At 45.9% G+C, this 57,671-nt stretch carries 48 protein-coding genes (2 of these 48 running past the window's edge); 19 read left to right on the forward strand and 29 right to left on the reverse strand.

Annotated features, from left to right (window positions below):
• Nucleotides 1-973: the 5' portion of an MATE family efflux transporter gene (locus MHM87_RS03415; protein ID WP_239257773.1), read on the reverse strand. It extends 374 nt beyond the left edge of the window; only the first 973 of its 1,347 coding nucleotides appear in the window; it begins with the start codon at nucleotides 971-973; the stop codon falls past the left edge of the window.
• 121 nt (nucleotides 974-1,094) lie between these two features.
• Between MHM87_RS03415 and MHM87_RS03420 the strand changes: the two genes are divergently transcribed.
• Entirely contained in the window at nucleotides 1,095-2,321 is a 1,227-nt protein-coding gene (locus tag MHM87_RS03420; RefSeq protein WP_239257774.1) for a polysaccharide deacetylase family protein, read from the forward strand.
• Between the two features lie 79 nt (nucleotides 2,322-2,400).
• Here MHM87_RS03420 and MHM87_RS03425 read toward each other — a convergent pair whose 3' ends face one another.
• Genes MHM87_RS03425 through MHM87_RS03450 form a run of 6 tightly spaced genes read right to left on the reverse strand, consistent with a single transcriptional unit; the run spans nucleotide 2,401 to nucleotide 7,000 of the window.
• Nucleotides 2,401-2,988 carry a GNAT family N-acetyltransferase gene (locus MHM87_RS03425; RefSeq protein WP_239257775.1) on the reverse strand — a complete coding sequence of 196 codons (588 nt, stop codon included), beginning with the start codon at nucleotides 2,986-2,988 and terminating at the stop codon, nucleotides 2,401-2,403.
• A gap of 1 nt (nucleotide 2,989) precedes the next feature.
• Nucleotides 2,990-3,634 carry an SCO family protein gene (locus MHM87_RS03430; protein WP_239257776.1) on the reverse strand — a complete coding sequence of 215 codons (645 nt, stop codon included), beginning with the start codon at nucleotides 3,632-3,634 and terminating at the stop codon, nucleotides 2,990-2,992.
• Nucleotides 3,631-4,548, reverse strand: a complete 918-nt coding sequence (gene cyoE / locus MHM87_RS03435; RefSeq protein ID WP_014980735.1) for a heme o synthase — start codon at nucleotides 4,546-4,548, stop codon at nucleotides 3,631-3,633. Before cyoE ends, MHM87_RS03430 begins: the two co-directional genes overlap by 4 nt.
• A complete protein-coding gene (locus tag MHM87_RS03440; protein WP_239257777.1) occupies nucleotides 4,541-5,758 on the reverse strand; it encodes a COX15/CtaA family protein in 1,218 nt (405 codons plus the stop codon). Before MHM87_RS03440 ends, cyoE begins: the two co-directional genes overlap by 8 nt.
• Nucleotides 5,759-5,763: 5 nt before the next feature.
• On the reverse strand, nucleotides 5,764-6,303 hold the full coding sequence (locus MHM87_RS03445) for a hypothetical protein (protein ID WP_239257778.1): 540 nt from the start codon (nucleotides 6,301-6,303) through the stop codon (nucleotides 5,764-5,766).
• Nucleotides 6,296-7,000: an SURF1 family protein gene (locus MHM87_RS03450; RefSeq protein ID WP_239257779.1), complete on the reverse strand. Its 705-nt coding sequence runs from the start codon at nucleotides 6,998-7,000 to the stop codon at nucleotides 6,296-6,298. The genes MHM87_RS03445 and MHM87_RS03450 overlap by 8 nt, the downstream gene beginning before the upstream one ends.
• A gap of 45 nt (nucleotides 7,001-7,045) precedes the next feature.
• Here MHM87_RS03450 and MHM87_RS03455 point away from each other — a divergent pair, with 45 nt between their 5' ends.
• On the forward strand, nucleotides 7,046-7,255 hold the full coding sequence (locus MHM87_RS03455; RefSeq protein ID WP_039221374.1) for a DUF2909 domain-containing protein: 210 nt from the start codon (nucleotides 7,046-7,048) through the stop codon (nucleotides 7,253-7,255).
• 15 nt (nucleotides 7,256-7,270) lie between these two features.
• Here the strand turns inward: MHM87_RS03455 and MHM87_RS03460 are convergent, their stop codons facing one another.
• From MHM87_RS03460 to MHM87_RS03490, 7 genes are all read right to left on the reverse strand, one after another.
• Complete coding sequence (locus tag MHM87_RS03460; protein ID WP_014951383.1) at nucleotides 7,271-8,164, reverse strand: cytochrome c oxidase subunit 3; 894 nt, start codon at nucleotides 8,162-8,164, stop codon at nucleotides 7,271-7,273.
• 23 nt (nucleotides 8,165-8,187) lie between these two features.
• Nucleotides 8,188-8,775, reverse strand: coding sequence for a cytochrome c oxidase assembly protein (locus MHM87_RS03465; protein WP_014951384.1), 588 nt, complete (start codon nucleotides 8,773-8,775; stop codon nucleotides 8,188-8,190).
• Nucleotides 8,776-8,922: 147 nt separating this feature from the next.
• Nucleotides 8,923-10,551 carry a cytochrome c oxidase subunit I gene (gene ctaD / locus MHM87_RS03470; protein WP_039228778.1) on the reverse strand — a complete coding sequence of 543 codons (1,629 nt, stop codon included), beginning with the start codon at nucleotides 10,549-10,551 and terminating at the stop codon, nucleotides 8,923-8,925.
• A 9-nt stretch (nucleotides 10,552-10,560) separates the two neighbouring features.
• Nucleotides 10,561-11,724 (reverse strand): cytochrome c oxidase subunit II, encoded by a 1,164-nt coding sequence (gene coxB / locus MHM87_RS03475; protein WP_239257780.1) that lies wholly within the window; start codon nucleotides 11,722-11,724, stop codon nucleotides 10,561-10,563.
• A 582-nt stretch (nucleotides 11,725-12,306) separates the two neighbouring features.
• On the reverse strand, nucleotides 12,307-12,933 hold the full coding sequence (gene lexA / locus MHM87_RS03480) for a transcriptional repressor LexA (RefSeq protein WP_014951387.1): 627 nt from the start codon (nucleotides 12,931-12,933) through the stop codon (nucleotides 12,307-12,309).
• A 112-nt stretch (nucleotides 12,934-13,045) separates the two neighbouring features.
• Nucleotides 13,046-16,606, reverse strand: a complete 3,561-nt coding sequence (locus MHM87_RS03485; RefSeq protein WP_239257781.1) for a hypothetical protein — start codon at nucleotides 16,604-16,606, stop codon at nucleotides 13,046-13,048.
• Nucleotides 16,607-16,778: 172 nt separating this feature from the next.
• Nucleotides 16,779-19,064, reverse strand: a complete 2,286-nt coding sequence (locus MHM87_RS03490; RefSeq protein WP_239217876.1) for a diguanylate cyclase — start codon at nucleotides 19,062-19,064, stop codon at nucleotides 16,779-16,781.
• Between the two features lie 267 nt (nucleotides 19,065-19,331).
• On the opposite strand from MHM87_RS03490, the gene plsB reads away from it, so the two are divergent.
• A complete protein-coding gene (plsB, locus tag MHM87_RS03495; RefSeq protein ID WP_014951390.1) occupies nucleotides 19,332-21,785 on the forward strand; it encodes a glycerol-3-phosphate 1-O-acyltransferase PlsB in 2,454 nt (817 codons plus the stop codon).
• A 245-nt stretch (nucleotides 21,786-22,030) separates the two neighbouring features.
• Here plsB and ilvA read toward each other — a convergent pair whose 3' ends face one another.
• Nucleotides 22,031-23,584, reverse strand: a complete 1,554-nt coding sequence (ilvA, locus tag MHM87_RS03500) for a threonine ammonia-lyase, biosynthetic (RefSeq protein WP_239257782.1) — start codon at nucleotides 23,582-23,584, stop codon at nucleotides 22,031-22,033.
• Complete coding sequence (gene ilvD / locus MHM87_RS03505) at nucleotides 23,584-25,434, reverse strand: dihydroxy-acid dehydratase (protein ID WP_014977810.1); 1,851 nt, start codon at nucleotides 25,432-25,434, stop codon at nucleotides 23,584-23,586. The genes ilvA and ilvD overlap by 1 nt, the downstream gene beginning before the upstream one ends.
• A gap of 442 nt (nucleotides 25,435-25,876) precedes the next feature.
• On the opposite strand from ilvD, the gene MHM87_RS03510 reads away from it, so the two are divergent.
• Together MHM87_RS03510 and MHM87_RS03515 are read left to right on the forward strand one after the other, a co-directional pair.
• Entirely contained in the window at nucleotides 25,877-26,494 is a 618-nt protein-coding gene (locus MHM87_RS03510) for a trimeric intracellular cation channel family protein (RefSeq protein ID WP_014951393.1), read from the forward strand.
• 209 nt (nucleotides 26,495-26,703) lie between these two features.
• Nucleotides 26,704-28,218: a YifB family Mg chelatase-like AAA ATPase gene (locus tag MHM87_RS03515; protein WP_239257783.1), complete on the forward strand. Its 1,515-nt coding sequence runs from the start codon at nucleotides 26,704-26,706 to the stop codon at nucleotides 28,216-28,218.
• Between the two features lie 20 nt (nucleotides 28,219-28,238).
• Here MHM87_RS03515 and ilvY read toward each other — a convergent pair whose 3' ends face one another.
• Nucleotides 28,239-29,111 (reverse strand): HTH-type transcriptional activator IlvY, encoded by an 873-nt coding sequence (gene ilvY / locus MHM87_RS03520; RefSeq protein ID WP_014977812.1) that lies wholly within the window; start codon nucleotides 29,109-29,111, stop codon nucleotides 28,239-28,241.
• Between the two features lie 157 nt (nucleotides 29,112-29,268).
• On the opposite strand from ilvY, the gene ilvC reads away from it, so the two are divergent.
• Nucleotides 29,269-30,747: a ketol-acid reductoisomerase gene (gene ilvC / locus MHM87_RS03525; RefSeq protein WP_014951396.1), complete on the forward strand. Its 1,479-nt coding sequence runs from the start codon at nucleotides 29,269-29,271 to the stop codon at nucleotides 30,745-30,747.
• Nucleotides 30,748-30,880: 133 nt separating this feature from the next.
• Here the strand turns inward: ilvC and MHM87_RS03530 are convergent, their stop codons facing one another.
• Nucleotides 30,881-32,128, reverse strand: a complete 1,248-nt coding sequence (locus MHM87_RS03530) for a multidrug effflux MFS transporter (protein ID WP_239257784.1) — start codon at nucleotides 32,126-32,128, stop codon at nucleotides 30,881-30,883.
• Between the two features lie 140 nt (nucleotides 32,129-32,268).
• The gene (locus tag MHM87_RS03535; RefSeq protein WP_239257785.1) at nucleotides 32,269-34,260 is read right to left on the reverse strand and encodes an alpha/beta fold hydrolase; all 1,992 of its coding nucleotides are present in this window, start codon (nucleotides 34,258-34,260) and stop codon (nucleotides 32,269-32,271) included.
• 617 nt (nucleotides 34,261-34,877) lie between these two features.
• Between MHM87_RS03535 and MHM87_RS03540 the strand changes: the two genes are divergently transcribed.
• Both MHM87_RS03540 and MHM87_RS03545 read left to right on the forward strand, forming a co-directional pair.
• Nucleotides 34,878-36,716, forward strand: a complete 1,839-nt coding sequence (locus MHM87_RS03540) for an autotransporter assembly complex family protein (protein ID WP_239257786.1) — start codon at nucleotides 34,878-34,880, stop codon at nucleotides 36,714-36,716.
• Nucleotides 36,713-40,585, forward strand: a complete 3,873-nt coding sequence (locus tag MHM87_RS03545) for a translocation/assembly module TamB domain-containing protein (RefSeq protein ID WP_239257787.1) — start codon at nucleotides 36,713-36,715, stop codon at nucleotides 40,583-40,585. Before MHM87_RS03540 ends, MHM87_RS03545 begins: the two co-directional genes overlap by 4 nt.
• A 42-nt stretch (nucleotides 40,586-40,627) precedes the next feature.
• On the opposite strand, the gene MHM87_RS03550 is transcribed toward MHM87_RS03545, so the two are convergent.
• Both MHM87_RS03550 and MHM87_RS03555 read right to left on the reverse strand, forming a co-directional pair.
• The gene (locus MHM87_RS03550) at nucleotides 40,628-41,248 is read right to left on the reverse strand and encodes a hypothetical protein (RefSeq protein ID WP_239257788.1); all 621 of its coding nucleotides are present in this window, start codon (nucleotides 41,246-41,248) and stop codon (nucleotides 40,628-40,630) included.
• Entirely contained in the window at nucleotides 41,241-41,747 is a 507-nt protein-coding gene (locus MHM87_RS03555) for a sigma-70 family RNA polymerase sigma factor (protein ID WP_275443097.1), read from the reverse strand. Before MHM87_RS03555 ends, MHM87_RS03550 begins: the two co-directional genes overlap by 8 nt.
• A gap of 210 nt (nucleotides 41,748-41,957) precedes the next feature.
• Between MHM87_RS03555 and MHM87_RS03560 the strand changes: the two genes are divergently transcribed.
• Entirely contained in the window at nucleotides 41,958-42,233 is a 276-nt protein-coding gene (locus tag MHM87_RS03560) for a hypothetical protein (protein ID WP_239257790.1), read from the forward strand.
• Nucleotides 42,234-42,249: 16 nt separating this feature from the next.
• On the opposite strand, the gene MHM87_RS03565 is transcribed toward MHM87_RS03560, so the two are convergent.
• The 4 genes from MHM87_RS03565 to proB form a co-directional block, all read right to left on the reverse strand.
• Nucleotides 42,250-43,152, reverse strand: a complete 903-nt coding sequence (locus tag MHM87_RS03565) for an EamA family transporter (RefSeq protein WP_239257791.1) — start codon at nucleotides 43,150-43,152, stop codon at nucleotides 42,250-42,252.
• Nucleotides 43,153-43,161: 9 nt separating this feature from the next.
• Nucleotides 43,162-44,178 (reverse strand): D-2-hydroxyacid dehydrogenase, encoded by a 1,017-nt coding sequence (locus MHM87_RS03570; RefSeq protein WP_343213310.1) that lies wholly within the window; start codon nucleotides 44,176-44,178, stop codon nucleotides 43,162-43,164.
• Between the two features lie 3 nt (nucleotides 44,179-44,181).
• Nucleotides 44,182-44,619: a thioesterase family protein gene (locus MHM87_RS03575; protein WP_239257793.1), complete on the reverse strand. Its 438-nt coding sequence runs from the start codon at nucleotides 44,617-44,619 to the stop codon at nucleotides 44,182-44,184.
• A gap of 125 nt (nucleotides 44,620-44,744) precedes the next feature.
• The gene (proB, locus tag MHM87_RS03580; protein ID WP_014951417.1) at nucleotides 44,745-45,845 is read right to left on the reverse strand and encodes a glutamate 5-kinase; all 1,101 of its coding nucleotides are present in this window, start codon (nucleotides 45,843-45,845) and stop codon (nucleotides 44,745-44,747) included.
• Nucleotides 45,846-46,038: 193 nt separating this feature from the next.
• Between proB and MHM87_RS03585 the strand changes: the two genes are divergently transcribed.
• From MHM87_RS03585 to MHM87_RS03600, 4 genes are all read left to right on the forward strand, one after another.
• On the forward strand, nucleotides 46,039-48,501 hold the full coding sequence (locus MHM87_RS03585) for a M1 family aminopeptidase (RefSeq protein ID WP_014980757.1): 2,463 nt from the start codon (nucleotides 46,039-46,041) through the stop codon (nucleotides 48,499-48,501).
• Nucleotides 48,491-49,075 (forward strand): DUF6702 family protein, encoded by a 585-nt coding sequence (locus MHM87_RS03590; protein ID WP_239257794.1) that lies wholly within the window; start codon nucleotides 48,491-48,493, stop codon nucleotides 49,073-49,075. The genes MHM87_RS03585 and MHM87_RS03590 overlap by 11 nt, the downstream gene beginning before the upstream one ends.
• Nucleotides 49,076-49,359: 284 nt before the next feature.
• On the forward strand, nucleotides 49,360-49,779 hold the full coding sequence (locus MHM87_RS03595) for a hypothetical protein (protein ID WP_168463731.1): 420 nt from the start codon (nucleotides 49,360-49,362) through the stop codon (nucleotides 49,777-49,779).
• A gap of 375 nt (nucleotides 49,780-50,154) precedes the next feature.
• Nucleotides 50,155-51,522 carry an AarF/ABC1/UbiB kinase family protein gene (locus MHM87_RS03600; protein ID WP_239257795.1) on the forward strand — a complete coding sequence of 456 codons (1,368 nt, stop codon included), beginning with the start codon at nucleotides 50,155-50,157 and terminating at the stop codon, nucleotides 51,520-51,522.
• 174 nt (nucleotides 51,523-51,696) lie between these two features.
• Here MHM87_RS03600 and MHM87_RS03605 read toward each other — a convergent pair whose 3' ends face one another.
• Complete coding sequence (locus tag MHM87_RS03605) at nucleotides 51,697-52,005, reverse strand: DUF6482 family protein (RefSeq protein ID WP_014951422.1); 309 nt, start codon at nucleotides 52,003-52,005, stop codon at nucleotides 51,697-51,699.
• A 90-nt stretch (nucleotides 52,006-52,095) separates the two neighbouring features.
• Nucleotides 52,096-52,488, reverse strand: a complete 393-nt coding sequence (locus tag MHM87_RS03610) for a hypothetical protein (RefSeq protein ID WP_014977824.1) — start codon at nucleotides 52,486-52,488, stop codon at nucleotides 52,096-52,098.
• A gap of 381 nt (nucleotides 52,489-52,869) precedes the next feature.
• Here MHM87_RS03610 and MHM87_RS03615 point away from each other — a divergent pair, with 381 nt between their 5' ends.
• The 6 genes from MHM87_RS03615 (at nucleotide 52,870) to MHM87_RS03640 (ending at nucleotide 57,188) form a co-directional block, all read left to right on the forward strand.
• The gene (locus tag MHM87_RS03615) at nucleotides 52,870-53,730 is read left to right on the forward strand and encodes a DUF3014 domain-containing protein (RefSeq protein WP_014977825.1); all 861 of its coding nucleotides are present in this window, start codon (nucleotides 52,870-52,872) and stop codon (nucleotides 53,728-53,730) included.
• Nucleotides 53,717-54,301 carry a DUF1285 domain-containing protein gene (locus tag MHM87_RS03620; RefSeq protein WP_061486859.1) on the forward strand — a complete coding sequence of 195 codons (585 nt, stop codon included), beginning with the start codon at nucleotides 53,717-53,719 and terminating at the stop codon, nucleotides 54,299-54,301. Before MHM87_RS03615 ends, MHM87_RS03620 begins: the two co-directional genes overlap by 14 nt.
• A 149-nt stretch (nucleotides 54,302-54,450) precedes the next feature.
• Nucleotides 54,451-55,743 carry an amidohydrolase family protein gene (locus tag MHM87_RS03625; RefSeq protein ID WP_239257796.1) on the forward strand — a complete coding sequence of 431 codons (1,293 nt, stop codon included), beginning with the start codon at nucleotides 54,451-54,453 and terminating at the stop codon, nucleotides 55,741-55,743.
• Nucleotides 55,744-55,767: 24 nt separating this feature from the next.
• Nucleotides 55,768-56,358: a VTT domain-containing protein gene (locus MHM87_RS03630; protein ID WP_239257797.1), complete on the forward strand. Its 591-nt coding sequence runs from the start codon at nucleotides 55,768-55,770 to the stop codon at nucleotides 56,356-56,358.
• A gap of 163 nt (nucleotides 56,359-56,521) precedes the next feature.
• Complete coding sequence (locus tag MHM87_RS03635) at nucleotides 56,522-56,983, forward strand: hypothetical protein (protein ID WP_014951428.1); 462 nt, start codon at nucleotides 56,522-56,524, stop codon at nucleotides 56,981-56,983.
• A gap of 25 nt (nucleotides 56,984-57,008) precedes the next feature.
• On the forward strand, nucleotides 57,009-57,188 hold the full coding sequence (locus MHM87_RS03640) for a hypothetical protein (RefSeq protein WP_014951429.1): 180 nt from the start codon (nucleotides 57,009-57,011) through the stop codon (nucleotides 57,186-57,188).
• A gap of 21 nt (nucleotides 57,189-57,209) precedes the next feature.
• Here the strand turns inward: MHM87_RS03640 and tusA are convergent, their stop codons facing one another.
• Together tusA and pyrE are read right to left on the reverse strand one after the other, a co-directional pair.
• Nucleotides 57,210-57,470: a sulfurtransferase TusA gene (gene tusA, locus MHM87_RS03645; RefSeq protein WP_014951430.1), complete on the reverse strand. Its 261-nt coding sequence runs from the start codon at nucleotides 57,468-57,470 to the stop codon at nucleotides 57,210-57,212.
• Nucleotides 57,460-57,671 carry the 3' portion of an orotate phosphoribosyltransferase gene (pyrE, locus tag MHM87_RS03650; RefSeq protein WP_039228851.1) on the reverse strand. Its footprint extends 430 nt past the window's final position, so the window shows 212 of its 642 coding nt (coding positions 431-642); the start codon falls outside the window, past its right edge — the gene reads right to left on this strand; the stop codon is at nucleotides 57,460-57,462. The genes tusA and pyrE overlap by 11 nt, the downstream gene beginning before the upstream one ends.

Genomic DNA, 57,671 nt, shown 5'->3' on the forward strand with positions numbered 1-57,671 from the left:
TACTCGACCAGACTAACCCTTGGTAGGTGCGTCGTTTCACTTCGCTGCTGTCAGACGCCCCCTTGGCTTCACCCACCAGCGCTTCCACACCATAGGCTATGCCATCAAGTCCCAATGCAATAAGAACAAAGAACTGCATGAGTATGGCATTGACGGCCGCCGACGTTTCGCCGTAACGGGCACCTTGAATGGTGAGAAACGCTAAGCAGCCCTGTAATGCTAAGTTGCGCAATAGCATGTCACCATTAAGTTTCATCAGTACCTTCCGAGCTGCACGGTTAAACCACGATGCACTCACCGCGACACCGCCGACGCGCTTAAACGCCACCGCTAGCGCCATTATAGCCATGGTATACTCAGCGATAACACTGGCCAGCGCCACGCCAGCTACAGACAAACCAAGCCCGAACACAAACACTACATCGAGTCCCGCATTCAATAAATTTCCCACAATTTGAATAGCCATGACGCTGCGCGTTTTTTGCTGCCCTACTAACCATCCAACTAATGCCAGATTAAGCATGGCAGCTGGTGCGCCCCATACCCGCGTCGAAAAATAGTCTTGAAGATGCAGGGCAACTTCACTGTTTGGCTGAGTTAAAGCTAAGCCTATAGACAAGATAGGAGATTGAAGAGCAAGTACCACAGCCCCCAGCACTAGAGCAACCGCCACCGTTTGCCACAGCACTTTTGCTGACTCTAATGTATTGTTCGGTGAGCCTTTAGCTTGTGCACTCAAGCCTGTTGATGACATGCGAAGAAACCCGCACACCCAGTATATTTGCGTTAAGATAAGTGCGCCCACCGAAGCCCCTGCAAGCATGGCTGGTAAAGACATGTGTCCCAAAACCGCGGTATCCACCAAACCTAATAGAGGCGTAGTAATATTCGCTAAGATCATGGGAAGCGCTAACGCCAACAGACGGGAATGGTCGTCAAAAAAGGAGCGCTGAGTTAGTTGGGCAGGGGACATAAATGATCTCAGTAGGGGTTAATTTCGCTATATACTATCAACCTATGCAGCGGCATAAGTGAAATGTGTACCAGCTTGACCATGTATAAGATTGGCCAAGTCGCATTATTTGGAGTTTACCATGCTATTGAATTTGATTAGGCACTCAGTGGATGATGATATGAAAACCAACAATGTAATTCAAAATAGAACGACGAGTCGTACGCGTTTGAAGATCTTATCTCCAATGCTTGCGGGAATTTTCAATGTTTTGTTGGTCTCACCTAGCATTGCTTCAAGCTCAGATGCAAACCCTGTTGCTGATGCGACTTCCACTACAAAGGAACAAAGTGGTAGTAACATCGACTCTAGTGTGAGCACCACGCCTAACGCCGCCATCTTGCTTTATCACCATGTGTCGTCTTCAACACCAGCCAGTACCAGTATTTCGCCAGAAGCCTTTAAATCGCACATGGAATACTTGGACGCACACCACACTGTTGTTTCGCTTCAGGACGTTGTTTCTGCGATACAACACAACACTACACTGCCAGAAAATGCGGTTGCGATTACGTTTGACGATGGCTACGCAAACATTTTAGACAATGCTCACCCAATACTGGCTGACCTAGGTTTTCCCTATACCGTGTTTATCAACCCTGATGAAATTGGCGTAGGTCCTAAGCAGCTAACATGGGAGCAAGTTATTGCTATGCATAACGATGGCGTTGTTTTTGCCAACCACACGCTAGACCACCTTCATATGCTAAACGGTGAGCAAGCAATGGGCGAGCGCGCATGGCTGGAGAAAGTTTGGCAGAACGTAGAAAGTGCTGAAAAGAAGATTGAAGATAAACTGGATATTAGCCTTAAATATTTAGCGTACCCGTTTGGTGAATACAACACGGCGCTCGCAAATAAGCTCAAAGCTGAAGGTTACATAGGATTCGGGCAGCATTCCGGGGCTGTGGGCCCATCTAGCGACATGCAGGCACTACCGCGCTTCCCCGCGGCCGGTCCTTACGCCAATTTGGCAACGCTAAAGACCAAGCTTAATAGTCTTGCCATGCCATTGACGCAAAGCTCACATAAAGACCCTCGTATGACAGCGCGAAACCTGTCATCGCCCATTAGTTTAACGATAGACAGTGACGATGTTCGCCTTACACAAGTAAATTGTTTTTTCGGCGGCGACCCTATCGAGACTAGCCTAGAAGAAAATGTGCTTACGTTTATCCTTGATGAAACCCTTCCAGTAGGACGTTCACGTGTGAATTGTACAGCACCGTCTAATGCGCAATCAGGGCGTTATTATTGGTACTCTACGCCCTTCTTTGTGGCAGATGAGAACGGCAATTACCCAGACTAGGGCATGTCGATAAGGCACATCTATGCTTGAGCGCGAGCGCATATCGATTGGGCTCGCGCTTATATAAGAAAACGTTTACCTATACAGGTTTAGAAAATCGAATAAAACCTTTATTTATCGACTCTTCCACAAACCTATGACGCTGATAGAAACGAATGGCTGGCACGTTCGACACTTCAACATCTAGTACCACTTTACGTTTGTTCAGTTTTTCTGCTCGCGCTTGCATAGCATCAACCAGTATCGTTCCCACGCCCGTTCGACGGGCACTTTCTTCAACAGAGAGATGGCCTATCATGAGTTCGGTATTAGTAGGCGGCGTAAGATTGATGGCCACGGTCTGATTACGCATGAGCACTGTCATAGCCTCATCGAGGGTAAAGTACGATGTGATGCTATCAAGGGTTGCCCTATCAAATGTTGCACCTAGTTTGCTGTGCCAAGAGGTCACAACGCCGAGTACTTCGTCACCGCTACACGCCACCCAATGATTCTTAAAGCCATATTGCCCGCCACCGAGTTCCCATGCATGAGACAGGTAGCCCTCAGCTGTTTTATTTTTATTTTGTCCAAAAATAGACGTTAACAAAGACTGCGCCGCATTCAATATAAGCGGCGTAGTTTGCGCAGCATCAGATGCCACACCTTGCCTTATTTTGATTTCCATATTACTGCTTCGAGATTATTATTGGCATATCAGCCAATATTTGCTGGGAATCACTTATCGATAGCTTTCCTGGCTCTCTTTTTGGTTTGAATCTTCCTATCACCCTAGCTTCAGGGTCGACAAGTACGACAGATGCACTGTGATCAACTAAATAGTTGGGGTTATCGGTACTTTCAGCAATGGCATACATCATTCCTAAATTACGTACAAACGGGAATAGCGCCTTGTGCTCTCCAGTTACGGCAATGAACTCCTCATTAAAATAGCTCACATACTCTGAAAGTCTTTCAATTGAATCGCGATTTGGATCAACGGATACAAAAACAATTCGAATAGGTTCGACACTATTTAATGCTTTTAGTTCAGGATATATACCGTTCAATTCAGCCATGGTAGTTGGGCAAATATCGGGGCAGAAGGTATAGCCCACAAATACTAAGCTCCACTGCCCTTCAAGCGACGAATCATCAAACACTTCACCTTCATGAGATGTAAGTGAAAACGGTGATAATGCTCTCGGCTCTGGGTAAGTCTGAAAGTATTCAGGCTGACTTTCAACATTTGGGGGCGCGATATACAGCGCCCCTACGATGCCTGCACATAGCGCTAAAAATGCAACAAGGCCGACGGTAGTTCGTTGATTCATAAACTCAGTGGTATGTAGTGATCTAAGAGTAATACGACAAACAATACCATGAGATGAATAATTGAAAACCTAAAAGTTTTCATTGCAGTTTGTGGCTCTGCATCGAATTTTAACTTTAATGCATAGTATAAAAACCCAATGTTAAGCACACTTGAGCCAATCAAATAAATGAGATCGCTCATGCCTGTAAGGTAGGGCAGCAAACATACAAGCCCCAACAATACTGTATACAGCAACACTGACGTTTTCGTAAATGACACACCGTGGGTTACCGGCAGCATAGGCACCTTCGCTTTGGCGTAATCTTTTTCTCTATGAATAGCGAGCGCCCAAAAATGCGGCGGCGTCCAGGTAAAGATAATTAGCACTAAAAGCAGGGCATGGGCATGTATTTCCCCTGTAACCGCGGTCCAACCTAGAAGCGGTGGAGCAGCCCCTGCTAAACCGCCAATCACGATGTTTTGCGGTGTCGCTCGCTTTAAATACATCGTGTAGATAAACGCGTAGCCTACTAAACTTGCTAAGGTTAACCACGCGGTTAGCATATTCACAAAAAGAGCCAACACTACAAATCCAACCACACCTAAAACGCCTGCAAACCACAGCGCGTTGTTTACGCTAACCTTGCCTTTTGCGACGGGGCGATTAAATGTACGCGCCATCACACTATCTATCTTATGGTCGACAACGTGATTAATAACCGCAGCAGATGCAGACAACATACCAATACCCAATAAGCCACAGATAAGTACGGTTGCGTTTACCCACGAAGGCGTAGCTAAACACATTCCTACTAACGCGGTTAACAGCAACAACATGACGACATTAGGCTTAGTCATTTCATAGTAATCTCGCCACGTGACTACATTGTGCTGACGTGAAGTACGCGCATGTAAAGAGACCGATTTAGCCATGGAAACCTCCTGGTGCTTTAGGGAGAATATGAGAAGACGTTGACGCGTTTAAAGGGTCGTGCAAAGGCGCTTCGTGGATGCTAAATGCACCTGCCCCCTGCAGTGATTTCGAACCTGAGAATGAGCCTGTATTTCGTTTTTCTGTACCGAAGACGTTATCGTTTTCTAGTGCCAAAAATACGGTAAAAATGAGGTTGAGTAGGGAGAGAAGTAACACAGCTGCGACCGCGTTATGCATTACAGCGACAGCCAGTGGCAGCATAAAGATAATGTTGCTAAGTCCTAATGCCACTTGCGTGCATAATGCTACCAACATAAACGCACCCACATATTTTTGTTTACTTGTGGTGTAGCGGCTTACCAACACACTTATACCTAGTGCTAGCAAGTATAAAAACGTGATGACCGCGCCGAACCTATGCACTATGTGCATGGTAACTCGTTCGCCGTAATCGTGAGCACCAAACTCATAGTTGTCTGCGTCAGGCACACTGAATGCACCTGCCAAATCAATTCTTTCCTGCCAACCGCTTTCACAGACCGGCATTTCCGTACAGGCCAACGCAGCATAATTGGCAGAAGTCCATCCACCAAGAGCAATCTGGGTAACAAGCACGCCAAGCCCAATGAAGGCGAAAAGTTTAAGGTTTCGCTGAAAGAATTTGGCTTGAGGTAAGTCGGTAATGCCTTGTTCATGCATAGCTGACGCTATGGGCGCTTGTTTAGTTTTCGATGCATCGACTGCGGTGTTGCGCAAACGGAGGTAGAGAATAAACAGGCAAGAGAGCACAGAGAAGCCCCCCAGCAAATGCCCCATAACTACAACGGGAAGGAGATTGAGCGTCACGGTCCACATACCAAGTGCTGCCTGGAAGATAATGAGCCCTAGCAGTAACAGAGGTAATTTAACGGGCGTGCTTTTGTCGCGTTGCCGAATAGCAATAATGGCAATAGCCAGTACACACAGCCCCAGCGTTCCTGCAAAATAGCGGTGAATCATTTCATTCCACGCCTTAAATGCCTCAACTGGACGTTCAGGAAAAGCGGCGTTAGCTTGTGCCACTTTTTCCTCACTCAAAGGCACGGTTAGGTTACCGTAGCATCCAGGCCAGTCGGGACATCCTAGCCCAGCGTCGGTCAAACGCGTATACGCACCGAGAATAATAACGACCGCTGCCAGAAAAATACTGAATAGGGTTAATTTTTTCATGGCCGTTATCCTATACGCGATAATTTAAGGAGCTTTCTCATATCTGCCAGCATGTTGCGGCTTTCCATCACGGCGTCTTTTCTATCGTCTTTAATGTCGTAAAAGAGCATGGCGTTATTTTGCGTATCAACAATATAAACACTGCTAGAGGCAAGCGCCGTTGATGTAGTAACGGGTAAGGTTTCGACAAAAGGGTAGTCTTCTAGCGCGGCTATCGCAGTTTGGTCGCTTGAAGCGGTAGTAACGACCACTGCTTGAGCACGGTCCGATTCTTTACCTAGCGCAAGCCACACTTGGTTAATGCTAAAAAGTGCGTTCTCGCACACTGCGTCACATTTACTTGGCATCACATACAACAAACGCCATTTAGGTTCCGCGTTTTCTAAAAGCGCACTCATGTCGATGGTCGGCGCGAGCAGCTGACCTTTATTTGTCGCGCCTTTAGTAAACCAATCGTTATCAAGTGCGAGCTTTGCCAAAACAACAGGTAAAACAAACACGGCTACCATAATAATTAATGTTTTTTTCGAAGCAGCATTACTCATAACTACGTCCTTTCTTACTAATTGCAAAGCCGCCAATGGCTGCAGCGGCCATGGCTAAACCAAACCATTGAACTGCATAGCCAAGGTGCTTTTCAGGAGACATTACGACGGCCTGATGTTCGCGAATAAACGCGGGGTCAGGCGTGGTAAGGTGAAGAATAAAGGGTAAAAGTTTGCGCTCTAAGGCGTTGCTTAGTGCAGGGAATTCTATGCGTTGCACCAGCGCGGGGCTTTGCGACAAAGCCATGTTGGTTTCTTTCACTAAGGGGTTGTTACCCGGCACGCTAAGCACGCCGATAAATTCGCGCGTTTGGCTTGTAAAACTTATATCCGGTAACGTGCGCGTTAAGTCTGGCGCAGGCACCCAGCCAAAGTTAACCAGGAGCCACCCGACATTGGTATTTACCGGTACGATGACATCGAACCCCACCCGCTGATTGTGAATCTGATTATCTAATAGCAATACATGGTTAGCGTCTATTGCGCCGCTGAACGATACGGTAATATCCCGAGGATCATCATGAGACAACGCCTCTTCTAAACTCAAGGTTCCATTACTTTGCTTTTGCGCTATGCTAGCTAAGCGTTGTTGCTTTTGGACCATGCGATCAAGTTGCCAGTACCCTAAACCGCACATAATCGCCACACTAAAGCCCGTGAGTAACCAAGGAATAACGTGGCGAGTGCGAGAAAACATGATTATTTCGCACCATGCAAAATTAGAATAAAAACAGAGGTGAATATGTTGATAAAAATAGTCCTTGTTGCGTTAGTGCTGTACATGATTGTGAACTTGTTCATGGCGATGCGAATCATGATGAAAAATGACACATCAAAAGGGCCTATGAGTAAGTACATTGGTCGACGCGTGCTCACTTCTGCCGTCATTGTTATTATTATTCTTATCGCTATTGGTACCGGTTTAATTACCCCAAACCCAAGGCCTTACTGAGTTTGGGGCTCCCTTTTAAAGTACGTAAACAAAGATGTAGAGCATGACCCACACCACATCTACAAAGTGCCAGTACCAGCTCCCCGCCTGAAACGCGAAGTGGTTTTCAGGCGTGAAATGGCCTTTCAAGACCCTAAAAAACAATACAATTAGAATGATGGTGCCAAGGGTCACATGCATGCCGTGAAACCCTGTGAGCATAAAGAAGGTGTTGCCGTAAATGCCTGACTGAAGCGTAAGCCCCAAGTCGCGATACGCATGTATGTACTCTTCTACCTGTAGGAACAAGAACCCACATCCAAGTAAGATAGTGATACCCAGCATTAGGGTTAGCTGTTTGCGTTTGTTTTGCTCTAATCCCACATGAGCGAAGTGCAGTGTAATAGATGAGATAAGCAAGATAACCGTATTGATTGTGGGCAAACCCGCAGCACTCATTTCTTGTGTGGTAGTGCCGCCTGGGGTTGACACCAGCGGCCACATGGCCTCAAAGGTCGGCCATAAGACCTCATTGGTCATAGCGTTATTCGATGCGCCGCCCAGCCACGGAACGGAAATAAATCTCGCGTAGTAGAGGGCGCCGAAAAACGCAGCGAAAAACATCACCTCTGAAAAGATAAACCAGCTCATACCTTGTCGATATGAACGCCCCAGCTGATCGCTGTAAAGCCCTGCCATAGATTCGTCTATTTGATTTTTAAACCAACCTACAAGCATAACGAGCAATACTGCTATCCCCGCTAAAAGGATATGACCGCCATAGCCTGTTTCACCTTTGGTTGCTTGCACCACATAATTGCCCGCACCTACGGCGATAAGAAATAGAGCAACGGCCCCTACGATGGGCCATGGACTTTGTGCGGGTACATAATATTTTTGATATTCGTGATTCTGTACTTCGGGTTGCATTTTCTTCTCCTTACCCCTTCGGCCTATTCGCCATTTGATGGTGTTGAAGCCATAAAGGGATTCGGTGTTGTCGTTAGGTCACTGGCTCGCGCTGTGACGTCATAGAGTGTGTACTGCAAGGTAAAAAACGTAATTTCTTCAGGTAGCTGAGGGTCTACATAAAACTGCATGGGCATATAGGCTTCACTACCCGCATCTAATGGCTGCTGATTGAAGCAGAAGCATTCAGTCTTGTTCAGGTACAGTGCTGCCGTTCCGGGGGATACAGAGGGAATGGCCTGAGCTACGATATTGCTTGATGCAGGGTTTCTCACATAAAACGATACCGTATTAAGTTCGCCAGGGTGCACTTTCACGCGCTTGGTTTCAGCACGAAACTCCCAGGGCATACCGGTATTTGTGCGAGTAATAAACTCGACGGTCACTTCTCGCGACTCATCAATCTCAACCGATTGATAAACCGCAGCCGTGCCTTCGGTTTTTCCGTTAATTCCCGTAACGTCGCAAAATACGTCGTACAAGGGAACAAGGGCAAAGCCGAAGCCAAACATGCCAATGACAATAGCAACAAGTTTAATAACCATCTTGTTGTTTGCGCTTTGCTGTGACATCACGTGACCTCCGGGTAAATCCATAGATGAAGGTTGGTAAACGCTTGCTTAGTCGTTTATCTCCCTCACCACCTGCAATGTGTGAATGTCATTCCCATCGGCTTTTGCCGGTTGAAAGGAATGACCTATTCACAACTCCACCTACCGTTACTTAACGACAGGTGGCGTTTCAAACGTGTGATAAGGAGCGGGTGATGGAATTTCCCATTCCAATCCTTCTGCGCCGTCCCAAACTTGCGCTGATACCGGCTCACCTTGCTTTTTGCATGCCTTGATAAGCAGGGCAAGAAAGATGAGCTGAGATAAACCGAATGCAAAGCCACCCAGGCTTATCCATTTATTAAAATCAGCGAACTGCAATGCATAGTCAGGAATACGGCGTGGCATACCAGCCAAACCCACAAAGTGCATAGGGAAAAACAACACATTGACCGATACCAATGAGCACCAGAAATGCCATTTAGCTAAGGTTGTGTCATACATTTTTCCCGTCCATTTAGGCAACCAGTAATACACCGCAGCCATGATGGAAAAGACCGCGCCAGTTACCAGTACATAGTGGAAATGGGCTACAACGAAGTAAGTGTCGTGATATTGGAAGTCCACGGGCGTGATCGCCAACATTAGCCCTGACAACCCACCAATGGTGAACAGCACAATAAAGGCAATAGCGAACATCATTGGCATTTCGAAGCTCAGTGAGCCGCGCCACATGGTCGCTACCCAGTTAAACACTTTTACACCAGTAGGCACCGAGATAAGCATGGTGGCAAACATGAAAAACATTTCCATGTACACCGGCATGCCCGTGGTGAACATATGGTGAGCCCACACAACAAAAGAGAGCAGCGCAATCGACGCCGTGGCGTAAACCATAGACGCGTATCCAAACAGCTGCTTTCGAGAGAAGGTAGGAACAATTTGCGAGATAATGCCGAAAGCGGGCAAGATCATAATGTACACTTCAGGGTGTCCGAAGAACCAGAAAATATGCTGGAACATAACCGGGTCGCCGCCACCAGCAGCATCAAAAAAGCTCGTGCCAAAGAACTTATCAGTTAACACCATGGTAACCGCACCGGCGAGCACTGGCATTACCGCAATCAGCAAAAATGCCGTGATAAGCCACGTCCATACAAACAGCGGCATTTTCATCCAGGTCATGCCTGGCGCACGCATATTAAAGATGGTCACAATCACGTTAATCGCACCCATAATGGATGAAATACCCATAATGTGAACAGAGAACACAAACAACGCTGTCGAATCGCCACTGTAAGTCGTTGAAAGGGGCGCGTAGAAAGTCCATCCAAAAGCAGGGCCGCCGCCTTCCATAAAGAGCGAGCTCAATAGAATGAGAAAGGCACCTGGTAAAATCCAGAAGCTCCAGTTATTCATGCGCGGTAACGCCATGTCAGGGGCGCCGATCATCATGGGAATAAGCCAGTTTGCGAGCCCAGTAAAGGCTGGCATTACTGCACCAAATACCATGATAAGCCCGTGTACCGTAGTCATTTGGTTAAAGAAGTTTGGCTCTACAATTTGTAGACCGGGTTGGAATAGTTCAGCGCGGATCACCATGGCCATCGCACCACCAACTAAAAACATAATAAAGGCAAACCACAGGTAAAGTGTGCCTATGTCTTTATGGTTAGTGGTAAACAACCAACGCGTTATCCCTTTAGGAATATGATCGTGGTGTTCATGGTCATCATGTAGGTGACCGTCATGAGGCGCAGAGGTATCTGGCGAAATAACTTCAGTTGCTTTGCTCATTGTCTGCTCCTAGTTTCCGTTTGCCACTGCGTTGACATCTTTGGCTTGAACCATATCGCCAGTTTTATTGCCCCAGGCATTTCGCTCGTAAGTGACTACGGCGGCAATTTCCTTAAGACTTAGCATTTTTCCAAACGCTTGCATGGCCGTTCCTGACTTTCCATGCAGCACGATGTCAATGTGACCTTGCTGATCTTCTAGTGCCATCTTGCTGCCTTTTAATGCCGGGAACACGCCAGGTAAACCTTCACCATTTGGCATATGGCAAGCAGCGCACGTTGCGTTGTATACTCGCTCGCCCTCTTTCATCAGTTCATCCATAGACATATTCATAGAAAGCAAACGCTGTTCTTCTTCTTTTGCTTTGCGAACAATTTCTTCTTGCTCGTTCATCCACTTGTCAAATTCGGCAGGCTCTTTCGCGATAACCACAACGGGCATGTAACCGTGGTCTTTTCCACATAACTCAGCGCATTGCCCACGGTAGATCCCTGGCTCATTAACCTTGGCCCAAGATTCATTGATAAAGCCGGGGTTGGCATCTTTTTTCACGGCAAAGTCAGGAACCCACCAAGAATGAATAACGTCATCAGAGGTAATAAGAAAACGTACTTTTTTACCTGTGGGAATAACCAGAGGGCGGTCAACTTCAAGCAGGTAGTTATCTGTTTTCTGGAATTTGTTCTCTATTTGCTCGCGCTGAGTGGCGAGTAAAGAATAAAACTCTACATCGCTATCCATGTACTTGTAATGCCATTTCCATTGAGAGCCTGTTACTAACACCGTCATGTCAGGCTCAGACGTGTCTTCCATAGCAATTAGAGTATTCGCTGCGGGTACCGCCATGAAGATAAGAATAAGGAAAGGAATAACGGTCCAAGCAATTTCAACCTTCACGTTTTCGTGAAAATTAGCTGGCTTGGCGCCACGGGACTTTCTATGTAGATACATTGAGGCGAACATCACGCCAAAAACTACAACCGCGATACCTACACAAATGAAGAACATCAACATATGGAGGTCGTATACCTGCCCACTGATGTCGGTAGCACCGCGTCTTAAGTTAAGCGAAGAGGCTTCTTCGCTTGCTTCTTGCGCAAAAAGCAAAGGGGAAAAAAGCAAAATTGGTATACTAGAACACCATTTTGCGAAAACGGTCGTTAGTTGTTTCACTCAGCACCTCCGTAATGGCGTGGTCAAAGACGCTGATTAATTTGCGCGATGCCCTACCAAATGGTTTGCGAACGATTGACCCATAACCTCAACTTGTAAAACAAATTTAGAGCCATTGTTATTATTTTGTTAATCTCTGTATAAGAATTGCGCAATAATGTCGTGCCGTCTAGTCTTTTCTATTAAAAATTTAACGAAGTGGTTAATTTTTAATCATTTACTAAAATGGTCGCGGGGGATTTCACGTGCAAAAAGAGAAAGCCATTGCTGTGAGATGCCCTTGGAATCAAACAGGCATTTTGAACACGGGGTTAAAGTAAATGCTCGACTAACTAGTTAAGAAATCAATAAGTAATCGATTACTCAATGTCGATTTCAAACAAAATTCAAAATAAAAAATGGAAAATACTTGAAGCATTCATAGAAAGAATAACGTGAGTAATGATAAAAATAAGCGCGCAGAAAACCAACAGGTTTGCTGGGCAGGATAAAACCTAAGTTGGCAGATTGAAGAAAAAAACAGGAACAAAAGACATAAAAAAAGCGGCTAACGCGCCGCTTTTATACAAACAAGCTAAAATACTACATCCAGTCAGCGTTTCTGATCACACCCACCGCAATGCCTTCTATCGCAAAATGTTCAGTCGCCAAATCAACTTTTATTGGTGCAAACTCATCATTCTCAGCATGAAGCAATACTTCACGCCCGCGTTTCTCTAGACGCTTTACGGTGACGTCTTCATCTACACGCGCCACAACCACCTGACCGTTGTGTACATCAGTGGTGCGATGAACAGCGAGAAGATCACCGTCTAAAATACCAATGTCTTTCATGCTCATACCGTTAACGCGTAGCAAAAAGTCGGCATGGGGTTGAAACAGTGCAGGATCGACTTTGTAGTGCGATTCAACATGCTCTTGCGCCAAGATCGGCTCACCGGCTGCAACACGCCCAATTAACGGTAGGCCTTCTTCTTCTTGTGCGTCGTTATCAAGAGGGATATTGAGCTTAATGCCACGAGACGTACCAGGCAAAATTTCAATCACGCCTTTACGCGCCAATGCTTTCAAATGTTCCTCTGCTGCATTAGCAGAACGAAAGCCAAGCTGACGGGCTATTTCCGCACGAGTAGGCGGCATTCCCGTTTCTAACATGGTTGTTTTAATAAGTTCTAAAACTTCGGTTTGTCGAGCTGTGAGTGGGCGCATAAAAGACCTGTCTGTTCATACAGTTCCTGTAAGTATATACACCTAAAACTAAATAACAAGCACTTGCCGCGTCTTTTGCGATCTGCAATAGCCTACGACAAGTGCTTTCCTCTTATTTTACGAGAAGAGCCATGTTCGGGTTACTAATTTGTAACTCCAGCTCCCCATCACTATTTTGACGTGTGCGCATGCCTTCAACATTATCGAGCCCAAGTCCAGGGCTTTGCCACACCACATTGCCTTTATTATCAACCTCAACCACGCGATATGCGATGCTGTCATAATAATTGTACGAATAGTCATTCTCGTTAGGCTGGTAGATAGCGAGAATCGACTGATTAGACGACGTCGTTGGAACAGCCGCTATATACTGAGGGTAGAATGACGGTGCTATAGCGTCTTTGAGTTCTAATGCATCGCTCGCCACGTCATAAACATTGATGGTGTTGTAGTTTCTATTTAAACACGCAAATTCAAGTTCGCTATCACTATCAAAATTTACCGTGAGCAATTGGTCACAATTGGTTTCCAATTCATTCAATCCAACAAATTCACCATCCTGCATTTTATAGAGCTTAAGCGAACTATAGCCCCCAACAGCAAAATAATGCACACCGTCTTTTTCAGAGGCAGCAAGCGCATTAATTGAAAAATCGTTAATGATTGAGTCGATAAGCACCTGATTCTCGATATCAAACGCTTTAAGTCGATTGTTCTCAATAATAACTGCATCGGCGTAACTATCGTTATTTACGTCAATGGCTTCAATAAACGAAATTTCACTATTCTGATTATTGTTCAGTGTCCACTGAATAGCATTATCTGTAAGTCTCACGACATTAAACGACGAACTATAATCCAGTGCCCCTATTAGTAACTCACCCACACCGTCATTGTTGTAGTCTGTAACGACCGGTTTGCTATAGTTATAGACATCTTCGCCAACCTCAGCACTTATCGCAAAGTTATCCTCTTTATCTACCGATAAAATCTGAATAGATGATTCGTAACTACTTGTATCGCTAACAAAGACGGCTCTTTCATCATTATCGCCATAAGGTGCCCAACCCGCGGCATGATATCTACTCGCGCGCGGCGCACCTTTTATATCTGACAAGGCATATTCACCGTTGGCATCTTGTTGCGCTACTAAAATTTGATTCTCACCAGTCCAAATAATGTCGTCCACATTGTCATTGTCTAAATCGTCAATGAGAAGTGACATGCCACTGTAAGTGTTGTGGTTAAGAGCCCACTGCTCAGAGATTTGTCCCGCTTCTAATGCAAAACCTCTAACTTGTCCCCACTGACACTCGGAGACAACCACTATTCCTTCTGTAGCTGGGCTTTCTTTACTATAGGCGATATCACAAATGTCACCATGTTCCGCCGTTGCCAAACTGCTTTTCGATACTGCTGAGTAGATTGAGATATCATTCCAACTATCGGCACCGATGATTTCATCTACACCATCGTTATTCATATCACCCAGCACAACAAATGCGTCGCTGAACCCGCTACCGTATAGCCATTGGTTGGCACCGCTTTCGATATCAAATACATAACCATTGTTCGTTACCATTTCTATCGATGCGTCATCATCTACGTTACCAAAAGCAAGGTTATTGACGCCGTCAATATCGTACTGTTGCAACTGCTCACCTGTGCGAACATCTACAATGGCAATAGAAGTCGCATTGTAATATTCGCTCCCATATAAATAAGCAACTTCATCAACTCCGTCACCATTGATGTCGTAAAATAAGCCAGAAATAATACTATCTTCAATAATAAACACCGCTTCTGCATTACTTTCGCGGTCTTTTATTACAGACAATCCCTGTTGAGTAAGAAGGTAGATTTCATCATTATTGTCACCATCAACATCTTGGGTATGCACGCTTCTAATTTCGCCTTTAGTTGGCAGTTTATACGGATACACATAGGTATTTTTAAGCGTATTGCCTTCTAGCGAAAATGCGCCCACGTTGCGAGCATTTACCGTGATAAGTTCACTTGCACCATTGGTCGAAGCAATAGCAAAGCCATGATTATAAATTGGTGTCATCACAGTAGTACGAGCATAAGCCGGGGCCTTGTCCGCATAAGAAGTGATTTCGAGCGTTTGTTGGGATTCAGTTCCGTCTAAGCTAGCGAAACTAAACATATAAGTTTGAGCGTTGAAAAGTTGATTCGCAGGTACATTCCAGGTCATCAGACCTTCCGCATTTAACGAAGCACCGGGAGGCGCTGAAATAAGCTGTCCCGCGACGTCATCGTCAACTCTGTCTGGGTCACTCATCGATACGGTAAACTCTACGTATCCGCCCGCAGTTACTACTTCAGGCATATTCGATGCAGTGAGCGTCATAGGAGAATTGCCGATCTCAACGAAAGTAGGCTGGGATTCAACAACGTTAATACCGTCTGACACCACCATGGTAACTTTAACTTCATCACCGAAGACTGCGCTGTAAGGTGGGAGCGTGGTACCATTAACATCGTCAAGGACTACACCATTTACATACCAGCGAAACGAAATCACCAGCTCTGAGTCGGGAGTATCTGAATCATGATAGTAGCCAGGCTCAACGGTGACTTCATCTGTGGTATAGACAGTCTCATAGGCATAGTAATAAGGCTGATTCACTACAGGAGGTACGGATATCGCATCGATATCTGAAAGCGCAAGGCCAGTATGATTTCCGCTGGCAAACGCTGTTAGATTATTAAAGTATACACCTACATCGTAAATATCATCGCCGTTGTTATCTTCGCCATAGCGAACTGCGCCATCAATAACGTCAATTCCAGCCGTTTTATCTCCTTTTACGACCAGCGAGCCAGATGACGAATAGGGAAGGTCGCCCTGATCAGAAGAATATGCAAAGTCCAATTTGCCTTTAGACGCAATGTAGATTGAACCATTAAGTTCAGACACGAAGGTATTGTTTGTCACCCCTTCTGCTGATGTGCCACTGACCTTGTAAGTTTCACCATTGTGCGTGACAGTAAGATACTGCCTCGTCTCTTCATAAAACGTACCTGTTTGTGGGCGGTAGCGAAAATCAACACTTAAGTAGCCTTTTAATGTTGTGCGCACGCCACCGTCTAGCATAGACAAAGTAGTGAAATAAGACGTTACTTCGGAGCTGTTTTCACCTGCGTCAGTAATAACTAGCGAAAATTGTCCGTCATACCGAGTGGAGTCGTAATATTGAATGCACTGATCATAGTCTACAGTAATCGTTCCTTTACCCGTGTCTTCATCAAGCTTACCTGAGTATGTTACTGATCCTGATTCATAGCACTCGGTCGTACCTTCAACGTTGCCGTTCTCATCTAGGAAGGTGTAGATATCATATTGATCTACATAGGGTGAGCCACTTGTATTGTCACCAAAGAGCGTGATGTAAACCTCTTGTACTGCGCTGATATCCACAGTAGAGACTTTCGTTTCTCCACTGTAGTTCGCATCAGCATAGGTGGTTGCCGCCGAGTTTAGTCGTGACACTGAGTAATCTAAAGGATTTGATAAAATTTCTAGTGCTGTCGGCTCAGGTGGAGGTGGTGGGTTTGTAGGTGGAGAAGAATCAGAGCCACCTCCGCCACCACACGCAGTTAGAGCTACAAGAGAAAAAAGGCCAGAAAAACCCAAGCGCGAAGTTTTCATACATCGTCCCTGATTTAAAAGGCATGTTGGCTTTTTAGTTAAAAGCTCAAAACATGCCTAATTATTAAGTTTAATAAAATATTCGTTTTTTATAACTTAACTTTATCAATCTAGCAACAGCGCCTTGGGCGTATACGCTTATATTTAATGTAGGCGAAGCCACGTACTACTATTATTCATCCCATACGACTTGGTTTCTGCCCTGCTCCTTGGCTCTGTACAGCGCCTTGTCAGCAAGCGATAAGAGGGCGCTGAAATCCGCCTCAAAGGTGTCTTTGATAAATGTTGCGCCTATGCTGATCGATAAATTCATCGTGTCTGTCTTGTAGGTCACCCTTCCTTCTTCAACAGCAATGCGCAGTGCTTCTAGCTGCCTATGGATCTCTTCTTTCTTGTCACCTATCATGACTATTGCAAACTCTTCTCCTCCTAATCGAGCCACGACATTTGGCGTTTGATTATGTTTAGCTATTTTTCTCGCAACAGCAATAAGCGCCTGATCTCCAGCATCGTGACCGTAGGTATCGTTTACTTTTTTGAAGTGATCAATATCGACGATAGCAACACATCCACGACAATGTTGTTTAGAAAATGAAATGCACTCGTCAAGGAACGCGCGTCGGTTATAAAGGCCCGTTAAAGAATCGGTCATCGCCAAATGCCTAAGCTTCTCTTCAGCAACGGCTCGGGCTTCCTCAAGCTCTACTGCGTAGAACAAGCCAGCCAATGCATCTAAAAAGGGCTGTAGAAACTCAGCATCTTCGTCAGTGTAGGTATCAAACTTATTCGCTAAACCGACCATTCCCACTACTTTATCTTTCACTTTTATAGGTAGGCCTAAAAATCGGCTAATGCGCGGATGACCGTGCGGAACACCTTTGGAATTAGGGTGACTGTTTGGCGCATTACTAATGGTAACTTCTCCCGTTAAAATTGAGGTTCCAAAAAGGTTGTCGAAGTTACTAAAGTAGAGGTTTCGTTTTTTGTATTCTGCATATTGAGAAAAGCTACTGTTATCCCAAACAATTTCAGAAATCGCATGAATGAAAAGTCTAGATGAGCTACCGTCTCCTTTCATTTGGCCGACGAAGGCAAACTGGCTATCTGAGATATCTATGAGTTCGGCCAATACGGACTGACACGCCATCGTCAAGTCATTGTTTTGCAGATATGATGCCCGGGTTTTATTGATAAATTGAAGGAGCTGGGTTTTCTTTCTCTCATGCAGTTCGCTTTCCATTCGTTGCGTTATATCTCTATGAATACCTGCTATACGAACCGGCTTACCTTGGGCATCTGTCTCAACGGTTTTCCCATAACTTTCAACCCAAACCCAAGAGCCATCAGTGTGTTTCATGCGAAATGTGGTGTTAAAGACTTTGCTCTTACCAATTAGATGCATGTTGAGCTGCTTTTCAACTTTGACGTAATCCGCGGGATGAATGAGCTGTCTAAAAAAGCGGGAGCCACTGTCATAGTATTCATACTCAAGACCAACAATGTCGCACCAGCGCTTGTTGACTTGATTAACATCGGCGGCCAAGTTCCAGTCCCATGTTCCTAACTCTGAAGCCTCGAGTAATAAACGCATCCGCTGATTGGTTTTATTGAGCTTGTCTTCCACATACTTTTGGTCACTAGTGTCAAACAAAAATGCTTGAACCGAGTACAACATGCCGTCTTCGCGAAAATTTGCCGTTGATATCATGCTCACCCAAATAGTACGCGTTGGCGTCCTTATCTGAAGACGGCAGGTGTGCGTTTCAACACCTTCCATGTGGGCCTGCATAGCAAAGGTAAAATCACCCTCCGCCTCCTCAGACAGCACCTCACTCAATGCCACCGTTCCAGTGAGCAAATCTTGGGGTGAAACTCCCAATACACGCTCACTATTTTTCGAGATATACACCAGCCTCAACGACGTATCATAGCGCCACGTTGCCAACACAATAGGAGACTTCTCAATAAGCCCATGCTCGCGTTTAAGCGCTTCGTGTTCTCTTGAAAGCGAAATATGCTGACTAACCAAAGCACCTATTCTCTCTAAAACTTCTAAGTGTTTTGCGTCTATTTCTCTTGGCACGGTATCAATTAAACATACGGCACCGATTACCTGATCATTTATCTCGATCGGCGTTCCTGCGTAGAAACAAATGTGAGGTTCTCCGGTGACGAGAGGATTATGCATAAACCGTGGATCTTCTTGCGCGTTGCTAACAACCACCTGCTTGCGCTCTTCAACAACATGACTACAGAACGCATGTTCACGAGTGACTTTAGAAAGAGTGGTTCCGTAGTGTGCTTTAAAGGTTTCTTCAAACTCTCCGACGACGCCAATGAGTGCGATCGGCACCTTGTATGCCTCTGCGAGCACCATCATTAAATCATCAAGATCTAGCGGCACTTCGCTATTGAGCATAAAGTCATCAATTGTCTTTAACCGGCTTTGATCATCCACTACTGCTTGCTCATATTCATTTGCCCTTATAAAAGTAGTAACAGTCCGGCTGTACCGCAATTAAATACAGCTAATGTTACGTTCTCTGTATTCGAACCCATTATAGAAATGGCTGTAACTCACAAGAAAAGGAGAAGGGCGCTTTTGAACTTCCCATGTTATGGATAGTCATTACAGCATGAGAAGCGATGAAATTGGCTTGTCGCGAGATTGTGACGCGTTTGTGTTACACTTCACCCGTTTTTATTTCATAGGATTACATAATTCATGTCGTGGATGCGAAAAGCCCTTCTGTCGGTATTTCATTATCCTGTTAAGTTACTGGTTAAAGCCCACAGCATTCCAGTTAACGTTGAAACCGAATTAGGAATAGATAAAAGTAAACCTATCGTTTATCTACTTCCCACCAACTCAGTGACAGACCAACTTGCACTGAGAATGTCGACTAAAGCGCTAGGTTTACCTAGTCCTACAGAAACCCTCACATTAGCGGGGCGAGAGTATTCGTCGACCTTATTTTTACGCAAAACCCAGCCTCTTTTCCGTTCGTCGGCTAAAGATACGGGAATTGAAGACGTTTTTACTGACCTCTTTCATTTGCATAGAGACCATGAAAACCTAGATTTACAAGTTGTTCCTGTCTATGTGACGTGGGGCCGTGCCCCGGGTCGTGGTAAGCCAGGCTTAAGCGATCTCATTGCTGATAAAGCGGCGCCAAGTTGGCTTCGTAAGTTGTTCATTGTGCTGTTTTTGGGCCGCGACAACTTTATTAACTACTCTAAAGCCGTTTCTGCACGCGCGATGTCCAATCAACATGGTAGTGACCAAAGTATTGCACATAAGCTTGTGCGCGTAGCAAGCACTCACTTTCAAAGAAAGCGCCAAAGCATGACTGGCCCTACGCTGTTAGAGCGCCAAGAACTCAATAATAGTGTGTTGGGCTCTGATGCAGTGCGTCGCGCTATTGCTGAGGAATCACGAAGCAAGAAGGTGTCTCATGAAAAAGCGAAAGAGACTGCCCAAACCTACATCACAGAAATCGCGGCAGACTACCGCGAAGGGCTAATTCGTTTTGGCGACAGGCTACTTACCCGTATCTGGAACAAAATTTATAACGGTATTAGTGTAGGTCATGCCGATCGCATTCGTGAATTGGCGGCTAATGGTCATGAAATCATCTACGTACCGTGCCACCGTAGTCACATGGATTACCTATTATTGACTTACGTGATTTATCACGAAGGTATGGTTACGCCACATATCGCTGCAGGTATCAACCTTAACTTTTGGCCTGTGGGCAAAATGTTCCGCCGTGGCGGTGCATTCTTCCTACGCCGCAGTTTTGCAGGCAATAAACTCTACACCGCCGTTTTCAGAGAATATTTAGAGCTGCTGTTTAACAAAGGCTATTCGGTAAAATACTATCCCGAAGGTGGCCGCAGCCGAACCGGCCGTTTGATCCCACCGAAAACGGGCATGCTAGCCATGACTATCCAAGCCATGCTCAAAGGCGTTAACCGTCCAGTTAGTATCGTGCCTGTCTATATTGGCTATGAGAACGTGATGGAAGTGAAGAGCTATTTGAACGAACTCAAAGGCTCTAAGAAGAAAAAAGAATCTAACCTTCAGGTGTTCTCGGCTATTCGTAAACTCAAGAATTATGGTCACGGATACGTGAATTTTGGCGAACCCATTGCGCTTAACCAGTTTCTTGAAAATCATGTGCCTAACTGGCGAGATTGTCGCGATGCCGAGCCAGAGAAAAAACCAGCGTGGCTGACACCTGCGGTTAACGAACTGGCCAATAATGTCATGACGCGAATTAACCGCGCAGCGGCATTAAATGGTATGGCGTTAGCGTCGTTATGCTTACTGTCTTCTAAACGACAGACCATGAGTGAAGCTGAGTTAAAACAAGCAATGGGCGATTTCATGGACTTGTTTAAAGCGGTACCGTTCAGCGATGATGCCACCATTCCAGATTCATCAGCGGAAGAGCTACTGCGCGATACGCTGAAATTAGGCCGCTTTGACGTAAAAGAAGACGATTATGGGCGTTTGATCAGTCCTCAACCAAAATCAGCGGTATACCTTACTTATTATCGCAACAACATTTTGCATTTATTCGCGATCCCAGGTCTTATTATGGCGTCTATCTTCGCGAAGAAAGGCACCACGAAGAACAGTATTTTTCAGCTTATTGCGGCGCTTTATCCGTTGCTGCAAAAAGAGCTGTTCTTGCACCTTACCCAAGATGAAGCGCTTGCGCATACTGATGCGCTTATAACAGCGCTACTAAACAAAGGATTGTTGCGTCAGGAGGGCGATGAACTGTTGCCGCCAGATGCACACTGCAAACAATTCCACTCAGCATGGCTGTTAAGCCGATGTATGCAGGAAACGCTTCAGCGTTACGCGGTGGTATTGACCATTCTTGATAAAGAAAAAGTGATTAGCCGAAGTGCGCTTGAGCGCGAAAGTAAGCAAGTGGCTGAACGCTTATCTGCTCTCTACGGGCTAAGCTCACCAGAGTTTTACGATAAGAATGTGTTGTCTAGCTTTATCAGTGCATTGAAAGAAAACCACTGGCTGGACTCTGAAAAAGATGGCAGCTTGAAGTACTCAGAAGAGTGTGAAGCCTTACGTGCTGACGTTATGGCCCTGATTTGGCCAGAAATGATGCAGCATTTGGAGAACGTTACACTAAACGCTTCGAATTAAGGCGACGCTAGCTGGCTGAATTTGCCAGCACTACGGAGCTTAGGTAAAAAGAGAAAGCCCATGCTACTGCATGGGCTTTTTATTGCGCGTCAATCTATCTAGGCAGGCATTGAAAATGCCCATACTTCATTGATAGATAGACGCTAGATAGTGCCGCTTCGTATCGCTCCCCGGTAAACCTGCGCTTAACGCGAAGCAATACAAAGCGAAAACGGGAGATAGGCTCGTTTCGCCTGTTTCGCTATTTAAACCTTCGCTGGTTGCGATAGGAAAAAACGATAGGCGGGGTTGTCTGTTACTTCTTCAACCTTATAGCCTAACTCTGCAACATGCTGGTTGAAGTCATCTCGACTTTCTGGTGCGATATCAAAGCCTGCCAGTACCAAACCTTCTGCTGCGCCATGGTTGCGATAGTGAAATAGGGTAATATTCCACTGTTCACCTAACGTATTTAAGAAGTTCAGTAGCGCACCCGGACGCTCAGGAAATTCAAAGCTGAAGACTTGCTCGTTGAGAATAGTTGGCGGACGGCCACCAACCATGTGACGAACATGGAGCTTCGCTAACTCATTATCGGTTAAGTTAACGCAGTCATACCCTTTGCTTTCAAGGTCGCTTTGCAGTGCAGCAAACTCTTGCTGCCCGCCTTTAAGCTTAACGCCCACGAAAATATGTGCTTCGCTCTCACTGGCATAGCGATAGTTAAATTCGGTGATTGCTTTTGCCCCAACGCACTCGCAAAACTGTTTAAACGCACCTTTGTTTTCAGGAATTTTAACCGCAAAGACCGCTTCTTTCTGCTCACCTAATTCACAGCGTTCAGACACATAGCGAAGGGTATGAAAGTTGATGTTTGCGCCACACAGAATGCCGCCTAACTTCTTACCTTTGAGGTCGTGTTGCTTAGCGTACTTGCGAATTGCCGCCACCGACAATGCGCCCGCAGGCTCTGCAATAACACGGGTATCATCAAAGATATCCTTAATAGCTCCGCATATTTCATCATTAGTAACCGTAATGGTTTCATCAATTAAACGATTACACAGACGGAAAGTTTCCTGCCCCATCACTTTAACAGCAACGCCATCAGCAAAAATGCCGACGCTTTCAAGCTCGGTAGGCGCGCCTTGCGCCTTTGCTTTAATGAAACAGGCCGATTCTTCCGACTCTACCGCAACGATTTTTATGCTTGGTTTTAGTTGCTTTAAGTAAACTGCAATACCAGCGGCTAAGCCACCACCGCCAACCGCTATAAACAAAATATCAAGATTGGGGTTCTGCTCTAGCAGCTCTCGCGCAACTGTACCTTGCCCTGCAATGACATCGGGGTCGTCAAAGGGCGGAACAAAGGTATAACCGTGGGTCTCACATAATGCTTTTGCATGGCTACTTGCTTGATCAAAGCTGGTGCCATGCAATACCACATTCACGTTTTCACCGCCGAAGCGTCGTACTGCGTCTACCTTGATATCAGGCGTGGTTTCAGGCATGACAATAGTCGCCTGAATACCTTTCATTTTTGCACTGTACGCTAAGCCTTGCGCATGATTACCCGCCGAGGCGCCAATTACGCCAGCTTGCAATTGCTCGTCGCTTAGTGAGCAAATACGGTTATAGGCACCGCGCAGCTTAAAGCTTTTTACCGGCTGCTGATCTTCGCGTTTCAGAAAAATTTCATTGCCAAGCTCGGCTGAAAGCAAAGACATATAGGAAAGTTCACTTGCCACTGCTACATCGTAAACAGGGGCAAGTAAGATCTTCTTCAAATATTCATGATCGCTAACGTGTTCGGCTGCCATTATAGATTTTCCAGCTTAGTCACATCACGCACTGCACCTTTATCGGCACTGGTTGCTAACGCCGCAAAGGTTTTAAGTGATGTGGAGACTTCACGAACGCGATCTTTCGGCTTCCAAGGCTTATCACTGGCTTCCATTTTCGCGCGGCGTTCTGCTAGTTCTTCATCGCTAATAGCAATATTGATACTTCTATTGGGTATATCTATTTCAATTTTATCGCCATCTTCCACTAGGCCAATGCCACCACCACTGGCGGCTTCAGGTGAGCAGTGACCTATAGACAACCCACTGGTACCGCCACTAAAGCGTCCGTCTGTTACCAAAGCGCAGTGCTTGCCTAACCCTTTAGATTTCAAGTAAGACGTTGGGTACAGCATTTCTTGCATACCCGGGCCGCCGCGGGGACCTTCGTAGCGAATGAAGACCACATCACCGGCTTTTACTTCATCGCCCAAGATACCTGCTACCGCATCATCTTGGCTTTCGTAGATTCTCGCAGTTCCGTTGAATTTTAAAATAGACTCATCTACGCCAGCCGTTTTTACAATACAGCCATCTTCAGCCACATTACCGTATAGTACGGCTAGGCCACCTTCTTGACTGAACGCATGGTCGATAGAGCGAATGCAGCCGTTTTCGCGGTCGTCATCGGCTTCGTCCCAGCGACAATCTTGGCTAAATGCTTTTGTCGTGCGAATACCCGCAGGACCCGCGCGATAAAAGGTAATAGCGTCTTCGTTTTCAGGGTTAGTGATGTCCCACTCGCTGATAACGTCGGTAAGCGGTTTTCCTAAAACATGATTAACATCGGTGTTCAGCAAGCCAGCCTTATTTAGCTCGTTCAAAATACCCAAAACGCCACCCGCTCGGTGTACGTCTTCCATATGATATTTGGGTGTTGAAGGTGCCACTTTGCATAGGTGAGGGACTTTGCGAGACAATCTGTCGATGTCTGCCATAGTAAACGGCACTTCGCCTTCCATTGCCGCTGCTAACAGATGCAAAATGGTATTGGTCGACCCCCCCATGGCAATATCCAAGCTCATGGCATTCTCAAAAGCCTTAAAGTTGGCGATATTACGTGGTAATACACTGTCATCATCGTCGCCGTAGTAACGCTTGCACAGCTCAACAATTTGTTTGCCCGCTTGTTTAAATAAACCTTCACGATCGGCGTGGGTAGCCAGCATAGAGCCGTTGCCCGGCAAGGATAAACCTAACGCTTCGGTTAGACAGTTCATGGAGTTCGCGGTGAACATCCCTGAACATGAGCCGCAGGTAGGGCAGGCTGAGCGCTCAATTTCGTCGGTATCAGCATCGCTAACTTTGTCGTCAGCAGCCGCTACCATGGCGTCAACCAAGTCTAGTTTAATAAGCTGGTCTGAAAGCTTGGTTTTACCCGCTTCCATTGGGCCCCCAGACACAAAAATGACCGGTACGTTCAAGCGCATAGACGCCATTAGCATTCCCGGGGTAATCTTGTCGCAGTTAGAAATGCAAACAATGGCATCGGCGCAATGTGCGTTCACCATGTATTCCACTGCATCAGCAATGATTTCTCGAGATGGTAAGCTATACAGCATACCGCTGTGCCCCATGGCGATACCGTCATCCACTGCGATAGTGTTGAATTCTTTCGCCACACCACCCGCTTCTTCAACGCTGCGTGCCACTAATTGGCCGAGATCTTTTAGGTGAACATGCCCAGGTACGAACTGCGTAAATGAGTTCGCAATAGCAATAATAGGCTTGCCGAAATCAGAGTCTTTCATTCCAGTTGCTCGCCATAACGCGCGAGCTCCCGCCATATTTCTACCTTGGGTGGTAGTTGCTGAACGTAACTTGGGCATAAATCCTTCCCGTTAATTTAAGGTTCTAGGTTTAGGCGCTAGACCTTTTTGTGAAACTAAAAAACAGTGGTAAACCAGTAATGCTTTGGCTCAACTTCCAATACGCGCTGTTTTACTCAAAATTGCATGTCATACTGATGATGTAACACATCATCTAAGGTCGTTCAAAGCGAGGAGCAACAAAGCCTAACTGCTAACACATCAGTAGCGCTTTGTTTTATATGATATATTTGACATACAATACCTATATCCATTGGCATTGTAATTATGAAATGTTGTTCGTTAGAGGTTATGGCTTTACCTCATCACTCAATATCACGCACCGTAATCTCAACAGTACGTTTCGATATTGGGCAAAGAAATAGCATGAAACATAAGGCCTGATCAAGTATTTTGCGGTAGGAATGGCGAGTTTTTAAGGGTAGTAAAAGGGTACAAGAAGATGTTTGATTGGTTTCATTGGTTAAACTTAGCGGGGGTTGCAGTGTGCGCAATTTCCGGCACCCTGATGGCCTATCAAAAGCGTATGGATGGATTTGGCGTGGTCGTGCTTGCCAGCGCAACCGCCATTGGCGGCGGAACACTGCGTGATGTCATGTTAGATGTCCCGGTCTTCTGGATTGCCGATACCGATTATTTATACACCACACTGATAGCCGCCTTTATACCCATTATCTGGCTGCGTATTAGTCCACGCTTTCCTTTTCACTATTTATTAATTGCCGATGCTTTCGGGCTGGCGCTGTTTAACGTAGTAGGCATAGAGAAAGCCTTGGCAAACGACACAGGCATGGCCGTGGCGGTTGCCATGGGCACCATTACCGGCGTGTTTGGCGGTCTGTTACGGGACGTTATTTGCCGAGAGGTACCGCTGGTACTCAACGGCGAACTGTATGCCATGACCTGTATTGCAGGGGGCGTGGTTTATGGAATAGGCATGCAAATGGAACTCGCCACACAGTGGTGTGGTATTGCGGCTCTTGTCACAACCGTACTGTTTAGGCTTGGCGCCATGCGCTGGCATTGGCAGCTGCCCGTTTTCTACAACGACCACCACTAGCACTAGCCTAAGTTTGCTGAGCAGGATCATTACATGCCAAGCGTTTTATGCACTCTCAGTAGATCCCATCGTTAGTACAGTTACATCTTATCCCGACTCTCTCTAAAGTTTACGCCGACTGCGTTGGCTTACATTTTTTACCGCGCTGACACGTTTGCGTTTCATAACCACGAATCATAAGTATTCAGCGAGAGGAGGTTGTTTAGATTATGGGAATGGCTGTTGTTAAAACCTTTGCAGGGCAGGGCGTGGCAGCGCCAGAGGTAAGTGTAGAGATTCACCTAGCTAATGGTTTACCTGCTTTTCAACTGGTCGGCATGGCAGAAACCAGCGTTAAAGAAGCGCGAGAAAGAGTACGCAGCGCCCTGATAAACAGTGGTTTTGAGTTTCCCGCAAAACGAATAACCGTCAATTTAGCGCCAGCAGATATTCCCAAGTTTGGCGGGCGGTTCGACCTTCCCATTGCCGTAGGCATTTTAGCTGCGTCGGGCTACATCTCAGACATTAGCCTACTTAACATTGCCTTTGTGGGCGAGCTTGCATTAAACGGTGAAATAAAGCCGGTTAACGGGCTTATTCCTGTTGTCATGGCAGCCGCAAATGAAGATATTGCGCTCGTATATCCGGGGGATAATGACGTAGAGGCTGCATTGGTTTCTCACGCAACGCGCTATCCCGCTTTCGATTTACTGTCTGTTTATGAACACCTTACCGGCAACAAAAAACTCGTCAAAGGCCAGCCGTTTACCTCACGGGCGCCTAACAAAACCTTAACAGGGTGGGATGACATTATCGGCCAAGAGCAGGCCAAACGAGCGCTTATTATCGCGGCAAGTGGTGCACATAATCTTTTGATGGTTGGCCCTCCAGGCACAGGCAAAAGTTTACTCGCCAGCCGAATGCTATCGCTATTACCCGATATGAGCGAGGAAGAAGCGTTGGAAGTGGCTGCCATTCACTCTGTGAAAGGCGAAAAACTGCATGCAGAGCGTTTTCTAACTCGCCACCTCCGCTCGCCCCATCATACTAGCTCTGCGGTGGCGCTTACTGGCGGTGGCTCAAACCCTGTACCGGGTGAAATATCGCTGGCTCATAATGGTATTTTGTTTCTAGACGAACTGCCTGAATTTGGGCGAAAGGCACTGGATGTATTGCGCGAGCCACTTGAAACCGGCGACGTGCATTTGTCTCGTGCTTCAGGAAGCGCCACATACCCCGCCAACTTTCAACTAGTAGCGGCGATGAATCCAAGCCCGACGGGTGATATTGATGATAACCGACTAACCCCGCAGCAACAGCTCAACTACTTGAACCGGTTATCGGGACCACTGCTTGATAGAATTGATATACAAGTCGAAGTGCCGCGCCTACCTGACTACGACCTGCCAGAGCGTGCCAATAGACCTGACGACTCGTTACACGCAACGCGAGAGCGAGTCATTGCAGCTCGTCACAAACAAGGGCTACGGCAAGGTAAGCCAAATGGTGCGCTGCACGCAGGTGAGCTTGCCGATATATGCTTGCTAGATGACGCTGACTTGCAGTTTTTACAAGCCGCTGCTAAACAGCTTAATTTGTCTATGCGGGTGTTTCATCGCACGTTAAAAGTGGCAAGAACCATTGCTGACCTTGAGGAGCAGAACGCTGTATCGCGGGCGCACATTGCAGAAGCATTGGGCTATCGCGCCCTCGATAACCTTATTAAACAGTTGAGCGCTAGCTGAGCACCAGCTATGCCTTAAACTTAGCCACGCGTTTGCAAATTAAGCTGCATAAAGGCGTTAATAAGCGGCTCGTTTTGCTTATCCTGCAAGCAGCACAATCCTAGGGCATATGGCTCAATATCTTCAACAGGTATTTGGGTTACAGCATTGGCCATACTGGAGTGATCAAGTACCACTTTAGGCACAAAACCCACGCCACATTCAAGTGCTACCATGCTCACGATGGCCTCGTTACCGCCGACATAAGCATATACATTTGGACGAATACCGTGTTCAGCAAACCAGTGGTAGGCAGTACGACGTGTTGGGCCAGTTTCAGGCATAATGACCTGATGTTTAGTCCAGTCCAACTGGCTTAGTTGAGTAAGTCGCCACTCTCTTGGGGCAATAAGTACCAAAGGCACATTATCAAGCGCGGTGAAATGCAAATCTGTCGGCATATCAGGGGTGTAGATAGCAATAGATAAGTCGCACTGTTTGCCTTTCACTTTTTCTATCGCAAGGGCAGGATCGCCGGTAATTAGGCGTATATCAACACCCGGGTGCTGTTGCCTGAACTGTCTAAGCATAGCGGGTAAGTGGCTTTGACTAGCGGTAACCGAGCAAAATACACTGAGCTCACCCTGCAATGCGTCGTTATCTTCTTTTAAGTCGACCTTTAGCTGTTGCCAATCTTTCAGCGCTTGCTTTGAAAAAGACAGCAGCTTGTGCCCACTGTGGGTTAGCGCCACTTTGCGGTTATCACGTTTAAACAACGTGCAGCCTAACTCGTCCTCAAGGCGTTGAATAACCCGGCTTAACGTAGAAGGCGACACATACATGGCCTCGGCGGTAATGCCAAAATGCAGGCTGGTAGCTAGGTGATTGAACAGCTGTAGACTGCGAAAATCCATAAACATTTCACTTTATGCAATATTATCTTGCAAATATATCATTTTCCAAAACAAAAGAAATCTTTTAGTCTCAATATCAAGTCGTCATAGACGAGGTCTGTCAACACCAAGGTCGGTGTTTGATATTGACAAAAATGAATGTTGTTCGGAAATTTTTATGGCTAATTATTTCAACACCCTGTCACTTCGCCAGCAGTTAGATCAGCTTGGCCGCTGCCGTTTCATGGCACGCGATGAATTCGCTGACGGTTGTCAGTTCTTAAAAGGCAAGAAAATTGTCATTGTAGGCTGCGGCGCGCAGGGCCTTAACCAAGGCTTGAATATGCGTGACTCAGGGTTAGATGTTTCTTATGCGCTGCGTCAAGCAGCCATTGATGAGCAACGCGACTCATATAAGCGCGCAACCAGTAACGGATTTACCGTTGGTACTTACCAACAGCTCATTCCAGAAGCAGACGTAGTATATAACTTAACACCTGATAAGCAGCACGCTAGCGTAGTCGAAGCCGTTATGCCGCTTATGAAAGAAGGTGCAACGCTAGGTTACTCTCACGGTTTCAATATCGTTGAAGAAGGGCAGCAAATTCGTAGCGATATCACAGTAATCATGTGTGCGCCGAAAAGCCCGGGTTCTGAAGTACGTGAAGAATATAAGCGTGGCTTCGGTGTACCAACTCTGATTGCTGTACACCCAGAAAACGACCCTGAAGGTAAAGGCTGGGATCAGGCCAAAGCACTTGCAAGTGCAACGGGCGGTGACCGCGCAGGTGTACTTGAGTCATCATTTGTGGCTGAAGTTAAATCTGACCTCATGGGCGAGCAAACCATTTTGTGTGGTATGCAACAAGTTGCAGCGGTACTTGCGTTTGAAAAAATGGTTGATGACGGTATTGAGCCAGGATACGCAGGTGCACTTATTCAGTACGGCCTAGAAGCTATTACTGAAGCACTTAAGATTGGCGGTGTGACTAACATGATGGACCGTCTATCAAACCCTGCAAAAGTGAAAGCGTTTGAGCTTTCTGAGCAGTTAACTGATTTACTTCGTCCGCTATTTGAAAAGCACCAAGACGACATCATCAGCGGTGAGTTCTCTCGCACCATGATGGAAGACTGGGCGAATGGCGATGCGAACCTGCTTAAGTGGCGTGAAGAAACCGGTGAAACCGCGTTTGAAAACGCACCGGCTTATGAAGGTGAAATTAGTGAACAAGAATTCTTTGACCACGGCATCTTACTGGTTGCCATGATCAAGTGCGGTGTTGAAGTTGCGTTCGACGTAATGGTTGAAGCCGGTATTCTACCTGAGTCTGCGTACTATGAATCACTGCATGAAACACCGCTTATTTCTAACACAATCGCACGTAAGCGTTTGTATGAAATGAACGTGGTTATTTCAGACACAGCAGAATACGGAAACTATTTGTTTGCTAACGCAGCAATTCCAATTTTGCGTGAGAAATTTATGCCTACCATTGATACCAGCGTTATCGGTAAGGGTTTAGCCGCTACTTCTAATCAGGTAGAGAACAAACGCCTTGTTGAAATTAACGAAGCCATCCGCTCACACGGTGTGGAATCGGTAGGTAAGACCTTACGTGGCTACATGACTGACATGAAGGCCATCATAGGTTAGGACAGTTTCTGTCGTTAGGTGCTTAACTAAGCCCTCTTGCCCGGCCATTTTGGTCGGGCTTTTTTATGTCCGTAAGCCTGCTAATAAGTATCTTTCTTACGCAACTGACCTCTGCGACACGCCGATACACCTTCTAAATAGAACCTTCACGAACGCGCTCAGCATAGCGTACGGATACGTAAGACAAAGCAAAAAAGACGAGAAATCCCCAGCCGATAGGCATTAAATTTCCATTTAAGAAACTGTCGACGAACAGTGCAACAGGCACCGAGAAAAGGCTAGAAAATGAGCCAATTATGGCCGCGCCTAAACCTGCCATATCGCCAAGCGGCTGCATCGCCATGGCGTTTAAGTTACCAAACAGTATGCCCACAAAGAAAAAGCCTACAAACATAACCGCAACCGTAGGAATTAAAGGCGGCAAGCCGTCGTACGCCAACAGCAACGCTAAATACACAACAGCAAACCCGTTAACCCCTTTAAGTGCAAAACGACAAAGCTTGCGCATCCCAAAACGCATCACCATTTTGCCGTTAAAGTAAGAGGCGAGACCAATTGAAAAAGCAAGCGTTGCAAAGATGTAGGGAAACCATTCACCTACGTTGTAAAACACAGTAAATATGGTTTGCGAAGCGCTTAAATACGCCAGGAATGCCCCAAAAATACAGCCCATGGCAAAGGTGTAACCCATCACTGCTGGGTTAGTGAGAATGAACTTTGACGATGCAAAAAACTGCGCCCATGAAAACTTTTTACGCCTTGCTCTTGGCAAGGTTTCCCCTTGACGAGAAAAAAACCAAATGCCGGCCATGGTAGCCACAATGAGAAACATAGTGAAAATATGGAACCATGAGGTCAACTCCATCACCGTTTGCCCAATAATAGGCGCCAACATAGGCACTAATATAAACACCATCATGATAAACGACATGACTTTTGCCATCGCATCGCCAACGTAAAGGTCGCGAATAATTGCCATAGAGGCTATTCGTGGCCCAGACACCCCAAATGCTTGAATAATGCGACCTACCAGCATGGTCTCCAAATTGGTGGCCATCATGCAAACAAATGTACCTAAGGCGAAAATACACAGGCCCACTAATATAGTTAGACGACGGCCGCGGCTATCGGAAAAAGGCCCAAAGAACATTTGACCCAGTGCCATGCCTAAAAAGAACACGGTAACGATTAAGTGGGTTTGATGCGCCTCGGCGACCTGTAGTGACTCGCCAATTTGAATCAACGCAGGCAGCATAGCGTCAATGCTCAACGCGACAAGGGATGTCATCGTAGCCATTAGCGCAACAAATTCAACAAGGCCAAGCGCTGGCTTTTGCACAACTGCAGTATCCTCAGATACGCCATTAGAAGTCTGGGGCATAAAGTCTCGAATATGAAATAAAGTGGGGGAAATTAAAAAGGCGCGAAATTAACGCGCCTTGCTGAGTATACCTGAAACTTGGTCAAAAAGCCGCCAGCCAAGCAAAATCTTGTCGTAAATACTGGTGCATTTAACGGGTGTTACTCGGAAGCTGAAACGTTTGCCGTTGCAGCACTCGCTTTACTCGCTGGCCTAAGGTATTGGTCTAAAAATGCATCCATTTCCTTAAAGAAAATATGACGATTTCGCTGAATAGACAAATTGTGGTCGCCACTTTCAAGCTCTACATACTTGTAGACTTTGTCGTAATCATCTAACTCGTCAGCCATGTAGCGACTATGAAGTGGAGGGACAACTCTATCTTCCTCTCCATGTACCAGCAAAATTGGCGTCTTTATCCCTTTTGCATTGTAGTAAGGCGAGCGCGCTTCAAGGTCATCATAATCATCCCCAATTTGGTTTTTCACAAATTCGTTGTTCAGAAAACGGCGAGAATGGATAATGACGTGTTTAAGTGAACTTACGCCAGCAAAGCTCACCGCACACTTAAACAGATCCGGGGTTTTAACAGTTGCCATCAGGGCGGCGTAACCGCCATAGCTAGCGCCCACAATACACATGTTGTCTTGCTCAGCGTGCCCCTGCTCTACCATCCAGTTTGCCGCATCGGTGATATCATCTTGCATAGCCAAGCCCCAGCCTTTCATTTGGCTTTGCGCAAAGCTGTACCCATACCCTCTAGAACCTCTAAAGTTAGGCCTTAGTACTGCATAACCTTTCGACGTAAAATACGCTGTCCAATAGTCGAAACCACTGAAATCTCTTGCTCCGGGGCCGCCGTGGGGATGAATAATGGTAGGAAACGGGCCTTCGCCTTTTGGTAAAGTCAAATACGCTTCGATTTTGATGCCGTCTCTGGCTTCATATTCAATTAACGTATGCTCAGATAATTTTGCCGGATCTATTTGAGCATACTGCTCAAAAAGCATCACTAACGTGCCTTCTTTACGGTCACCCAGCAAATAAACTCCTGGTAAGGTGTCAGACTCTGAATAAACAATATATGTTTGTTCGTCGTCGCTAAAGCTCACTAAGGTATTGTCGTAATCAGGAAGACCAGCATCGATACCATTTTGAAGAGCGACGTAACGTTCATCCCAATAATGTCGACCGTCATGGCGTACTCCTATTGCATCTCGGGTAACCGGTGAATAGATAAGGCTACCATTAACATCATACCCTTCATCAGCATACACCTCTGTTCGCTCATTAGTAGTAAGGTTCAAGGTGTACAATGCACGGAAGTCTCCTTTATAACCTTTGAAATAAAGAATATTTGGGTCTTTTGCAAAGCCAACTGGGTATTCACCCTTGTCAGACATAGCGTTGTAAGCAAATAAGGTGCGCCAATCGTCTCCTTCTTTTAGAAAGACTTCTCGCTCTCCTGTATCGTAATCAAGCGAAACACCTATACGAACGTTATTTTGTTGGTCCGTCATCCAATCTCTAATGCGTTTTTTCCCGCGAATAATGCGACTTACGCCACCATCATTAACATTGATTTTGTAAACCGACGGCAGCCCCAACACCTCAGCGTCTAAGGCAATTAGAATATGTTCTGGATCGTCAGGCAGCCAGTCGATAACGTCATCGTGAAATTGAGGAATGTGGTTCGGGTTACCTGCTCGACGCTTTATTCTCTCCCATTCAACCAAGTTGAATGCACCGCCTTCACCGTCAAACTTAATGCTTAACAACCGTGTGTCGTGAACTTTCGTGGTGCCACGGCGGGTTTCGTAACGAGCGCTAACCACCAGCCGTTCATTGTTCACCCAGTTGTACCAGTTAATTTTTACGCGTTCATTGTCCGATCGCAGTAGGTAGTGCTTTTCACCCTTTTTTAAGTCGTAAGTGGCAAGCATGGCAAACGCTTCTTCTTGCTCAACGTTTTGAACAAAAGCGATTTTTGAGCCATCGGGTGACAGCGACGGAGTCCAATAAGTTGGCAAAGAACTGAATTTTTCGTACTCGGGTTCTGCCTTAGTTTGATCTGCGCCCAGTGTGGAGAAAGAGCAAACCAACAGTAGCAAAGTGACTAGTGTCGTAGGTAAGAGAGCCTTATTAGAAGACATAACATTCCCTTGTTGTTTTTTATTGTTAGTGGAACTTAGCTTAGGCAAAAAACTCGAAGTTAAGTTACACAGAGTATACTCACTCATGCCCAGATGTACAAAAACAAAGCAATGCTAGGCTCTATGTTCAGTGAGTGGATGTGCCAGATATGTTCTGAAGACGGGCATTCTAGTTAGGATAATAGGTTGAATGCATTTTATACCAATCCGAATAGATCATTACCCACTCAGCGAGAGTTAAAATGTTCGTAATCGCGGCGTGTTACCGCAGGTATAGTGGTCTACATCAAGGTGACACAACAAAGAGTACGGACATTTTAAACTCGCCCTTCGGGAAGGTCTGGCAAGCTTCCTAGCTTCATTCTGGGAATTTGAAAGGGAACAGCCATTCCTGCATTCCCACGCTTTGCTAGGAAACTTGCCAGCGCCTTCTGAGTGGGCAATTATCTATGCGGATTGGTATTATTTACCGACGTCAGCGCAATTATTTGATCTCTCGTCGTAGTTTGCGGATACAAATTGCAAATGTGGTATCATTAACCACAGACATAATATGGATTTTACCATCAAGCGGTAAGCTTCACAGCCCAGCGTTACCTTAAGGACTTAGCCTTTTCATGCCTTCGATTTGGAGCGGGCTTGCCAGTTTGCAAGACCATCTTTTCCGACAATTTATGTTCAGAATCACCAAAGCAGTCCGAGTTTTGGTGGGCAGTACATTGTGCACGCTAGCGTGTGCTCTCTTTACTTTTTCACATGCCCAAGACCCTATTTCCTATAACATTCAGGGCGTAGAAGACGACAAACTGCGTAATAATATCCGCCTGCATTTAAACAGTCTCGACGTGGAAAAATCGTTGCTTACTGACCCTTACTGGCAAGATGAAGTGGGTGAAACGGTAGCGACAGCGGTTCAACCTTATGGTTATTACAACAGCGAGACCAAGGTAAGTATTGAAGAGGGCGACAAGGTTACAGTGAATGTTGCTTTGAATGCGCCGCTTACCATAAATAAAGTTACTCGCGAAATAATAGGTGCAGGACGTGAAGATAAGGCTTTCAGAGAACGTTTTAATTCACTAAAGCTTAAAGAAGGCGACGTGTTAAACCAAACCATTTACGAGTCGTTTAAGTCGTCCATGTTTAACTACGCCTTATCTAATGGCTATTTTGATTATTTTTGGCAGGCGACGCGTCTCGACCTAGTGCGTGACGAAAAACAAGCAAACGTACTTTTGATTGCGCAAAGCGGGCCCCAGTACCAATTTGGAGAGCTAAAATTTATTGGCGATGACAAGGCGAAAGCCATCATTGAGCGGCTAAAGCCGTTTAAAACAGGCGATGCGTACTCTTCATCAACACTTGCCGATTTCAACAGAAGCCTTAATCAATCTGGGTATTTTACCCGCGTTATTGCTCGCCCGGTTGTAAGTGAGGCTGATGGTTTGCTGGTACCGGTTGAGGTATCGTTACTTCACAGACCCACAGACGCATTTAACGTTTCTGTTGGCGCAGCCACTGACACGGGCCCACGGGTTCGCTTAGGATGGGAGCGTCCTTGGGTGAATAGTAAAGGGCACTCTGTTTCATCTGATATTTTCATTTCAGCGCCAGAACAATCAGTGACTGCCGACTACCGTATACCGATGAGAAACATAACGCGGGATTACGCGAGTATAGAGGCGGGTTACCAATTTATAGAGTACAGCAACACTTCCTTTGAGAGTGAAACCCTATCTTTGTCTGCACACCGTTACTGGCAACATGACAATTCACCATGGCAACACGATGGCTCGGTGACATATCTACGTGAAACTTATGATCAAGGGGAATTGAGTACAAACACCACGTCCCTAGTATTACCCGGGTACTCGTTAACCTATCGCGATAAAGACAGTGAGCTTAACATTAGTAATGGTACCTACCTTCAAATGCTCACCCAAATAGGCAGAGAAGGTTATGGTTCTGATATCGATTTTGCCAAGGCCGTGGTTGAAGCCACGCTTATCCGTACCTTTAACAATGTGCACAGAATAACCATACGCGGTGAAGCTGGGGTTATTAAAACCAATAGTTTTGATGAGGTGCCAACGTCGTTGCGTTTTTATGCAGGGGGCGATAAAAGTGTTCGCGGCTTCGACTATCGCGAAATTTCTCCGACAGCTGAAGTCATTGATCCAGAAACAGGAGAACTCATTGTTGACTCTATTGGAGGGAAGTACCTTGCTACATCGAGTGTAGAGTATGCCTATCAAGTGGCAGATAATTGGAGAGTGGCAGCGTTTGTCGATGCAGGTACAGCAACAAACGACACCAGCACAACGCTGACATATAGCGTTGGACCTGGTGTACATTGGCTTTCACCAATTGGTCCAGTCAGACTTTACGTGGCAAGAGGCTTTGCGCCAGACGAGAATACATGGCAGTTACATATTTTGTTGGGGCCTGAGCTATGAGAAAACGTACGCTTTCGGCTATTTTACTTTCACCGGTTCTTATACTTGTCGCGTTGTATGCCGTTTTGATAAGTCCCTTAGGCGGCCCTACCGTTAAGTTACTGGCCAACACGTTTGTTGAAAACCTCTCCATCGATGCCATTGACGGTGGGTTTGCTGACACACTAGAAGTGCATAATGTGGAGTGGGAAAACCCGCAATGGAAGGTGTCTGCACAATATGCCTACATTGATATTACCTGGCGTTGTTTGTTTGAGCCTAGAGTGTGTGTCAATGAAGTCACGCTGGAAAACGCTACGCTCACACAGCGCTCAAACGCGCCTGACTCTTCCGATGATGCACCTGCAGGTGGCCAGATTGAATTACCGCTGCCTATTGATGTTGGGTATTTAGCGCTAACGAATATCAAACTTGCTCTACTTACGACAACAGTAGAAATTGATGAACTAGAGCTAACCGATTTTGAAGGAAATAGCGACCTCATACTTGACAGCATCGCCGCGAAAGGTGTTCGCATTGCTCTGCTAAACCAAGATGAAGCTGCCAGCTCTTCACCGGCAGCCATGACCAATGCATCGGAAACTAATAGTGAGCAGCCTGCTCCCAAAAAAGAACAGGCTCCAAGTGCTGATAGCGCTTTGCCTACGTCATACTCACTAAGCTACGACGTCCCCGTACTACCGAATATAGCTACGCCTATTCCTTTGTCTCTTGGTACTTTTTTAGTAGAAGATCTACACATAATTCAAGGGGAGAGCAAACAACACATTTCACTCATCTCGCTGTTAGAGGCTCACTTTAAGGGCAGCGATGTCGCTATTGAAGAAATGACCGTTGTACATGAACAAGGTGAGGTGAAAGGAAAAGCGAGCGCAACACTTGACGGAAACTTCCCATTAAATGTGGCTATTAACGCGAAAACGAAGCTTGGCGACACACCACAAGAACTGAGTGTAGCGGCTGCGGGTGCGTTGGACGACTTAACGCTGTCAGTTGTAGCCAAAGGCGCGGTAACCGCAAACGCTAACCTAATGGCCAACATTCTAGACAGTAACCTTCCCATAGAATTCACTGCGAACTGGCAAGAACAAGCCATACCGACAGTGGAAAACACTACGCTCAAAGAAGGACAGTTAACGCTTTCCGGCACCATGGGTGATTACGTACTTAAAGGAGCTGGCGCAGCTACATTGCCTGACATTGGCAATGTACCGGTATCACTTGATGTGGTGCTGAAAAAGAACAATATTTTTGTTAATGAAGCCAATATAAACGCTTTGGATGGGAGCTTAACCAACACTGGTACCCTTTATCTAAATGAAAGTATCGCGTGGGAAGGTAAGACAACGCTTAAGAATGTATCAGGGCGGCAATTCAGCACTTATGCGCCTGAAAAAATTAGCGGAGAAATAGACAGTATATTGCAATACTCTGAGCGCGGCGGATTACACATGAGCCTAAGAGATATGACTGTCTCGGGTGTACTTCAGGGCAAACCGCTTCAGGTGAAGGGGAATGCGGTTTATGCTGGCCCCAGCGACTTATTCGTTACTAACGTCAATATCATTCAAGAACACGAGCAAGAGCGAAACACGATACGCGCCATTGCTCAGGTACTGAATAAGCGGCATTTAAATGCAAATATTGCGATAAACGTTAACGCTATTTCAAGCCTATACCCAGAAGTGACAGGTGCGGTAAGTGGCAATATCACAGCCGCCGGTCCTTGGCAAAATCCAAGTGCTAACGGCACACTCGCCCTATCTAATATCGCTGTGTCACCCAATTTAAATGCCTCTGCCGCGCAGCAAGGACCATTGAACGGCGAAATCAAAGTTAACGGTACCTATCGCGACCATACCGCAGATATTGACCTAGCTGTGCCCAACAATAATATTGGGCTGTCTTTAAAAGGTGCATGGACTAACAATCACTGGGTGGGAGAAATTAGTGATACCGCATTGAAGCTCGCTAATATGCAGTGGACACTATCAAGCCCGTTCAGTGTAGATATAGGCACCACACCTATAACGGCTAAAATAGGTCAGCATTGTTGGACCTCTCGAAAAGAAGGTGAGCTGTGTATTTCAAACGTGAATTATCAACAAAACAAAGCCAGTTGGGATATCAGCGCGACGGCGCTGCCCATCGGGTTGTGGGCGAACGAGTTAGCGCCTACTGTTGTTTCAAGTCCCTCACAAGCAACACTTACCGTAAAAACCAAAGGCAGCTACTCAGCTAACGACCCAATCGATGCCACATTTACTGCGTCTATGAGTTCTGCGCCATGGCAACTTGGTGAAACGCGCCCGCTAACGCTCACTATTAACTCCATAGAAACTAAAGGAGAGATAAAGCAGGGGCAATTAGCATCAACGTCTGTGATTTCAAGCCAAGACGTCGGGGATGCAACACTAACCTTAAATACCCGTCCTTTCGATTCGCGTATACCGCTCGATGGTAAACTAGAGATGCAAGGGCTTAATGTTGCACCATTCAAACCCCTTTCCCCTGCTATCAGAACCCTTACAGGAAAGTTAAACGGGAACGTATCGTTGAGTGGTTACATTGACGACCCTACGCTTAACGGTGAATTGACGGTTTCAAATGGCGCTATCGATATACAAGATACACCTGTGACACTGGCCGATTGGAATCAAAAAGTATCGCTTAATGGTCAAACCGCTGCACTAGACGGCACCTTCTTACTAGGCGGAGGAAAAGGGGCGTTAAAAGGCGAGTTAGACTGGTCATCCAACCCCAGTGCGACATTTAATTTAAAGGGAAACGGTTTCGAAATTCGTCAGCCAAACATTCGACTCAAGGTATCACCGAATATCGATATCGCCGCCACAAAAGAAAAAGTGGACGTGAGTGGCGAGGTAAATATTCCTTGGGCGAGAATTGAAATAGAGTCGCTACCTGAGAGTGCTGTTTCCCCATCAAAAGACGTGCACCTGCGTGGCGAACCGGATAGAGAGGAACCGCTAGATATCGTCCACGCTTCGGTATTGGTCAACATCGACAAAAACAAAACCGAAGAAGTAAAACTCGAAGCGTTTGGCCTTACTGCAAGTTTATATGGTGGCATTCGCGTAAACACTCAACCTGCACTTGTGGGCTATGGTGACCTTCAAATTTTAAATGGTCGATACAACGCTTACGGACAACAGTTAATTATTCAAACCGGTGAAGTACAATTTAACGGCCCAATTGACCAACCTTTGTTGCTGGTCGAAGCCATCCGCGACCCGGCTAAAACCGATGACGACGTAATTGCAGGTATCCGAATTGATGGCGCGGCTGACTCGCCAAGTATTAACCTTTTCTCTGAGCCTGCGATGGATCAACAGGGCGTATTGTCATATCTACTCACAGGTTCTGGACCGAACTCGGGCACACAAGATCCTAACTACGCTGCGCTGCTGGTAGGTTTTGGTTTATCCAACACCAAAACCCTGACAGGACAAGTGGGAAGCGCGCTAGGTATTGATGATTTTAGTTTAAGCACTAACGAAGATTTACTGTCGGTAAGAGGGCAGATTAACGAGCGATTATCTGTGGAATACAATGTGGACGTTGGTCTAAGTAACAACGACGCCAATAGCACGCTACGACGCAGACAACTACCGCCTGACTTGGCGGTAAAATATCAGCTTCTACCTAGTTTATATTTAGAAGCCATTCAAACCACACTGGAAGACCAATCTGAGTTCGCGTTAGACCTTTATTATGAGTTTTTCTTGGGTGATAACAGAACCCGTAGAGATAGTGATGAAGACGACAGTGAATCTGACGAGTCCAATGAAAGCGCAGAGCAAGATCTGAAAGATAAGGTGAGCACTCCGAGCACAAGTAATAACAATTAAGCGCTCAAAGTCAAAACATCGTACTTTTGCACTCATGCGCCCTTAACGCTGCTGTGCCATCTTCTTAAGCGTTTCGAGTTGACGCTCAAAACGCTTTTGTCTTTTGCTCGCCCACACATACCACACTAGCATCACAACGCTCATGGACGTCATAACTATAGCCATCTTCATAACTTTCTCTGGGGTAAGCTCCCCATAAAAATAGCGCTCCACCAGAAAGGCACATCCAAATAACACTGCAGTCCATGTCGAGTGTTTAGTGATTACAGCAATCTTCACGTTATTCTTAATTTGCTTTATTAGCTGCATTAGGTGGTCAGCGGTTTGAGTATCTTTTGAAAATGCAGCCACTCTTCTTAACCACAGCTGATAAACAAGCAAGGGAAGAGCCGTGACCAGCATAAAAACAAACATCGCGTGGGCGACAAAAGTGAACTTTTCCCAAGTAACAACTAGCAAGTAGATCGCTGGGATAAACGCTAAGGAGTCAACCAACATATACCAGCGTTGCTTGGTTCGCTCACTGCTTAAACTGGCTTTTACTTCCGAGAGGTTGATAGTCGTAACTGGCTGAGCTTGCCATAGCGCAGAAAGGCCATCATTTTGCGCATCGTCTACTGATACGGGCGGGTTCGTTTGATTCTCTTTATCTGAATTATGCATGCGGTTGCTCCTGCATGATACTTTGCTTGGCGCGCTTTAATATCACACCAACATGATTTTTAGTCAGACCACAGACGTCTGCAATTTCATCGTAACTTAAGCCTTCAAGAGAAAGCGTTAGCACTTGTCTTGACTGCAATGGAAGTGCCCGTACCGCGCGAAGTAGGCGCTCTAATGACTGGTGTTGACTAGACATTTCCTCTGGTGAATGGGTAGTACTCGCGAACCTGTCAGAGCCCAAATCATCGTGGTCATATTGATGGGTATCGAGACGCTTCACTTGATTTGCTACGTGAGTAACTGCGCGGTTATGAGCTATCTTCAAAATATAGGTTTTCACGCTGCTATCGCCCTTGAAGCGAGACAGCCCCTGCCAGACGGCAATAGCAATTTCTTGCAATAATTCTTGCTGCATCGCTTCGTTTGCTTCATAGCTGTTGGCTACACGGCTCAGTATTGCCCCGTATTGCGCAAAAACATCTTCAAAACCCTGCCCCAACGTCACATCCCTAATCACAAAAACTGTTGTTATTTTATTGTGTTACTTCTATCAGTCTGCCCCCACGAATTTTTATTACAAACTTTTTTCGTCAATGCTGTAATTTTTTTAAGCAACAAACGACTAGTTAAAACAGTAAGTGCAGTAACGTGCGTTTAGGGCATTTTCCCTAAAAGCCTTCAACCTTGAAATTTGGATTAGGAAAAAATTATGTCTACGTTAAGTATAGTTTTGTTAATTGGCAGCCTGACGTCGCTTGTGCTTTTGGCAAGCTACTTAGACGCAAAATTTCAGTGGCGACTAAACGACTGGATGAACGGCGAGTGCAGCAACCCGTTCGTTAAAAGCCTGACCGACAAACAGCAGCAGCGTTTAGAGGAAAAAGATGCGCAGATTGGAGCTTTGATGGCGCGAATCGAAACCCTTGAAACCATTGTTACCGAGCCTGCTTACGAACTGAATAAGAAAATCAACGCGCTCAAATAAACGGTTTTACCAGCTCCTAGCTCGACACCGGTGGGCGACGCATAAAGCGGGGAATTTTTCCCATTGCAATGGCGTTGCCTACCAGCACAATGACCACCCCAACCACAGATAAAACGCTCCAGGTATAGCCTTCGAAAAAGGTGGAAATAACCAGTGCAACCATGGGGTATACCAAGACCACATATGCAGCCTTGTCAGCGCCCATTTGCTTTAACAGTTTCATGTACGCGCCAAACGCAAACACAGAGCCAAAGATAGCCAGATAAAGCAGCGACAGATAGAACTCGGTATGGGTAGGAATGATCAACTTACCCGGCATTGCCAGTGAGGTGATGAAAAGCAGCACCATGGCATAGCTCATGGCATAGAAGTTCATTTGGATAACAGGCGTACCCGAGGTCAAAATACGCTCGGAGATAACGTTACCTGTTGAGGCGCAGAAAAAGCTGACAAACGCTATGGCGAGGCCGGTAGCAAGCGCCGCATCCATGGAGACTTTGGAAAACTCCGGCACAAACAAACACACAATGCCCAGCAAGCCAAATGTAGCACCTACAACCACTTCTTTTCTTATAGGCTCTTTAAGCCACCATCGCCGAAGCACAACATTAATGTAGATAATACAAGAACTCATAAGGGCTAACAGCGCGCTAATTATGTGCGCTTGCGCCATATACAGCAGCGTGTAATTTAAGCTGTATAAAAAGAGACCGACTGCGGCCATTTTCACATGAACATGTACCGGTAGCTTAAGCGGCAAACGCCTAATAACACAGTAAATCCCTAAACAGGCCGACGCCAATAAATAACGCAGCGCAATGGCAAACGTTTCAGAGGTATGCCCTATTTGGTAAGTGATGGCTATCCAGGTTGAGCCCCAAATCAGGCAGCACAGAGCAAATAAGGTTGCGTTATTCATAGCGGTGTTCTAGCCCTGGGAAGCTGATAAACAAGAAGATAAGTGGGCAGATAAATGGTCGATAGCACTATCTAGCAGTTTTTGCCTAGCGCCATTACCAATCCACGCATTATGCGGCGTTACCAGCAAGTTAGGTAGTGCCTCTTTAAGCAATATATGATCAACAGGCGGAGGCTCGACACTTAATACATCTAATCCCGCGCCACCAATTTGATTGTTTTTAAGCGCATGATAGAGTGCCTCCTCATCAATCAAACCGCCGCGAGCCGTATTAATGAGAAAAGCGGTTGGCTTCATCAGCGACAACGTCTCGGCATTAATCAGCTTATCGGTGGCTTCAGTAAGCGGGCAATGAAGACTTACCACATCGGCATTTGGTAAAAGCGATGCAAGACTTGGACGAGGGTCGTCTTGTTTACCTGGGCGAGCAGCGATACTCACCTGCATACCCATAGCCTTAAACAATGCCTCTACACGCTTGCCAAGCTCGCCATGCCCAACAATTACCGCATGCTTACCCGCCAATTCCACCACGGGATGATTGAGTAAGCAGAAATGAGAAGATGCAGACCATGCTTGGTTGCGCATATCGCGCTGATACGTCACAAAATTGGTGGCCAAATTTAGTGCCAAGGTCAACGTATGTTGAGCGACGCTGTCTGTGCCGTAGCCCTCTACATTTTGAACGGTAATACCAGCCTGTTCGCAGTAATCACGGTCGATATTGTTCATGCCGGTCGCAGTTACACCAATATAGCGCAGCTGACTGGCCTGCTGTAAATCTTTGGCTTGTAGCACGACTTTGTTAACCAGCACAGCATCGGCATTTTTAATGCGCTCGGCCACATCTTCGGCTTGAGTTTGTTGATGAAGCGTAATCGCGGCGTCGAAATTGTTTTGTACGTCATCGAGTGAAGAAGTATCAAGACTGGGCAAATCCATGGTTTCGGCGTCTAGAAAGACAACCTGCTTTCGTTTGCCGTTGCTCATCGCTTGTGATGCATTGTGTTTCGTCATTTTTACCATGCTCTACATTACTTCCACAATCGACTCTAACGCTGTTTTCACTTTAACAGGAATAGGAATGGCCTTGTCGGTTTTTCTATCTACAAACACATGCACAAATTGGCCATGAGCCACGCGTCGCTTATTCTCTCCGGCATAAACCGATAGACCATAAGTCACTGAACTTCTACCAATTTTGATAACGCGCAACCCTACAAAAATGTCTTCAGGGTAGGCTGCCGGAGCAATGTACTGACACTGACTGCTTACCACATACGCCACGGATTGCCCGTTGTGTATATCTAGCCCACCTTCTTCAATTAAAAAGCGGTTTACCGCGGTATCAAAGAAACCATAGTACACAACATTGTTGATATGTCCGTACGCATCATTGTCTTGCCAACGCGTGGCGATAGTGACTTTGTAAGGGTAGTCGGCAAGTGTAGGTGTGATATCAGTCATGATCGTCCCTTAGTGAATAAATGTATCGCTTTGTTGTTGGCGCAAATAATGGAAATCGATGAACGACTAACGCCAATTAATGTTTAATGTGCGGTAGTCTATTGCAGCGATTCTTTTGAGTAGCGCTATGAGTAAAGCACCATATCGTCACGGTGAATGGCAACATCCGTTGTTTCATAACCTAACACACTGGCAATTTCTTTCGACTTTTTCCCTTTTATAAGCGTTAAGTCTTTTGCGTTATACAGGCAAAGCCCCTTGGCAATAACTTCGCCTTGGCACACCACTTCAACAGCATCGCCTTGTTCAAACAAACCGACGACATCAACAATACCCGATGGCAGTAATGACGCGCCTTTTCGCACTAACGCCTCTTTCGCACCGCTATCAACGTCTATTCTGCCAGCGGTTTTAAGAGTATGGGTAAGCCACAGTCTGCGCGCGCTGGCGGGAGTGCTACTAGCATTAAATAGGGTTCCCGGCACTTTACCTTCAAGTAATGCATCGAAGGTTTCGCCTTTTCGTCCGTTGACAATAAGAGTTTGAATACCGCTACTGGTGCACTTATCTGCCGCTTCAATTTTTGTGCGCATGCCGCCAGTTCCTACCGCTGTTCCAGCGCCGCCGGCAAGGCCGTAAATAGTGCTGTCTATTTTATCTACCTGTGGAATGAGTGTGGCGCTGGCGTCTTTTCTTGGGTCTGCGGTAAATAAACCGTCGATATCTGAGCAGATAATGAGGGTGTCTGCTTGGGCGACCAGGGCGGTATAAGCACCCAAGTTATCGTTATCACCCACTTTGAGTTCGTTGACTGCTACGGTGTCGTTTTCATTCACAATAGGTAACGCATTGTGATTCAAAATTTCGCGCAAGGTATTTTTAATATTTACGTAGCGGGTTCTATCGCGCAGATCATCCGCCGTTAACAATACTTGTGCACAGGGAAAGTCGAAAAAGCGCTGCCAGTTGGCCATCATTAAATTCTGGCCAATCGCAGCCATGGCTTGTTTTTCTGCAATAGATGCGTTGTGACGAACCTTCACTTTGCTGCGGCCCGCGGCAACACTGCCAGAAGAGACAAGAATAATTTCTTTGCCAGCTTCGCGACTAGCAGTAATAAATCGAGCAAGAGACAGTAAATAACGCCCACTACACTCATTGCCTTCAGGAGCAATAAGCGCACTGCCAACTTTTATAACGGCACGTTGCCAATTAAAACGGTTCATAGGGGGAAGAAAAAAGAAAACAAGAGCTTAAGAATACGACAGTTAAAGCGCGAAACAAAACGATCTGTTACAGTTTTTTTGCGTTAAAACATGGTTAGTTTACGGTCAAAAAATTGGATTGTGACAGGCATACTTATATACTAGGCGGTGTTATCTTATAACAATTCTAACTTACAAGTTGCAAGGAACCTGCATGAGCACCGCAAAACGACACTTTTTCTGGCTAGCGCCAGTGTTGTCTATGCTGATTTCTCTTCCTAGTACCGCCGCTATTAAACAAACTAAAGGCGATTTCGAAGATAAATTCCGTCAGCTGGACGAAGTTCTTCCTACTCCAAACGTATACCGTAACGCCGCTGGTGAGCCAGGCCACCAATATTGGCAACAACAAGTAGATTACGATATTGACGTAAAGCTACTTGAAGACAAACGCCGCATTGAAGCAAGCGAAACCATTACTTACCACAACAACGCGCCAGACACGCTTAAGTACTTGTGGATCCAGCTTGACCAAAACAAATTCCGCGACGATTCAATGTCTGCGCTTACTACCACGTTTGGCGGTATCGGTAACCGCGGGCCGGGTACGCAAGCTGCTAGCGGCGATGCGCCAGCTAAGCTAAGCATGGGTGCATTGCGCCGTCAGCAGTTTGTTGACGACAACGAGCTGGGCTATACCATTTCTCGAGTTGAAGACAAAGCGGGCAATGACTTACGTCACACAGTAGTTGGCACCTTAATGCGTGTTGACTTGGCTCAACCGTTGAAGCCAGGCAGCAAAGTTACGTTTGATATCGATTTTGCGTTTAACATTGTTGAAGAAGACGCGGTTTCAGCACGTGCAGGTTACGAGCATTTCCCAGATGACGAACGTGAAGGCGGTAACGACATCTTCTTGCTAGCACAGTGGTTCCCTCGTCTAGCGGCTTACACCGACTACGAAGCATGGACCAATAAAGAGTTTATTGGCCGTGGCGAGTTCACGCTAGAATTCGGTAACTACGAAGTAGATATTACGGTTCCGGCTGACCACATCGTATCGTCAACGGGTGTGCTTCAAAACCCGAAAGACGTGTTAACTAAAACACAGCGCGACCGTCTGAAAAAGGCAGAAAAAGCTGACCGTATCGTATTCATTGTTTCACCAGAAGAAGCAATCGAGAACGAAAAAGAAGGCACGACTAAGCTTAAAACCTGGACCTTTAAGGCAGAAAACGTACGTGACTTTGCATGGGCCTCTTCGCGTAAATTTGCGTGGGATGCGCGAGGTTATCAGCAAGGCGGTGACACTCAACCATTGGTAATGGCTATGTCTTTCTACCCGAAAGAAGGTGGCGAGCTATGGCAGAAGTATTCTACAGAATCAATCATCCACACCATGGATGTTTATAGCCGCTTTAGCTTCGATTACCCATACCCAGTAGCCCAATCAGTAAATGGTCCAGTTGGCGGCATGGAATACCCCATGATCACCTTCAACGGCCCGCGTACAGAGCTTCGTGACGATGGTTCACGCACGTACTCGCTTGCTGAGAAACGTTTCCTTATTGGTGTGGTTATTCACGAAGTAGGTCATATCTATTTCCCTATGACAGTTAACTCTGACGAGCGCCAGTGGACATGGATGGATGAAGGTCTGAACAGCTTCCTAGACGGCGTTGCCGGTCGCGAGTGGGATCCTACGATCCCTTGGGGCGTTGAGCCACGTGATATCACTGGCTACATGAAGTCTCAGACACAGGTGCCAATTATGACCCAGTCTGACTCAGTACTTCGCCTTGGCCCAAATGCCTATACCAAGCCTGCAGTAGCACTTAATATTCTTCGCGAAACTATTCTTGGCCGTGAGCTGTTTGATTTCGCATTTAAAGAGTACGCGCAGCGTTGGATGTTTAAACGTCCTACACCATCAGATTTCTTCCGTACTATGGAAGAAGCGTCAGGCGTTGACCTAGACTGGTTCTGGCGTGGTTGGTTTTACACCACAGACCATGTAGATATTAGCCTAGACAGCGTATATAAGCTTCGTTTAGACACTGAAGATCCAGATATCGATTTTGCTCGCGAACGCGAAGCAGAAATGGAAAAACCGAAGTCACTTACCGACCTTCGTAATAAAGAAGAAGGCAAAAAACTTTGGGTAGATCGCTTTGAAGATATCAGTGACTTCTACGACGAAAACGATCGTTACACCGTAACTAACAAAGAGCGCAACAAGTACAAGAAATTCTTGAAAGATCTTGAGCCTTGGGAGCGTAAAGCGTTTGAGCGTGCGGTGAAAGAAGACAAAAACTACTACGTGCTAGATTTCAGCAACAAGGGTGGGTTGGTGATGCCAATCATTCTTGAACTAACGTTTGAAGACGGCACGAAAGAAGAAATGCGTATTCCTGCGGAAATCTGGCGTCGTACACCTAAAGCCGTAAGCAAGCTTATTGTTACCGACAAAGACAAAGAGCTGGTAAGCGTAACCGTTGATCCGCACTGGGAAACCGCAGACGTAGATGTGGAAAATAACCACTACCCGCGTCGTATCATTCCTTCGCGTATTGAAGCGTATAAGAATAAGCCGCGTAACACTTACGAATACCGCGACCTTATGCACGACTCAAAGACCGAACTGAAAACCGACGACGAGGACAAAGATGACGAATAAGTTGTCTTTGGCTCGCTTGCAGCAGAGCGCTCATGCTCTGCTTGCAAGCGTAAGTGCATTCGCAATTACGGCTGCGCTATTAGTTAGCGCAGTGTCGTACAGCACTGCAGCCCAAGCGCATCAAATAAAAGCAGCAATTACCACGGTACTGTTCAATCCTAGAACAGAAAATATTGAGGTGATGCACCGCTTTAATTTGCACGATGCTGAACACGCGGTTAAGGCGCTGTTCGACAAGCACGCAGATATTATGGACGACATAGAAACGCAGCAACAATTCGCTGATTACGTCGCCCACCACTTTGCAATTTTAAATGCAGCAGGCGAGCCATTAAAGCTTGCTGATGTTGGCTTTGAAGTTGAAGGTAAGCACTTTTGGGTTTATCAGGAAACTGCTGAGCCACCGATACTTGAAGGCATTAAAATTCGCCATGATGCATTGCGTGACTTGTGGCCAAAACAAGTGAATACGCTAAATGTAGAAGGCAAGGGTGATATCAAAACCCTGACCTTTGCTGATAGCGTAAATTTGCTGGAAGTAAGCTTCAAAAGCCAAAATAGCGACCATCACTAATACCTAACGGTATAAGTTTGTGAAAGCCCACCCGCATTCCTTGTCAAACGGCAGTGATTGCGGGTGGGCTTTTTTGTTTACGTGCTTCACGGTGTTATTGTAGATAAAGTATGCCTTCCTCAGCCTTTGCCCCCTCTAATTCGAGCGCCGCATTCGAATAGGGAAAATCCTAAAACACGTTTTCTAATTGTCGTGTGAGACCGAAGTCGTATAGTCATCTTGGCATGCATGCTCTACCTTAATTATGGATAAACAGTTACTAAATTCAGTTAATGAGGTACATCATGACCCATAGCGCTGCATCACCGTTGCCTTCACAGGTCAAGAAACCCCAATCAAGAAGTGAGCGTAGTGCACGAAAACTACGTGCATCCAAAGCAGCTCAGTGCGCTGTTCAAGCAGAAGGTGCGCAGCAAATGCAAGATGCCGATGCAAAGAACGTCAAACAAAACAATGCTTTCGCTGATAAGAAAAATATCATGTGGGTGCTGTTAAGTGGCGCAATGGCGCTAACCTTTGTCGTCATGCTGTTTTTGCCAGATACAGGAATGGGCGGCGGCCTTGTTTCCACCTATTCTGCCATGCTTTGGTGTGGCTTTTTTGGTGCAGCTCTTTGGCGTTATAGAGCGACAAGTGGCTGGGCTGGGTTTGCTTATGGAAGCGTTGTCGGACTAGTGATTCAATTTATTTCACAGATAATCTAGCACACAGTGTTTTTACAATTGCCTTGTACAACTTGCCTAGTTAGAAACCGCTGAGCGACTAGGAACGGTAAGTACACATTTCTTTTAAGTACATTATGGGCAATCTAAACGGCGCTTTTAAATCAGACTTCTGTTTAAACAGGTGTCTTATCCGTTGATTGCCCTGTGGCAACCTCACTTCCTAAACATTAAGTCCTGTTGATCTTTGATGTACAGCAATGGTCAACAGGTCCTCAATGACTTTTGGCTGGAAACCCGATCCAGACGTTTTGTCCCACAGTATAATTTATAAACTCCAGTTACTTTTTTAGGTTATGTTTAGCCAATAAAAAAACCAAACGTTACCCTTCGCCCTTAATAAAACTGAGTGAGCCTATGGCAGAGAAGCCCAATAAATCCGCTGAATCACCAACCCGTTCTAGTAGAGCGGTACCGTCGTCGCGTTTATCGCGCATAGGCCGCTTGGGCTCACTGGCAGGTAGAATTGCAGGTAACGTAGTATCACAAGGTGCAGGACAACTGTTAAAGGGCGAGAAGCCCGCGTTGTCTTCGCTGCTCTTAACGCCCAAAAACATTTCAAACATTGCAGATCAGCTTGCCAGTATGCGTGGTGCAGCTATGAAGCTCGGGCAGCTTATTTCAATGGATGCAGGAGATTTTCTCCCCGAAGAGCTTGCGGTAATTTTAGGGCGATTACGGGATGATGCTGACCCTATGCCGAAAGACCAGCTAATTGTCACGTTGAATCAGTCTTGGGGCGAAAAATGGCAAGATGACTTACTTTACTTTTCCTTTGCCCCTATAGCTGCGGCCTCTATTGGCCAAGTGCATAAAGTCATTACGATGGACGGTCGGATGTTAGCAGTAAAAGTGCAGTATCCTGGCGTGAAAAAAAGCATAGATAGCGATGTAGACAACGTAGCTACACTTATAAAACTTACTGGCTTGGTACCTAAATCATTAGATATCAACCCGCTTTTACAAGAGGCTAAAGCACAGCTTCACCAAGAAGCTGATTATGTGCGAGAAGCTGACATGCTCAACCGTTATCGCGCGCTGGTTGAAAGCACCGACATCCTATGCAAAGGGAATAATGCGTTTGTCATTCCGCAAACCTTTGCTCCCCTTACCACCAGTACCGTGTTAGCGATGGATTTCATAGAGGCGCAAGACTTAGATGCGCTATTAAACGAACCTCAGGACGTCCGAGATGCCGTGATGACGGCGCTAATGACTTTATTTTTTAATGAAATTTTTCATTTTAAGCTGCTGCAGAGCGACCCTAACTTAGCCAACTACCAGTTTAAACCCGATGCAAAAGAAATCGTTCTGTTAGATTTTGGTGCTACACGGGATGTGCCTGACGCCATTTCAGCCCAGTATCAATCGTTACTCAACAGCGCCGCAGCCAACGATAGAGCGATGATGCAGCAAGCCGCGTTTCGCATAGGATTAATTGACGAAAGCCACTCTCAAACGCAAGTCGACGCCGTCATAAACATTGGTATGGAGGCGTGTGAAGCGATTCGCTGCGAGGGCGCTTATGACTTTGGACAAAGCGATCTTATTGCAAGGCTTCACGAAAAGGGAATGGCGCTGACTATGGAGCACAATTTTTGGCATACGCCGCCAGTAGATGCCCTGTTTATACACAGGAAGCTAGGTGGCTTATTTCTGTTGGCTAAACGATTGAAAGCTAAAGTAGATATGCGAAAGGCAGCAGGCACATGGCTGAATCTATAACCTGCACTTCGTTGGTGTGTTAAGCGAGTAAGGAACTACTTAATACACAGCTTATCTATCGTTTGTATCGGTTTTGTGGTGCTGTGTCATGTTTTACTGTGAAAACGTTGCGCTGCGACCTTACAGAACTCAAATAGGACCCACTTCAAAAGCCTATAGCACTCGCACAACAGTCTAGTAAGGCAAATCCATGCTGAACGGTAACGCCATCTGCTCTTTACTTTTTGGCGGGTTGCCAATCATTTCATCGTAAGGCGTATCGTGCTTCATTACCGCCTGCTGAACATGGCAATGCGCGAAGGCTTCGCGAATGTGGCCGGCACTAAAAAAACGCATGGGCTTATCTTTGTTGTCGTAAAGCATGCCACTTTGACTGCCGATAGTGAGATAAACCAGGTAAACATTCATCTCATACGACTGAACTTCCAGATAATCTATCGCGGTTGGTGACTCTTCAATATCTCGAAAATAGAACTTCTGCATTTTTCTACCTCATGAACCAAGTATGCACCTTGCACGCCCTATATTCTTATTTAATGACGGAAGTTAGGGCGAAAAAGCAAAATATATACGTTAAGCAAGGTGCTCAGGTTCATTAGATAGATCTAGCGGAGGTCGGTGGTTTTTAAACCGTACTGCATTTGCCAACACCAGCAAGGATGTAAGAGAGCAGGCACTGTATAGGAACGCCGCCGTTCCCATTCCAGAAGCAATCCATAGTAATGGAAATACCAGCAACCTAGGGCCTTCAACAGCTAAAGCGACTTTCGCTTTAGACAGTATAAAGCCATTTTGTATACTCATAACAATGACAGTCGCTACAGCAATGATCTGATGCTTAGTTGACAAGTTATTGATATTTAAAAGGAGATAAAGCATTACTCCCAGCATGATTAGATGCTGCATAACACTGTAGCGTTTTACTGCTCGGTGTAATTTAGGGTGATACTGTCTAAACTTACTCACGCTAATTATCCTATAAGGGCACATTTAAGTTGAAACGGGGTCGTGAGGCTCGAAATATTCACTAATTATTATAGATAACAACGAGCTAGCATTTGCTTTTCAATGACTAATCAACACATTAGTACACAAACCCAACTTGTTAAACATTTGTTTAAAAATAATTTTTGCATTTACATAATATCGAATGTGAATGAGAAGAAAAAATGAGGGTTTTCCACTAAATTTGTATAAAAAGAAATCGGAAAGTGACTTTTTTACGTTAAAAAGTGTTCAAAATAAGGAATTTACAATCTAAGGGAACATTTCTCTTGATTGATTTTCTAAATTTGGGTGTTATCTCTGGTAGTATTACCAAAAGGATAGTTTTGTAGCGGAGTCATTATGAGCGAATCGTCGGAAAAGAAATCGTTAGGCCCACACTTTATCATTGTAGGCATCCTTCTTGTTGTTATTCTGGCTGTTGTGTTTTGGCCCAGCGACGATGAGCCTGAGCCAGTAGTTACGCCTGAGCCCGAAGTGACTGAACCTGAAGTGACTACGCCAGAAGAGCCTGAAGTATTTGAGCCTACTCAGCCAGCCCCAACAGTAGAGCTTGAGGAAAAAGACGAGGTTGAGCCGCTTCCAGAGCCAGTTGAACCAGAACCGGAACCTCTGGATACCAGCGATCCTGCGGTGAAAGCTTCACTTATTGAGAGTTCGTCTGCGAGCGAAGAAACCGTTAACCGCATGCTGGTTGATGAAGGTCTAATTCAACGCTTTGTGGTGTCGGTTACGAATCTAGCAAATGATGAAATGGCGCCTAATCACCAGTTACTAACGCCACCTGAGCAAAACTTCCGCGTATACTCTCAAGCAGGCAAGCAATGGATTGATGCAGCAAGCTATAAACGTTATACACCATACGTAGATATGTTGGAGTCATTCAATAACGAAGCACTGCTTAACATATACGGTATTTATAAAGACGACATTCAGGCGAAGTACGCCGAAATTGGAAGCCCTGACCAAGACTTCAACAGCGTATTGCTAGAAGCGATTGATCAGCTTCTTGATACACCTGAAGTGCCGGTTCCTGTAGAGGTTTACACCGACTCGGTCGCCTACAAGTATGCTGATGATCGTCTAGAGAGTTTAAACGAGCCACAGAAACAACTTCTTCGTACTGGCCCAGATAACATGCGTCGCATAAAGGCAAAGCTACGCGAACTGAAAGTATTGGTTGAAGAGCGTGGATCTAACTAGATTTCAGCAGCAGCTTAAGGGCACGTCGTCAAAAGCGCGCCCTTTACCTCCTGTTGAACAATGGAACCCCGATTTTTGCGGTGACATTAATCTAACTATAGCGCTTGATGGAAGATGGTTTTATGAAGGCAGTCCAATTGGGCGCGCAAGCTTGGTTCAGCTTTTTGCTTCGGTGTTAAAGCGGGAAGGTGAAAAGTACTTCTTAGTTACTCCTGTAGAGAAAGTAGGCATTACCGTTGAAGACACACCTTTTCTTGTAACTCAATGGCATAGAGAACAGGGTGAATCAGCAAGTGACAGCACCTATGTGTTTACCACACAAACAGGCGACATTGTAAGGTTAGAGCGTGCTGATCAGCTCGAACTTCGCGTTCCGCCTAAAGCCATACAAGATCCAGAGGCAACGCCCATTCCCTACCTATGCGTTCGCAGAAACTTGTGGGCAAGACTACATCAAAATGCCTATTATCAACTGCTTGAACAAGCTGATGAAAAACCGGATGAAGCCGGCACGCAATTTAGTATTCAGTCAAACGGCATCACCTTTATTTTAGGTGAAGTAAGCAACTAGCCTACTTTGTTGCTTCTGTCTCTTCGAACATATCAAAACGTAATTCATCTTCAATAAAGCACCGTTAACAGCGCTTTGTTTTGCGTTATACCTCTGACTGCATTACATTCGATATAGTCTATAAAACAATCAACAAGAAGACCTATATCATGAAAAAGCCTCTGATTACGCTGGCTGTTGCCAGTGCCTTACTCTCATCGCCCTTTTCCACTGTAGCCGACACGCTGATTCATGCAGGAAAAGTGTTTACTGGCACATCAAACTCTCTTCAGGAAAATGTGACTATTGTTGTTGAAGACAACAAGATCAAAGCGGTAAAAAAGGGGTTTGCTGAAGCCCAAGAAGGCGATACTGTCATCGACTTGAAGACGTCAACCGTTATGCCAGGTCTCATGGACATGCATGTTCATTTGTCTTCTCAACATGGTGGTCCACAAACGTATCTGGAGCGCTTTTCACTAAATGAAGCCGACTATGCATTACGGGCAGCGAACTACGCTAAGATTACGTTAGATTCGGGCTTCACCACGGTTCGCAACTTAGGGGATGGCTACAACGAAACCGTTGCGCTAAGGAACGCTATTAGTAAAGGCTATGCTACAGGTCCGCGAATCTATACCGTTGCCAAATCTATTGCCACTACAGGCGGGCACGCCGATCCAAGTAATGGCTTATCTCATTTACTTCGCCCAGACGTAGGCCCTAAGCAAGGTGTGGTTAATGGCGAAGCTGAAGCCCGTGAAGCAGTAAGAATTCGTTACCAAGATGGTGCGGACTTAATCAAGATCACCGCAACCGGCGGCGTATTGAGCGTTGCTAAAAGCGGCCAAAACCCACAATTCATGACCGATGAATTAGAAGCAATTGTTGAAACGGCAAAAGACTACGGTATGACAGTGGCGGTGCACGCGCATGGGAAAGAGGGAATGAAGCGGGCTATTGAAGCCGGTGTGGACTCTATTGAACACGGCACTTATATGGATGACGAAATTCGCACATTAATGAAGAAGCACGGCACCTACTATGTACCAACAATACTGGCAGGAAAGTTTGTAGCAGACAAAGCCAAAATTGATGGCTTCTTTCCGGAATTGGTGCGCCCGAAAGCTGCAGCCATTGGCCCGCTTATCCAAAATACCTTTGAACAAGCACATAAAGCAGGCGTAAAAATTGCTTTTGGTACAGACAGTGGTGTATCAGCCCACGGCGACAATGCGCAAGAGTTCTCATTAATGGTTGAAGCTGGTATGAAGCCTGCCGACGCGCTGCTAAGTGCCACCGCGAATAGCGCGAATTTACTAGGTATCAGCGATATTCTTGGCACGCTGGAAGAGGGTAAGTTGGCTGATATTGTTGCGGTTCAAGGCAACCCGCTTGACGATATATCGCTTATGGAAAGCGTGTCTTTTGTGATGAAAGACGGAGTCGTTTACAAGCAGTAGAAAAAATAAAGTGGTAGGGATTACATGGAACTAGGTAAAAAGGTTAAGCACAAAACCAAAAAACTTGTCGATTCTAAGCATATGTTAAAGGGCATCACTCTTGCCTCATTTTTAGAATCAACCATTGTTCCCATACCACTAGAAGCCGTAATGGTGCCACTAATGCAAGCAAGACGGGAGTCGCTTTGGAAAATTGCATTAATGGCCACCATAGGCTGTGTGATTGGCGCAGTCTTCGGCTATGCCCTCGGTTACTACCTCTTCGATATGGTTGGTCAGTGGCTTATAGATACTTTTTTTAGCCAAGAGCAATTCGACTATGTAAAACAGCAGATGCAAAACCAAGGTTTTTGGTTCGTAATGACCTTAGGTATTGCCCCTATTCCTTTTCAGGTTGCGATGCTTGCAGCAGGTGCAACCCAATACTCACTTCCGCTTTTTCTTTTAGCTACTGTTATTGCACGTTCAATTCGCTATTTCGGACTCGCAGCCGTGGTCTATTACGCAGGAGACAAAGCTGAGCAGCTCATTAAGCGCTACAAAATGAAAGCGGTTATTGCTATCACAGTTGCAGTGCTTCTTTTATGGTGGCTTTCAAATTTAATCAGCCAATAAGCTTGCCTGTACTAGTGACTCAAAGCACTTAATAGTGCGAGACAAACGATGCCGTTGATTCACGACAACGTAAATATCAAATCAACCCAATAGATTTTTTGAACTTTACATTTGATAATGATTCTTATTTGCACTAATGTAATAAAAAACAGGAGGTGCTTATATGAATGTTCAGCGGCTATGCCCAGTTTACAAAAAGTGGCTACAGCTAAACCCTTCAAACGCGCGACAGCATCGCTATGCTATGCAAGCGCAGACGCAGCAAGCCCATCAACAGGGCAGATTGGATTATGCGAGAGAGTTAGGCTATCAAACCTTTGAGGCCGCAAAGGTTATCCTTAATGCGCTTCAGCCTACCTCTTTGCAGAAAGTCAGTGTAGTTCAAGAAGACGTACTCGCTTTTTCCACTATGGGAATGTACTTATCTTCTCTGCTTGCCGAAGAACATAGGAAGCGAGAATCTCACGCTATTTTACAAGAATGTCAGCAACAGCTTATTGCCATATTACCCCTGCATGCCACCAATCCTTCTATATGCAGGCTAATCGCGGCCATTCAGCATACCCTTGAGCAAACCTATGTCCCTCAAGCAAGCAAACGACTCGCTTCTGTGGCCGTGCATTAAATACTTTAGATAAAAGGAGATAGTTATGGCGTCGAAACAAATTTCAAGCGAAGACGGCTTTGTCTCATTAAACGTTAGAGCTTCTGTACTTCAAAAAATGCTTAATGGTGAAGTGCTACACATGACAGATATTCACTGTACCTGTTCGCGAAGCAAGCAGGTTTTGAAGCAACTTTTATTGCAGGCTGCTAGCGGCCGCGAATAGAAACAGTAACAAAAAAGGCGCTCAAGCGCGCCCTTTCTTAATAACGTATTGGTAAGGCATGGTCTCGGTTTGGGACGCAACCAGCGTGTGGTCCATAAAGCGGCAAAAGCTAGGAATATCTCTGGCAGTTGAGGGATCGTCAGCCGTGACCGATAAAGTTTCCCCATCGGCCAGCTTTCGAATATTCAGACGCACCATCATTACTGGCTCTGGGCAACGCAATCCTAGCGCATCTAAATGCTGACTAGCCGCGCTAAATGCGCTGTCAAAATCAGATGCCATAATTTTCACGATAGGTGTTAATGGCGCTGATTTCGCTATCAAATCCGCCTTTCTCGGTCAGATAAGCCACGACATCGGCAAGCGATACAATAGAGATAACCTGAGTGCCAAAATCGCGCTCGACCTCTTGAATAGCTGACAGTTCGCCATTACCGCGCTCTTGTCTGTCTAGCGCAATCAGCACGCCAGACAAGCTAGCCT

Source organism: Alteromonas sp. Cnat3-28 (assembly GCF_022348265.1).
GTDB classification, from domain to species: domain Bacteria; phylum Pseudomonadota; class Gammaproteobacteria; order Enterobacterales; family Alteromonadaceae; genus Alteromonas; species Alteromonas macleodii.

Coding starts and splice junctions, on each gene's coding strand:
- MHM87_RS03630 (WP_239257797.1), top strand. CDS start 55,768: ATGGAACTAGGTAAAAAGGTTAAGCACAAAACCAAAAAACTTGTCGAT.
- MHM87_RS03595 (WP_168463731.1), top strand. CDS start 49,360: ATGACCCATAGCGCTGCATCACCGTTGCCTTCACAGGTCAAGAAACCC.
- cyoE (WP_014980735.1), bottom strand. CDS start 4,548: ATGGCTAAATCGGTCTCTTTACATGCGCGTACTTCACGTCAGCACAAT.
- MHM87_RS03640 (WP_014951429.1), top strand. CDS start 57,009: ATGGCGTCGAAACAAATTTCAAGCGAAGACGGCTTTGTCTCATTAAAC.
- MHM87_RS03590 (WP_239257794.1), top strand. CDS start 48,491: ATGACGAATAAGTTGTCTTTGGCTCGCTTGCAGCAGAGCGCTCATGCT.
- MHM87_RS03635 (WP_014951428.1), top strand. CDS start 56,522: ATGAATGTTCAGCGGCTATGCCCAGTTTACAAAAAGTGGCTACAGCTA.
- MHM87_RS03550 (WP_239257788.1), bottom strand. CDS start 41,248: ATGCATAATTCAGATAAAGAGAATCAAACGAACCCGCCCGTATCAGTA.
- MHM87_RS03565 (WP_239257791.1), bottom strand. CDS start 43,152: ATGAATAACGCAACCTTATTTGCTCTGTGCTGCCTGATTTGGGGCTCA.
- MHM87_RS03510 (WP_014951393.1), top strand. CDS start 25,877: ATGTTTGATTGGTTTCATTGGTTAAACTTAGCGGGGGTTGCAGTGTGC.
- ilvA (WP_239257782.1), bottom strand. CDS start 23,584: ATGGCAGCCGAACACGTTAGCGATCATGAATATTTGAAGAAGATCTTA.
- MHM87_RS03445 (WP_239257778.1), bottom strand. CDS start 6,303: ATGAGTAATGCTGCTTCGAAAAAAACATTAATTATTATGGTAGCCGTG.
- MHM87_RS03575 (WP_239257793.1), bottom strand. CDS start 44,619: ATGACTGATATCACACCTACACTTGCCGACTACCCTTACAAAGTCACT.
- MHM87_RS03485 (WP_239257781.1), bottom strand. CDS start 16,606: ATGAAAACTTCGCGCTTGGGTTTTTCTGGCCTTTTTTCTCTTGTAGCT.
- MHM87_RS03420 (WP_239257774.1), top strand. CDS start 1,095: ATGCTATTGAATTTGATTAGGCACTCAGTGGATGATGATATGAAAACC.
- MHM87_RS03460 (WP_014951383.1), bottom strand. CDS start 8,164: ATGCAACCCGAAGTACAGAATCACGAATATCAAAAATATTATGTACCC.
- proB (WP_014951417.1), bottom strand. CDS start 45,845: ATGAACCGTTTTAATTGGCAACGTGCCGTTATAAAAGTTGGCAGTGCG.
- MHM87_RS03600 (WP_239257795.1), top strand. CDS start 50,155: ATGGCAGAGAAGCCCAATAAATCCGCTGAATCACCAACCCGTTCTAGT.
- tusA (WP_014951430.1), bottom strand. CDS start 57,470: ATGGCATCTGATTTTGACAGCGCATTTAGCGCGGCTAGTCAGCATTTA.
- MHM87_RS03570 (WP_343213310.1), bottom strand. CDS start 44,178: ATGGTAAAAATGACGAAACACAATGCATCACAAGCGATGAGCAACGGC.
- MHM87_RS03515 (WP_239257783.1), top strand. CDS start 26,704: ATGGGAATGGCTGTTGTTAAAACCTTTGCAGGGCAGGGCGTGGCAGCG.
- MHM87_RS03455 (WP_039221374.1), top strand. CDS start 7,046: ATGTTGATAAAAATAGTCCTTGTTGCGTTAGTGCTGTACATGATTGTG.
- ilvD (WP_014977810.1), bottom strand. CDS start 25,434: ATGCCCAAGTTACGTTCAGCAACTACCACCCAAGGTAGAAATATGGCG.
- ilvY (WP_014977812.1), bottom strand. CDS start 29,111: ATGGATTTTCGCAGTCTACAGCTGTTCAATCACCTAGCTACCAGCCTG.
- MHM87_RS03540 (WP_239257786.1), top strand. CDS start 34,878: ATGCCTTCGATTTGGAGCGGGCTTGCCAGTTTGCAAGACCATCTTTTC.
- MHM87_RS03530 (WP_239257784.1), bottom strand. CDS start 32,128: ATGCCCCAGACTTCTAATGGCGTATCTGAGGATACTGCAGTTGTGCAA.
- MHM87_RS03545 (WP_239257787.1), top strand. CDS start 36,713: ATGAGAAAACGTACGCTTTCGGCTATTTTACTTTCACCGGTTCTTATA.
- MHM87_RS03615 (WP_014977825.1), top strand. CDS start 52,870: ATGAGCGAATCGTCGGAAAAGAAATCGTTAGGCCCACACTTTATCATT.
- MHM87_RS03625 (WP_239257796.1), top strand. CDS start 54,451: ATGAAAAAGCCTCTGATTACGCTGGCTGTTGCCAGTGCCTTACTCTCA.
- MHM87_RS03585 (WP_014980757.1), top strand. CDS start 46,039: ATGAGCACCGCAAAACGACACTTTTTCTGGCTAGCGCCAGTGTTGTCT.
- plsB (WP_014951390.1), top strand. CDS start 19,332: ATGTCGTGGATGCGAAAAGCCCTTCTGTCGGTATTTCATTATCCTGTT.
- MHM87_RS03535 (WP_239257785.1), bottom strand. CDS start 34,260: ATGTCTTCTAATAAGGCTCTCTTACCTACGACACTAGTCACTTTGCTA.
- ilvC (WP_014951396.1), top strand. CDS start 29,269: ATGGCTAATTATTTCAACACCCTGTCACTTCGCCAGCAGTTAGATCAG.
- MHM87_RS03450 (WP_239257779.1), bottom strand. CDS start 7,000: ATGTTTTCTCGCACTCGCCACGTTATTCCTTGGTTACTCACGGGCTTT.
- lexA (WP_014951387.1), bottom strand. CDS start 12,933: ATGCGCCCACTCACAGCTCGACAAACCGAAGTTTTAGAACTTATTAAA.
- MHM87_RS03465 (WP_014951384.1), bottom strand. CDS start 8,775: ATGTCACAGCAAAGCGCAAACAACAAGATGGTTATTAAACTTGTTGCT.
- MHM87_RS03425 (WP_239257775.1), bottom strand. CDS start 2,988: ATGGAAATCAAAATAAGGCAAGGTGTGGCATCTGATGCTGCGCAAACT.
- ctaD (WP_039228778.1), bottom strand. CDS start 10,551: ATGAGCAAAGCAACTGAAGTTATTTCGCCAGATACCTCTGCGCCTCAT.
- MHM87_RS03440 (WP_239257777.1), bottom strand. CDS start 5,758: ATGAAAAAATTAACCCTATTCAGTATTTTTCTGGCAGCGGTCGTTATT.
- MHM87_RS03560 (WP_239257790.1), top strand. CDS start 41,958: ATGTCTACGTTAAGTATAGTTTTGTTAATTGGCAGCCTGACGTCGCTT.
- MHM87_RS03605 (WP_014951422.1), bottom strand. CDS start 52,005: ATGCAGAAGTTCTATTTTCGAGATATTGAAGAGTCACCAACCGCGATA.
- MHM87_RS03430 (WP_239257776.1), bottom strand. CDS start 3,634: ATGAATCAACGAACTACCGTCGGCCTTGTTGCATTTTTAGCGCTATGT.